The organism is Streptosporangium sp. NPDC053982, assembly GCF_055585205.1.
Genome location: NZ_JBVJKQ010000006.1, coordinates 338,054 through 394,191, shown reverse-complemented (window position 1 = coordinate 394,191; position 56,138 = coordinate 338,054). Strand labels below are relative to the sequence as shown.

At 73.7% G+C, this 56,138-nt stretch carries 47 protein-coding genes, 1 tRNA gene and 2 pseudogenes (1 of these 50 cut by a window edge); 30 read left to right on the top strand and 20 right to left on the bottom strand.

What is annotated here, in order from left to right; genetic code table 11:
- On the bottom strand, positions 1-411 hold the 5' portion of the coding sequence (locus tag ACZ6W9_RS13455; protein ID WP_470117886.1) for a maleylpyruvate isomerase family mycothiol-dependent enzyme. It extends 333 nt beyond the left edge of the window; only the first 411 of its 744 coding nucleotides appear in the window; its start codon is at positions 409-411; its stop codon lies beyond the left edge, outside the window.
- A 213-nt stretch (positions 412-624) separates the two neighbouring features.
- On the opposite strand from ACZ6W9_RS13455, the gene ACZ6W9_RS13450 reads away from it, so the two are divergent.
- Positions 625-1,938 carry an NAD(P)/FAD-dependent oxidoreductase gene (locus ACZ6W9_RS13450; RefSeq protein WP_389955451.1) on the top strand — a complete coding sequence of 438 codons (1,314 nt, stop codon included), beginning with the start codon at positions 625-627 and terminating at the stop codon, positions 1,936-1,938.
- Positions 1,939-2,091: 153 nt separating this feature from the next.
- Entirely contained in the window at positions 2,092-3,651 is a 1,560-nt protein-coding gene (locus ACZ6W9_RS13445; RefSeq protein ID WP_470117883.1) for an FAD-dependent oxidoreductase, read from the top strand.
- A 78-nt stretch (positions 3,652-3,729) separates the two neighbouring features.
- Here ACZ6W9_RS13445 and ACZ6W9_RS13440 read toward each other — a convergent pair whose 3' ends face one another.
- A complete protein-coding gene (locus ACZ6W9_RS13440) occupies positions 3,730-4,950 on the bottom strand; it encodes a globin domain-containing protein (RefSeq protein ID WP_389955456.1) in 1,221 nt (406 codons plus the stop codon).
- A gap of 146 nt (positions 4,951-5,096) precedes the next feature.
- Positions 5,097-5,558, bottom strand: a complete 462-nt coding sequence (locus ACZ6W9_RS13435; RefSeq protein WP_389955458.1) for an RrF2 family transcriptional regulator — start codon at positions 5,556-5,558, stop codon at positions 5,097-5,099.
- Positions 5,559-5,805: 247 nt separating this feature from the next.
- Between ACZ6W9_RS13435 and ACZ6W9_RS13430 the strand changes: the two genes are divergently transcribed.
- Positions 5,806-6,222: a DUF6223 family protein gene (locus ACZ6W9_RS13430; protein ID WP_389955461.1), complete on the top strand. Its 417-nt coding sequence runs from the start codon at positions 5,806-5,808 to the stop codon at positions 6,220-6,222.
- Between the two features lie 183 nt (positions 6,223-6,405).
- On the opposite strand, the gene ACZ6W9_RS13425 is transcribed toward ACZ6W9_RS13430, so the two are convergent.
- Both ACZ6W9_RS13425 and ACZ6W9_RS13420 read right to left on the bottom strand, forming a co-directional pair.
- Positions 6,406-6,975, bottom strand: coding sequence for a TOPRIM nucleotidyl transferase/hydrolase domain-containing protein (locus tag ACZ6W9_RS13425; protein WP_389955463.1), 570 nt, complete (start codon positions 6,973-6,975; stop codon positions 6,406-6,408).
- A 140-nt stretch (positions 6,976-7,115) separates the two neighbouring features.
- Positions 7,116-8,027, bottom strand: coding sequence for an NmrA family NAD(P)-binding protein (locus tag ACZ6W9_RS13420; protein WP_389955465.1), 912 nt, complete (start codon positions 8,025-8,027; stop codon positions 7,116-7,118).
- An 86-nt stretch (positions 8,028-8,113) separates the two neighbouring features.
- Here ACZ6W9_RS13420 and ACZ6W9_RS13415 point away from each other — a divergent pair, with 86 nt between their 5' ends.
- From ACZ6W9_RS13415 to ACZ6W9_RS13360, 12 genes are all read left to right on the top strand, one after another.
- Positions 8,114-8,863, top strand: coding sequence for a TetR/AcrR family transcriptional regulator (locus tag ACZ6W9_RS13415; RefSeq protein WP_389955468.1), 750 nt, complete (start codon positions 8,114-8,116; stop codon positions 8,861-8,863).
- A gap of 181 nt (positions 8,864-9,044) precedes the next feature.
- Complete coding sequence (locus ACZ6W9_RS13410; RefSeq protein WP_470117879.1) at positions 9,045-9,929, top strand: TetR/AcrR family transcriptional regulator; 885 nt, start codon at positions 9,045-9,047, stop codon at positions 9,927-9,929.
- A complete protein-coding gene (locus ACZ6W9_RS13405) occupies positions 9,926-12,451 on the top strand; it encodes a PEP/pyruvate-binding domain-containing protein (RefSeq protein ID WP_470117878.1) in 2,526 nt (841 codons plus the stop codon). The genes ACZ6W9_RS13410 and ACZ6W9_RS13405 overlap by 4 nt, the downstream gene beginning before the upstream one ends.
- Positions 12,452-12,488: 37 nt before the next feature.
- Entirely contained in the window at positions 12,489-13,409 is a 921-nt protein-coding gene (locus ACZ6W9_RS13400; RefSeq protein ID WP_470117876.1) for a neutral zinc metallopeptidase, read from the top strand.
- Positions 13,410-13,587: 178 nt separating this feature from the next.
- Positions 13,588-15,132 carry a PucR family transcriptional regulator gene (locus ACZ6W9_RS13395; protein WP_470117874.1) on the top strand — a complete coding sequence of 515 codons (1,545 nt, stop codon included), beginning with the start codon at positions 13,588-13,590 and terminating at the stop codon, positions 15,130-15,132.
- Between the two features lie 421 nt (positions 15,133-15,553).
- Positions 15,554-16,804, top strand: coding sequence for an NAD(P)/FAD-dependent oxidoreductase (locus ACZ6W9_RS13390; protein WP_470117872.1), 1,251 nt, complete (start codon positions 15,554-15,556; stop codon positions 16,802-16,804).
- A 253-nt stretch (positions 16,805-17,057) separates the two neighbouring features.
- Positions 17,058-18,275, top strand: a complete 1,218-nt coding sequence (locus ACZ6W9_RS13385; RefSeq protein WP_470117870.1) for an MFS transporter — start codon at positions 17,058-17,060, stop codon at positions 18,273-18,275.
- A 73-nt stretch (positions 18,276-18,348) separates the two neighbouring features.
- On the top strand, positions 18,349-22,086 hold the full coding sequence (locus ACZ6W9_RS13380) for a nitrate reductase subunit alpha (protein ID WP_470117868.1): 3,738 nt from the start codon (positions 18,349-18,351) through the stop codon (positions 22,084-22,086).
- Between the two features lie 88 nt (positions 22,087-22,174).
- Positions 22,175-23,944 carry a nitrate reductase subunit beta gene (gene narH / locus ACZ6W9_RS13375; protein WP_389955487.1) on the top strand — a complete coding sequence of 590 codons (1,770 nt, stop codon included), beginning with the start codon at positions 22,175-22,177 and terminating at the stop codon, positions 23,942-23,944.
- The gene (gene narJ, locus ACZ6W9_RS13370; RefSeq protein WP_389955489.1) at positions 23,941-24,567 is read left to right on the top strand and encodes a nitrate reductase molybdenum cofactor assembly chaperone; all 627 of its coding nucleotides are present in this window, start codon (positions 23,941-23,943) and stop codon (positions 24,565-24,567) included. Before narH ends, narJ begins: the two co-directional genes overlap by 4 nt.
- Positions 24,564-25,292, top strand: a complete 729-nt coding sequence (narI, locus tag ACZ6W9_RS13365; protein ID WP_389955492.1) for a respiratory nitrate reductase subunit gamma — start codon at positions 24,564-24,566, stop codon at positions 25,290-25,292. The genes narJ and narI overlap by 4 nt, the downstream gene beginning before the upstream one ends.
- Before the next feature lie 460 nt (positions 25,293-25,752).
- Positions 25,753-26,334: a nitrate reductase molybdenum cofactor assembly chaperone gene (locus ACZ6W9_RS13360; protein WP_470117865.1), complete on the top strand. Its 582-nt coding sequence runs from the start codon at positions 25,753-25,755 to the stop codon at positions 26,332-26,334.
- A 169-nt stretch (positions 26,335-26,503) separates the two neighbouring features.
- Here the strand turns inward: ACZ6W9_RS13360 and ACZ6W9_RS13355 are convergent, their stop codons facing one another.
- The gene (locus ACZ6W9_RS13355; protein WP_389955498.1) at positions 26,504-28,294 is read right to left on the bottom strand and encodes a glycosyl hydrolase; all 1,791 of its coding nucleotides are present in this window, start codon (positions 28,292-28,294) and stop codon (positions 26,504-26,506) included.
- 401 nt (positions 28,295-28,695) lie between these two features.
- A complete protein-coding gene (locus ACZ6W9_RS13350; protein WP_179818717.1) occupies positions 28,696-28,857 on the bottom strand; it encodes a hypothetical protein in 162 nt (53 codons plus the stop codon).
- A 296-nt stretch (positions 28,858-29,153) separates the two neighbouring features.
- On the opposite strand from ACZ6W9_RS13350, the gene ACZ6W9_RS13345 reads away from it, so the two are divergent.
- From ACZ6W9_RS13345 to ACZ6W9_RS13335, 3 genes are all read left to right on the top strand, one after another.
- The gene (locus ACZ6W9_RS13345) at positions 29,154-30,554 is read left to right on the top strand and encodes a family 16 glycosylhydrolase (protein ID WP_470117863.1); all 1,401 of its coding nucleotides are present in this window, start codon (positions 29,154-29,156) and stop codon (positions 30,552-30,554) included.
- Between the two features lie 261 nt (positions 30,555-30,815).
- Positions 30,816-31,517 carry an RNA polymerase sigma factor gene (locus ACZ6W9_RS13340; RefSeq protein WP_470117861.1) on the top strand — a complete coding sequence of 234 codons (702 nt, stop codon included), beginning with the start codon at positions 30,816-30,818 and terminating at the stop codon, positions 31,515-31,517.
- Positions 31,510-32,820 carry a hypothetical protein gene (locus tag ACZ6W9_RS13335; protein ID WP_470117859.1) on the top strand — a complete coding sequence of 437 codons (1,311 nt, stop codon included), beginning with the start codon at positions 31,510-31,512 and terminating at the stop codon, positions 32,818-32,820. The genes ACZ6W9_RS13340 and ACZ6W9_RS13335 overlap by 8 nt, the downstream gene beginning before the upstream one ends.
- Positions 32,821-32,961: 141 nt before the next feature.
- On the opposite strand, the gene ACZ6W9_RS13330 is transcribed toward ACZ6W9_RS13335, so the two are convergent.
- The 4 genes from ACZ6W9_RS13330 to ACZ6W9_RS13315 all read right to left on the bottom strand — a co-directional run bounded on the left by ACZ6W9_RS13330 (position 32,962) and on the right by ACZ6W9_RS13315 (position 38,872).
- Positions 32,962-35,538, bottom strand: a complete 2,577-nt coding sequence (locus ACZ6W9_RS13330) for a glycoside hydrolase family 3 N-terminal domain-containing protein (RefSeq protein ID WP_470117857.1) — start codon at positions 35,536-35,538, stop codon at positions 32,962-32,964.
- A 168-nt stretch (positions 35,539-35,706) separates the two neighbouring features.
- Positions 35,707-36,840 (bottom strand): GH12 family glycosyl hydrolase domain-containing protein, encoded by a 1,134-nt coding sequence (locus ACZ6W9_RS13325; RefSeq protein WP_470117855.1) that lies wholly within the window; start codon positions 36,838-36,840, stop codon positions 35,707-35,709.
- Positions 36,841-37,128: 288 nt separating this feature from the next.
- On the bottom strand, positions 37,129-37,890 hold the full coding sequence (locus ACZ6W9_RS13320) for an NUDIX hydrolase (protein ID WP_470117853.1): 762 nt from the start codon (positions 37,888-37,890) through the stop codon (positions 37,129-37,131).
- 187 nt (positions 37,891-38,077) lie between these two features.
- Entirely contained in the window at positions 38,078-38,872 is a 795-nt protein-coding gene (locus tag ACZ6W9_RS13315; protein ID WP_470117851.1) for a peptidylprolyl isomerase, read from the bottom strand.
- 109 nt (positions 38,873-38,981) lie between these two features.
- On the opposite strand from ACZ6W9_RS13315, the gene ACZ6W9_RS13310 reads away from it, so the two are divergent.
- The 4 genes from ACZ6W9_RS13310 to ACZ6W9_RS13295 all read left to right on the top strand — a co-directional run bounded on the left by ACZ6W9_RS13310 (position 38,982) and on the right by ACZ6W9_RS13295 (position 42,611).
- The gene (locus ACZ6W9_RS13310) at positions 38,982-39,503 is read left to right on the top strand and encodes an O-acetyl-ADP-ribose deacetylase (RefSeq protein WP_470117849.1); all 522 of its coding nucleotides are present in this window, start codon (positions 38,982-38,984) and stop codon (positions 39,501-39,503) included.
- Positions 39,504-39,578: 75 nt separating this feature from the next.
- Positions 39,579-40,265 carry an NADAR family protein gene (locus ACZ6W9_RS13305; protein ID WP_470117847.1) on the top strand — a complete coding sequence of 229 codons (687 nt, stop codon included), beginning with the start codon at positions 39,579-39,581 and terminating at the stop codon, positions 40,263-40,265.
- Between the two features lie 229 nt (positions 40,266-40,494).
- Entirely contained in the window at positions 40,495-41,157 is a 663-nt protein-coding gene (locus tag ACZ6W9_RS13300; protein ID WP_470117845.1) for a TetR/AcrR family transcriptional regulator, read from the top strand.
- A 248-nt stretch (positions 41,158-41,405) separates the two neighbouring features.
- Positions 41,406-42,611, top strand: coding sequence for an MFS transporter (locus ACZ6W9_RS13295; RefSeq protein ID WP_389955523.1), 1,206 nt, complete (start codon positions 41,406-41,408; stop codon positions 42,609-42,611).
- A gap of 106 nt (positions 42,612-42,717) precedes the next feature.
- Here the strand turns inward: ACZ6W9_RS13295 and ACZ6W9_RS13290 are convergent, their stop codons facing one another.
- On the bottom strand, positions 42,718-43,413 hold the full coding sequence (locus tag ACZ6W9_RS13290) for an NADPH-dependent F420 reductase (RefSeq protein WP_389955526.1): 696 nt from the start codon (positions 43,411-43,413) through the stop codon (positions 42,718-42,720).
- Between the two features lie 423 nt (positions 43,414-43,836).
- On the opposite strand from ACZ6W9_RS13290, the gene ACZ6W9_RS13285 reads away from it, so the two are divergent.
- Together ACZ6W9_RS13285 and ACZ6W9_RS13280 are read left to right on the top strand one after the other, a co-directional pair.
- Positions 43,837-44,337, top strand: a complete 501-nt coding sequence (locus ACZ6W9_RS13285; protein WP_389955529.1) for a DnaJ family domain-containing protein — start codon at positions 43,837-43,839, stop codon at positions 44,335-44,337.
- Between the two features lie 231 nt (positions 44,338-44,568).
- Positions 44,569-45,603: a hypothetical protein gene (locus tag ACZ6W9_RS13280; RefSeq protein WP_389955531.1), complete on the top strand. Its 1,035-nt coding sequence runs from the start codon at positions 44,569-44,571 to the stop codon at positions 45,601-45,603.
- Between the two features lie 219 nt (positions 45,604-45,822).
- On the opposite strand, the gene ACZ6W9_RS13275 is transcribed toward ACZ6W9_RS13280, so the two are convergent.
- The 3 genes and pseudogenes from ACZ6W9_RS13275 to ACZ6W9_RS13265 form a co-directional block, all read right to left on the bottom strand.
- Positions 45,823-46,809: a hypothetical protein gene (locus ACZ6W9_RS13275; protein WP_470117925.1), complete on the bottom strand. Its 987-nt coding sequence runs from the start codon at positions 46,807-46,809 to the stop codon at positions 45,823-45,825.
- Between the two features lie 81 nt (positions 46,810-46,890).
- Positions 46,891-46,968, bottom strand: a pseudogene (locus ACZ6W9_RS13270) (hypothetical protein); the annotation flags it as partial.
- A 127-nt stretch (positions 46,969-47,095) separates the two neighbouring features.
- A pseudogene (locus ACZ6W9_RS13265) lies at positions 47,096-48,781 on the bottom strand (S8 family serine peptidase); the annotation flags it as partial.
- A 152-nt stretch (positions 48,782-48,933) separates the two neighbouring features.
- Here ACZ6W9_RS13265 and ACZ6W9_RS13260 point away from each other — a divergent pair.
- A complete protein-coding gene (locus tag ACZ6W9_RS13260; protein WP_389955534.1) occupies positions 48,934-49,932 on the top strand; it encodes a helix-turn-helix domain-containing protein in 999 nt (332 codons plus the stop codon).
- Positions 49,933-50,277: 345 nt separating this feature from the next.
- On the opposite strand, the gene ACZ6W9_RS13255 is transcribed toward ACZ6W9_RS13260, so the two are convergent.
- The 3 genes from ACZ6W9_RS13255 to ACZ6W9_RS13245 form a co-directional block, all read right to left on the bottom strand.
- On the bottom strand, positions 50,278-50,754 hold the full coding sequence (locus tag ACZ6W9_RS13255; RefSeq protein ID WP_389956321.1) for a GNAT family N-acetyltransferase: 477 nt from the start codon (positions 50,752-50,754) through the stop codon (positions 50,278-50,280).
- A 98-nt stretch (positions 50,755-50,852) separates the two neighbouring features.
- A complete protein-coding gene (locus ACZ6W9_RS13250; RefSeq protein ID WP_389955537.1) occupies positions 50,853-51,209 on the bottom strand; it encodes a hypothetical protein in 357 nt (118 codons plus the stop codon).
- Positions 51,206-51,667 carry a hypothetical protein gene (locus ACZ6W9_RS13245; protein WP_362928508.1) on the bottom strand — a complete coding sequence of 154 codons (462 nt, stop codon included), beginning with the start codon at positions 51,665-51,667 and terminating at the stop codon, positions 51,206-51,208. Before ACZ6W9_RS13245 ends, ACZ6W9_RS13250 begins: the two co-directional genes overlap by 4 nt.
- Before the next feature lie 183 nt (positions 51,668-51,850).
- Here ACZ6W9_RS13245 and ACZ6W9_RS13240 point away from each other — a divergent pair, with 183 nt between their 5' ends.
- Positions 51,851-52,093, top strand: coding sequence for a WHG domain-containing protein (locus tag ACZ6W9_RS13240; RefSeq protein ID WP_362928506.1), 243 nt, complete (start codon positions 51,851-51,853; stop codon positions 52,091-52,093).
- 161 nt (positions 52,094-52,254) lie between these two features.
- Here ACZ6W9_RS13240 and ACZ6W9_RS13235 read toward each other — a convergent pair.
- Positions 52,255-52,328, bottom strand: a tRNA-Ile gene (locus ACZ6W9_RS13235).
- Positions 52,329-52,553: 225 nt separating this feature from the next.
- Here ACZ6W9_RS13235 and galK point away from each other — a divergent pair.
- From galK to ACZ6W9_RS13215, 4 genes are all read left to right on the top strand, one after another.
- Complete coding sequence (gene galK / locus ACZ6W9_RS13230; protein ID WP_470117841.1) at positions 52,554-53,681, top strand: galactokinase; 1,128 nt, start codon at positions 52,554-52,556, stop codon at positions 53,679-53,681.
- 23 nt (positions 53,682-53,704) lie between these two features.
- Positions 53,705-53,950 carry a hypothetical protein gene (locus ACZ6W9_RS13225; protein ID WP_362928502.1) on the top strand — a complete coding sequence of 82 codons (246 nt, stop codon included), beginning with the start codon at positions 53,705-53,707 and terminating at the stop codon, positions 53,948-53,950.
- Complete coding sequence (locus tag ACZ6W9_RS13220; RefSeq protein WP_362928500.1) at positions 53,947-54,390, top strand: SRPBCC family protein; 444 nt, start codon at positions 53,947-53,949, stop codon at positions 54,388-54,390. The genes ACZ6W9_RS13225 and ACZ6W9_RS13220 overlap by 4 nt, the downstream gene beginning before the upstream one ends.
- A 355-nt stretch (positions 54,391-54,745) precedes the next feature.
- Positions 54,746-55,246, top strand: a complete 501-nt coding sequence (locus ACZ6W9_RS13215) for a DUF402 domain-containing protein (protein WP_470117838.1) — start codon at positions 54,746-54,748, stop codon at positions 55,244-55,246.
- Between the two features lie 6 nt (positions 55,247-55,252).
- On the opposite strand, the gene ACZ6W9_RS13210 is transcribed toward ACZ6W9_RS13215, so the two are convergent.
- On the bottom strand, positions 55,253-56,041 hold the full coding sequence (locus ACZ6W9_RS13210; RefSeq protein WP_389955558.1) for an enoyl-CoA hydratase-related protein: 789 nt from the start codon (positions 56,039-56,041) through the stop codon (positions 55,253-55,255).
- Positions 56,042-56,138 lie beyond the last annotated feature (97 nt).

Here is a 56,138-nt window from a genome sequence, read left to right as displayed (position 1 = left end):
GGCGTCGCGGCCGAGTTCGCGCATGCGGCGGCGCGTCTCCCCGTTGGCCCGGCGCCACTCGCCGAGCACCTCCTCCACGGGGACGTCGCGGCGGCGCCGTACGCACCATTCGTTGAAGCCGTCGAAGCCGCCGCCGACGCCCTCGCGTCCGAGCGCCGCGCGGAAACCTTCCAGGTCGTCGTCCAGGCAGGCGTGGTTGTACATCTCCTCCCCGGCCAGGTGCGCGAGGACGTCCCGCACCGACCAGCCCTCGCACCGCGAGGGACGCGCCCATCCCGTGGCGTCGAGCCCGGAGAAGAAGCGGTCCAGGCGGGCCGCCTCGGCGTCGAAGATGTCGAAGGGATCGAGGGAGGCCAGGCGCGCCTCGGCGTCCTCGCGGTCGCCGCGCCCCGAAGCGTGTTCTGTGCTCATGCGGGTCCGGTACCCGCCCGGCCCGCTCCCGAACGGCCCGCCGCCCCGGCCCGGCCCGGCCGGATCCCGTACGGCCCGGCCCTCCGACCGGTCCCGTCATCCGTACGGCCCGCCCCGTGCGGCCCGGCCTTTTCCCGCGCGGAGGCTTGCCCGTGCCCAGAAAGGGCACGCGGCTAGGACAGCAGTTCCGCGACGTGGAAGGACCCACCGGAAATGGCCGACAGGCAGAGAGTCGTCATCGTGGGGGGCGGTTTCGCGGGGTTCACCGCCGCACGCACCCTCGCCCGCATGGCCCGGGGAGCCATCGAGATCGTCCTCGTCAACCCCACCGACTACTTCCTCTATCTCCCGCTGCTGCCCGAGGTCGCCGCGGGCGTCCTCGACCCGCGCAAGGTCGCGATCCCGCTGGCGGGCAACTGCCCGGGAGTGCGGCACCTGCTGGCCGCGGCCGAGTCCGTGGACATCGAGAACAGGCGGGTGACGTGCGTCGACGCCGAGGGCAACCACCGCGACCTGTCCTACGACCGCCTGGTCCTGGCCGTCGGCAGCGTCAACAAGCTGCTGCCCGTCCCCGGGGTCGCCGAGCACGCGCACGGCTTCCGCAGCATCGCCGAGGCCCTCTACCTGCGCGACCACCTGATCCGCCAGATCGAGCTGGCCGACGCCTCCGACGACCCCGAAGAGCGCCGGGCGCGCTGCACGTTCGTCGTGGTGGGCGCCGGGTACACCGGGACCGAGGTGGCCGCCCAGGGTCAGCTGCTCACCCGCGACGCGGTCCGGCGGCGGCCGGGCCTGCGCGACCAGCCGATCCGCTGGATCCTGGCCGACCTGGCCCCGCGCATCCTGCCGGAGCTGGACCGGCGGCTGTCGGACACCGCGCAGCGCACCCTGTCCGAGCGCGGCGTGGAGATCCGCACCGGCACCAGCGTGGCCGAGGCGTACGCCGACGGGGTCAAGCTGTCCGACGGGGAGCACGTGCCGACCCGCTCGCTGATCTGGTGCGTGGGCGTGCGGCCCGACCCGTTCGTGGAGTCCATGGGACTGCCCACCGAGAAGGGCCGGCTGCTGGTGGACGAGTACATGAACGTCCCCGGCCACCCGGAGGTCTTCGCCTGCGGCGACGCGGCGGCGGTGCCGGACCTGACCAACCCCGGCAAGTACACGCCGATGACCGCCCAGCACGCCAGCCGCCAGGGCAAGCAGGTGGCCCGCAACGTCGCCGCCACCTACGGCCGCGCCGAACGGAAGCCGTACAAGCACAACGACCTGGGGTTCGTCGTGGACCTGGGCGGGCTCAAGGCCGCGGCGAACCCGCTGGGCCTGCCGCTGTCGGGCCTGCCGGCGAAGGCGGTGACCCGGGGCTACCACCTGCTGGCCGTACCGGGCGGCCGGGCCCGCATCGCGGGGAACTGGCTGCTGGACGCCCTGCTGCCGCGGCAGATGGTCCAGCTCGACCTGGTGCGGGGCGGTTCGGTCCCGCTGACCAGCTCCTCTCCCGAGCGGCCCGACGGCCTCAGCGGCGGCTGACCCGCCCCGGCGGCGGGTGGTCGCGCGAGGACTCGGGAGAGGAGGCCCGCGGACGCGGGATCCACGTGCTCCACACGCGCCGGATCCCCCGCGCCCGGCCCCGCGTCCGCCGTCCCCGTGTGTGACGGGCGGCGACGAGGGCAGGGGCGCGGCATGACGACGCAGTCTTACTGGATGGAATCGGCTCCCGGCCGGCCGCACGCGACCCTGGTACAGGACCTGGAGGTCGACGTCGTGGTCATCGGCGCCGGGATGGCCGGGCTCAGCGCCGCCTGGGAGCTGCAGCGTGCGGGCCGTACGGTGGCCGTGGTCGAGGCGGGCCAGGTCGCGGGGGGCGTCACCGGCAACACCACCGCCAAGCTCACCGCCCAGCACACGCGGATCTACGCCCACCTGGAGAAGTCGGCGGGCGCGGAGGCCGCCCGGCTGTACGCCTCCTCCCAGCAGGCGGCGATCGAGCACCTGATCGCCACGGCGGGCGAGCTGGGGATCGACGCCGAGGTGGAGCGGATGCCCGCGTTCACCTACGCCGAGTCGTCCGAGGGCGCCGAGGAGCTGTGCGCCGAGGCCGAGGCCGCGGCACGGGCGGGGCTGCCCGCGTCGTTCGTCACCGAGACGCCGCTGCCGTTCCCGGTCGCCGGGGCGGTGCGGGTGGACGACCAGGCGCAGTTCCACCCGCGCCGCTACCTCATGGGGCTGGTCGACGCCCTGGTGGCCGGCGGTGCGCTGGTCTTCGAGCACAGCCGGGTGACGGAGCTGTCCGAGAGCGACCCGTGCCGCGTCACCACCTCCGACGGCGTCACCGTCACCGCCCGCGACGTGGTGGTGGCCACGCACTATCCGATCTTCGACCGGGCGCTGCTGTTCTCCCGGATGGAGCCGAGCCGCGAGCTGGTCGTGGCGGCGGCCGTACCCGCGGACCGGGCGCCCGAGGGCATGTTCGTCACGTCCGAGGACAACACCCGCTCGGTCCGCACCGCCCCGTACGGCGAGGGCCGGCGGCTGCTGATCGTCACCGGCGAGACGTTCAAGCCCGGCGCCGGGAGGGTCGGCGACCGCTTCGACCGGCTGGCCTCCTGGGTCACCGACAGGTTCGGCGCCGAGGAGGTCTCCTACCGGTGGGCGGCCCAGGACAACCACACCACCGACCGGCTGCCGTTCGTCGGCCTCCTGCACCCCGGGGCCCGGCACGCCTACGTCGCCACCGGGTTCGGCGGGTGGGGCATGAGCAACGGGGTCATGGCGGGACGGCTGCTGGCCGAGCTGATCACCGGGGGCGGCTCCCCCTGGGCGAAGCTGTACGACCCCCGCCGGCTGCACCCGGTGCGCGAGGCGGGCGCGGCGCTGCGCATGCAGGCCACTGTGGCGCGGCACTTCGTCGCCGACCGCTTCGGCGCGGGACAGGCGGAGGAGGCCGAGGCCCTCCGGCCGGGCGAGAGCGCGGTGCTCAAGATCGGCGGGGAGCGGTGCGCCGTGCACCGGGACGATTCCGGCCGTCTGCACGCCGTCTCCGCGGTCTGCACCCACCTGGGCTGCGTGGTGGGGTTCAACGACGCCGAACGCGCCTGGGAGTGCCCCTGTCACGGCTCACGCTTCGGCGTGGACGGCGAGGTCCTTCAGGGACCGGCCGTCGAGCCGCTGGCCCCGGTCGAGGGTCTCGCGACCGGTCCCGAGTCCGTCCGGGCGGACGGTCCCGGAGCGGGCCCCGCGTAGGGGCCCGCGGCCGGTGACGGAGGCGGAGGCGCGGTTGGGCAGGCCGGTGACGGGTGGTCCGCCCGGTGCCGGTAGGGCTCAGCCTTCGGCGCCGAGCCACAGGTCGGGGCCGAAGACCTCGTAGTGGACGTCCCGCGCCGCCACGCCCGCGCCGATCAGCGCCGAGCGCGCCGCCCGCATGAAGGGCAGCGGACCGCACAGGTAGGCCGTCGCCTCCGCCGGGACCTCCATCCCGGCGAGGTCCATCCACCCGGAGCGCTCTCCGCCGGCCGCGCCGTCCTCGTACCAGAAGAGGCGCGTCGCGTCGGGCAGCGCGGCGACCAGCCGCTCGGTGTCCTCGCGCAGCGCGTGGTCCGCCGGGGAGCGGTCGGCGTGCAGCACCAGCACGCGCCGCGTGGAGCCGGTGCGGACCAGGTGCTCCAGCATGGCGACCATGGGGGTGCAGCCGATGCCGGCCGAGGTGAGCACGAGCGGGCCGTCGCCGTCCTCCAGTGCCACGTCGCCGAAGGGCGCCGTCAGGGTCAGCTCGTCGCCCTCGCGGACGGCGGCGTGCAGGAGGTTGGAGACCTCGCCGTCCGGGCCGCCCTCGCCGCGCACCCGCTTGACGGTGATGCGCCGGAGGCCGCCGGCGTCCGCACCCGGCAGGCCGTCCTCACTCGAAAGGCCCGACAGGCTGTACTGGCGGAGCTGGCGCACGCCGTCGGGCATGCGCGCCTCGACGCTGACGTACTGGCCGGGACGGGCGGGCGGGACCGGCCCGCCGTCGGCCGGGCGCAGCAGGAAGGACACCACGTCGGGCGTCTCCTCGCGGCGTCCGACGACGCGCCACCGGCGCCGGCTGTCGCCGTCGGCGATGCCCGCCTCGGCGTAGAGGCGGGCCTCCATGGCGATCAGCGAGCCGGCCATCAGCCAGTAAACCTCGTCCCAGGCGGCAACGACGTCCGGGGTGACGGCGTCGCCCAGCACCTCGGCGATCGCGCCGAAGAGGTACTTGTGGACGATCACGTACTGGTCGTCGGTGACCCCGAGCGAGGTGTGCTTGTGCGCGATGCGGGCCAGCAGCGCGTCGGGGCGCTCACCGGGGTTGTCCAGCAGCATCGTGGCGAACGCGGCGATGGAGCCGGCCAGGGCGCGGCGCTGGGCCCCGCTGGCCTGGTTGCCGCGGTTGAACAGGCCGTCGAGCAGCTCCGGGCGCTCGGCGAACATCGTGCCGTAGAACCGGGCGGTGATGTCGTCGAGCGACGCTCCGATGACCGGCAGCGTGCTGCGGACGATCGCTGCGGACTCCGCGGACAGCATTGGACCTCCTGCGACGGGTGCGGGGAGACGCGGCCAACTTAATTTGCATCTCACATACATATTAAAGACCGGGCAGCCGCCCCTCCCCCCGGGCCGGAGGTCACCCGCCATAGGGCCGAAAGTCACATCATCCGGAAATCCCCTGTTCAGCCGGAGGACGCACCGGACGGCGTCCTCGGCGGCAGCAGGCCGAGCAGCACCGGGCCTGTCGGCTCCGTCACCAGCTCGTCGATCGTGACCGGGTCGAGCGCGGCGTAGAACGCCTCCTTGGCCCGTGCCAGCGCCCCGCGCAGCCGGCACGCGGCCCGCAGCGGGCAGGGCACCGCGTCCTCACAGCCGACCACGTCGCCGTCGCCCTCCAGCGCGCGGACGATGGCGCCGACCGACGTCCGGTGGCCCGCCCCGGTCAGCCGCAGCCCTCCCCCGCGTCCGCGCCGGGTGTCCACCAGCCCCATCTCGCTCAGCCGCGCCACCGCCTTGGCCGCGTGGGTGTACGGCACGGCCAGCACCTCGGCGACCGACCGGGTGGTGGGCTGCTCGTCGCCGTCCGCCACGGCCAGCCGCATCACGATGCGGAGCGAGATGTCGGTGAAGGCGGTCAGGCGCATGCAATCACGGTATTCCGTCCCGTCCGCCCCGGCGACCGGCCGGTACGGCACGGGCCTCCCCTACCTCGGACGCGGTAGATCCGCCTGACTCGTACGGCGTCTGCGACAGAGAGAAGCACCTCCGCAGGCGGATGCCCGGCGACGGGTCCGGCGGGCATGGTTCTGGCGTCCGGTCCACCCGAAGCGTCCGGTCACACGAAGCGTCCGGCCGCAGAAGCGTCCGGCCGCAAGGAGAGGGGAGCGCCTCATGTCCGTCCTGTCTGTGGTCGCCACACCGATCTGTACGAGTGCGACGGAATGCGCGGGTCAGGGTGTCGGCACCTTCCTCGGCACTCCTCAGCGGATCTGGGCCAGCGTGGCCGCACTGCTGGCGTTGGGCGCCGTGGTCACGGGTGCCGTGGCCATCGGCCGGCCGGCGTCGCGCTCCGGCCGTCGCACCGGCGACGGCCGCAGGAGAGCAGCCGTCGCGGCTTTGGCCGGGGGCCTCATCGCCGCGGTCAACGGCGCGGTGAACCTGGCGGTCGCCGACGGCGGCCTCGGCACCGGGAACGGAGTGTTCGGAGGCGCCCTGGCCTCGACGTTCGGACTGGCCGCCGCGGTCCTCGGCGGACTGTCCCTGGCTCGCTCCCGCCGTACCGCCGAGCACTCGGCCGCGGACCGCTGAGCGGGCGTCCGAGAAGGTTCAGGCTCCGGTTCCAGGACCGGCGTGGCATCTACGGGGTGCCGCGGTCGGCGGCGTCCCCCGATGTGGAGCGGGTACCGTTGTGCGGCCTTTCCCGTGTCCCTGATCCGGGCCGCCGGAAAGCCCGGATCGTTCCAGGCCTGGTTCCCGCACGTCCCCCGGCGGTCAGCGGCCAGAGAGGCGGGCCAGCAGCCCGTCCAGCGGTCGCGGCACGCGGTCGGGGTCGAGTGCCGCGGCGAGCAGGGCGGAGTAGCGGATCTTGCGGCCGCCGCCCGCGCCCATGAACCGGCGCAGCTGGTCGTGCGTGTCGCGTCCGCGCCACGCGGGCTGCCTCTGCAGGGTGCGGAACGAGCCGAGTTCGCCCTCGGCGTCGAGGACGCGTTCGACCGCGGCGGCGCCGAGGGCGCGGATCAGCTCGTCCTCCAGGTCGGCGACGCACACGAAGAATCCGAGCGCCTCCAGACCGCTCCGGCCGGGGCCCGGCCCGAGACCGGCGCGCTCGAGTGCCCGCCGGAAGTCGCCCTCCTCCCCTGCGTCGCACAGGCCGGCCAGCCGGAGACCGCTACCGGCGGGACCGAACCTGCCGACATGGGCCCCGATGTTCGTGGCCCCGCCCATCGCCACGACGGAGACGCCCTCGGCCGCCAGGTCCAGGCCACGGCGCGCGGCCAGCGCCTCGACGGCCGACCTGTCGCTGACGCCCTCGACCAGGACCACGGTCCGCGTATCGCTCACGGGCCCAGCCTCGCACCGAGTCCGGGGAGCTTCATCCCCTTTTTACGCGGCGGACGCAGTGAGCCCGCGAATCCCTGGACGGCCGGGGTGGCTCCTTGGTCCCGCTGCCCCGTCCGCATCGTGATGGGGCCCTTCGGAGGTCATGAGGCGGTGAGATGGGCGCGGAGGGCTGCGGCTCCCGATTCGGCGAGCCAGTCGGCGAGGGTGCGCAGTCCGGGATGGATGACGCGCAGGGCCTCGATGTCGGCGTGCCAGCGGTCGCCGGCCTGCCAGCGCTTCCTGGTCTCGGCGATCATCGGACCGAGCGCGGCGGCCTCGTCGTCGGTGATCTGCTCGTACCGGACCGGAATGCCGGTGGCCTCGGTGATCGCGGCGGCGGCCTCGACGGGGGTCGGCTGGTCCCCGGCCAGTTCCAGGGTCCGCCCGGCGAACCGGGACGGGTCCGCGAACGCGAGCGCGGCGAATTCGGCGATGTCCTCCAGCGCGATGACCTGCATGGGCTCGTGCGGAGGGAAGAGGTGCCGGTGCACGCCGCCGGAGATGCCGTCGAGGCCGATCGCCCCGCCGAAATAGTTGGTCACGAACCGGACCGGGCGCAGCACGGTGGGCAGTGCGATGCGATCACGCAGGTACTCCTCGATCAGCGTTTTCCCCTCCGAATGCCGTGACGCCGCCGATGCCGAGGCGATGGTGCTGAACACGACCCGCTCGATCCCCGCCGCGGCGGCCGCGTCGATCAGCGCCCGGCCCCGGGCCACCTCGAGATCCGTTTCGGGTCCGGCCGGACCGAGGGACACGGGCGGTACACCGAAGACGGCGGCGACGCCGTCGAGCGCGGGCGGCAGGCTCGCCGGATCGTCGAAGTCGCCGGGTACGAGCCGGGCGCCCGCGGCTTCCAGCGCGGCGGCGGCGGGTGCGGCCGGGTCGCGCACCAGGGCCCGCACCGGCCATCCGCCGGCGAGCAGTCGGCGGGCGGTGACGCCACCCTGCTTGCCGGTGGCGCCGGTGACGAGGATCGGGGAGTCAGGGATGGCCGGTGTCGTGGTGGTCATGGTGCCCTTTCCGGTGACGGTGGAAGATGGTCGGGTGATCCGGAATGCTTCACCCGTTTCAAGGCCACAGACAAGGATTTCGTGACATGGCAGCAGCACCGGACGCGGCGCCCGCCGAGCGCGCGGACGCCCGCCGTAACCGGGAGATCGTGCTCCGCACGGCGACGCGCGTGTTCGCCGAGGAGGGGCTGGAGGTGTCGATCGGCCGGATCGCGCAGCGCGCCGGGGTCGGGGCCGGGACCGTCTACCGGCACTTCCCGAGCAAGGAGATCCTGGTCGAGGCGGTGCTCGCCGAACACGTCAAGGACCTGGTGGCCGCCGCCGACCGTTGGGCCGCCCGCGCCACGCCCGGTGACGCGCTGTTCGGGTTCCTGCTCGAAGTGATCGAGAAGTCGGGGGGCCGCCGGCACATCTGCGATGCGCTCACCGCCGACGGGAGCTGGCCGCGCGCCGTGCTGGCCGGCGCCGCCCAGCGGTTCCACGAGGCGCTGGAGCGTCTGCTGCGTGACGCCGTACAGGCCGGGGCGATACGCGCCGACGTACGAGCCGACGATCTGTCCGCGCTGACCGTCGGCGGCGGCGCTCTGCGTTCGGCGCACCGGGACCGGGAACGCGGCATGCGGCTGGTACGGGTGCTGCTGGACGGGCTGCGCCCCCAGGCCGTCACGAAAGCCGAGACCTTCCGTGACGCGTCCTCCCGCCCCCGTCACGAAACCGCCCCGAGGTACTGCGTGGAATGCGGCGCGCGACTGCGTGTCCACGCCACCGGCAGGCCGCCCCGTTACTGCGGCCCCGCCTGCCGCCAGCGCGCCCACCGGCGCCGTTCCGTCGCATAGCGGTCCGGTTTCGCCCGGCACACCGGCCGGCGCACGTCTTCGCGAGATGACCCGGTGACGCCCCGGGACGCCGCCCGGGCACGGCACGGGGCCGCGGGAGCGGTCCGGCCTCCCTCCCGCCGGGCCGTCCAGGGATGTGCTATCAATTAAATGACCAAACAGTGGAGTTTGGTCAAAATTCTTGGAACGGCTGGTTCTCAAGGACATGACGGCACAGACCAGACCCCATGACGGCTCGCCCGGCGAACCGTCCGGCGACGCGCCCGGCGACACGCACGGCCCGCCGGGCGACTCGCGGAACGGCCCCGGAGACGGGACCGGGGCACGGCCCCGGCGGCCCGGCCGGCCCCCGCGCGACGCCGCCCGGCACCTGGAGCGGGCGCACCGCATCCTCGACACCGCCTGCGACCTCGTCCTCGACCGGGGCTACGACGCCACCACGGTCGGGGACATCGCCCGCCGCGCCGGGGTCGCCAAGGGCACGATCTACCTGCACTGGCGGACCCGCGAGGAGTTGTTCGCCGCGCTGCTGCGCCGGGAGCGGGCCGAGATGGCGGCCGACGTGCGGAAAAGCGTGGAAGACACTCCCGGCCGGCTCCGCGACCTGCTCGGCCTGCTCGCCGCCGGGCTGCTGCGCAGGCCCCTGCTGCGGGCGAGCCTCCTCGGCGACTCGGAGGTGCTGGGCGGGCTCACCCGGGCCAAACGCGACGGCCCGGCGGACGCCGAGCTGCGCGCCGGGCTCGGCCCCTACCTCGCCGAGCTGACCCGGCACGGCGCGCTGCGGGCCGACCTGACGCCCGCCGAGCACGTGACGACCCTCTCGTCCATCCTCTACGGGTTCCTGACCATCCCCCGCCTGCTGCCCGGACCGTACGTCCCGGACGACGAACGGCTGGCGGAGCTCGTCGCCGACGCCTGCGGCCGGACGCTGGAGTCCGGCACGGCGCCCACCGGCGACGACGCCCGCGAGATCCGCCGGGCGACCCTGCGGCACATCGACTTCGTCCTGGAGAGCGCGCGGCGGAAGCTGAGCCTGTCCCTGGGCACCGAGGAGACCCCCCGATGAACGTCATCCCCTTATCCGACGACGCCGCCGACCTCGCGACCGCGGGCGGCAAGGGCGCCTCCCTCGCCCGGCTGGTCCGCGCGGGCCTGCCGGTACCCGGCGGCTTCTGCGTCACCACCGGCGCCTACCGCGACTTCGTCTCCCGCGGCGGCCTGCACGAGGAGATCATGCGCGCCGTCGCCGACCTGCCCGCCGACCGGGCCGCCCGGCGGATCGCCGGACTGTTCGCCTCCCGGGAGGTCCCCGGGGAGACCGCCGCGGAGATCCTCGCCGCCCACGCGAAGCTCGGCGGCGAGGACCACGACGTCCCGGTCGCCGTACGGTCGTCGGCCACCGCCGAGGACCTGCCCGGCATGTCCTTCGCCGGGCAGCAGGACACCTACCTCAACGTCCGCGCCGGCGGCCTGGTGGCGGCGGTCGCGCGTTGCTGGGCGTCGCTGTGGACCGAGCGGGCCATCGCCTACCGGACCGGACAGGGCGTCCCGCACGACGACGTGGCGCTGGCCGTGGTCGTCCAGGAACTCGTGCCCGCCGACGCGGCCGGCGTCATGTTCACCGCCGACCCGGTCAGCGGCGTCCGTGACCGGATCGTGGTCAACGCCTCCTGGGGACTGGGTGAGGCCGTCGTCGGCGGGCAGGTGACACCCGACACCGTCGTGGTCGACCGGTCCACCGGCGAGGTCGCCGAGGAGCACGTCGCCGACAAGGCCGTCATGACGGTCCGCACGCCCGACGGCACGCGCGAGGAGCCGGTCCCGGACGACCTGCGCCGCCGCCCCGTCCTCGACCGGGCGCTCGCCCTACGGCTGGCCCGGCTCGGCGAGGAGATCGAGGAGCTGTACGGCACGCCCATGGACGTCGAGTGGGCCCTGCACGACGGCACGCTCCACATCCTGCAGGCCCGCCCGGTCACCGGCCTGCGCCGGCCCGTCGAGGAGTGGAACGACTCCCTGAAGGGCGGCTACCTGTGGACCTCCGCCAACCTCGGCGAGGCCATCCCCGACGTGATGACGCCCTGCACCTGGTCGGTCGTGCGGCTCTTCATCACCGAGGCCATGTCGGCCTCGGCGATGCCCGGCTTCGACCTGGTCGGCAACATCGGCGGCCGGTTCTACATGAACCTCAGCGTGATGTACTCGATCGCCGCGGCGCTGGGCATGAAGGGACGGCTCGGCGCGACCGAGCAGGTCTTCGGCAGGCTCCCGGCCGGTCTCGACGTGCCGCCGCTGCCCGCCTCGCGCTGGGAGATCATCAGGGCCGTGCTGCCCATGGCCTTCACGCTGCGCCGCCGGGTGCGGGTCAACCTCGCGCGGATGCCCGCCTTCCTCGCCACGGCCAGGGAACGCAACGCGCGGCTGCGCGGGCGGATCGCCGGGACGACCTCCCCCGCCGAGCTGGCCGCCCTGTGGGAGGAGGAGCTGCTGCCGTACCTGACGGAGGCGTGCCGGGTGCTGGAGGCCGCCGGACGGCAGGGCGGCGCGACCCTGGTCATGACCCGCGACCGGCTGCGCGGACTGGTGGGCGAGGTCGACGCCGAGGCGATGCTCACCGGGGCCGGAGCGGACGGGGAGCTGGCCAGCCTCGGCCCGATCGTCGGCCTGGGCAGGCTGGCCAGGGGCGAGATCGACCGGGAGACGTTCGCCCGCGAGTACGGGCACCGGGGGCCGCACGAGTTCGAGCTGTCGTCCCCCCGGCCCGGCGAGGACCCGCGGTGGATCGACGCGCAGCTCGCCGCCATGTCCGGGGTCGAAGACAGGGAGGAGGAGCTGTTCGCCCGCCGGAGGGAGGCGGGCGAGGCCGCCTGGCGGCGGTTCGGGGAACGCTTCCCGCGCAGGGTCGCCGCCATGCGGCGGAGGGTGGCCCGGTGGAGCCTGGTCGTCCGTGACCGCGAGGCGACCCGCTCCGAGGTGATCCGGGCCTTCTGGGCGGTACGCGACCTCGTGCTGCGGGCCGGGGAGCTCACCGGCCGCGGCGACGACCTGTTCTTCCTGTCGATCCAGGAGATCGTCGCCCTGCTGCGCGGCGACGAGAGCCCCCTGGACCGGGTCGCGGTACGGCGGGCGACCTACGAGCGCTACGCCGCGCTGCCCGCCTACCCCACGCTGATCGCCGGCCGCTTCGATCCCGAGCGCTGGGCCGCCGACCCCGGCCGGCGGCGCGACCTCTTCGACGCCCGGGGCGGCGGCGTGCCGGTGAGCGAGACGGTCACCGGGTTCCCCGGCGCGCCCGGGATCGTCGAGGGCACGGCCCGCGTCATCGACTCCCCCGAGGACGGCGACCGGCTCGCCCCGGGCGAGATCCTCGTGACGACGCTGACCAACATCGGCTGGACCCCGATGTTCCCCCGCGCCGCCGCCGTCGTCACCGACATGGGCGCGCCTCTGTCGCACGCCTCGATCGTCGCGCGCGAGCTGGGCATCCCGGCGGTGGTCGGCACCGGCAACGCGACCATGCGCCTGCGCGACGGCGACCGGATCAGAGTGGACGGCGAACACGGCACCGTGGAGGTGCTGGCCTCCTGACGGTGGCACGCGACGCCGGGGCTCTAAGCTGCCGGTCATGCGATACCTCCCCCCGAGTGACGCCGGTTCGCGGCGCCCGGCCGCCGCCGTCCGCCTGACCGTTCTCGCGGTGGCCGTGTGCCTGGCCGCGTGCGCGGTCACGGTGCCGTACGGGACGCCCGCGCGGGCCGCCTCCGCCGCGGACCCGCGCGCCGCCACGCGGGGCGTCCCGGCGGCGGCGCCGTACGGGACGACCGCGGCACCGTACGGGACGACCGGCCGGAGCGCCTCGGCCGGGAGCCCGTCCCTGGGCGGGGGGAGGCTGGCGGCCGCGCCGTGTCCGGAGCCTCCGCTCGTCGACGGCGGGATCCCCCGGGGGCGTGAGTACCTCACGGCGGTCATGAGGTGCCTGGACAGGTCGTGGTCCGGTCACTTCGCGCGGGCCGGGCTGCGTTTCCGCGCGCCCGCGGTCCGCTTCTACGAGGAGCCCGCCGAGCGCGTGTGCGGGGTGCCCTGGCCCGCCGGCGCGGCCGCCTTCTACTGCACGGAGAGGGCCACGGTGGTGTTCCCGCTCACCGGGGAGTGGATCGAGGGCCGGACCGACCTGTACCCGCTGAAGGTGGCGGCGCACGAGTACGGCCACCACCTGCAGAGCCTCACCGGCGTCCGGACCCGCTACGAGGCCCGCGCCCGCGTGGAGCGCGCCCGCCGGGCCGAGCTCGGCCGCCGCTACGAGCTGCAGGCCGACTGCCTGTCGGGGGTGTTCCTGGGCAGCGTGCGGCGGTCCCTGTCTCGCACCGCTCGGGACTGGGAGGCGCTGGCGGAGGCGGTCCGGGCCGGCGGCGACAGCGGTGACGACGGCGATCCGCGCACCCACGGCGCCGGCGCGCACCGGGGCCGCTGGTTCGACCGCGGTCTCCACGCGGTCTCTCCGTCGGCCTGCGACACCTGGGCGGCGCCGTCGTCCGCGGTGTCGTGACCTGCGGTGTCGTGACCGGCGGGGCCGCCGCCGTGGCGGGCGGCGGCGTGGCGGACCTCCGCATGGCGGGCACAGGCCGTACAACGGGCACAGACCATACGACAGGCACGGACCGTACGGCGGGCACGGGCCCGGCGGGCGCAGGCCGTACGACGGGCGGGGGCGGGGGTGGTGGCGCGTGCTGAGGCTGGACCGGCTGGTGAACGTCCTCGGCGGGTACGGCGCCCGCCTGTGCTGCGCCCCGGCGTCGCGGGCGGTGGAGCTGCGCAGCGTGGCGGTGCACGACCCGACCGAGCCCTCCCCCGCGACCGGCGACGTGTTCCTGTCGGTCGGCGTGGACTCCGCGGCCGGCGCCGTACGGCTGGCACGGGCGGCACGCGCCGCCGCGGTGCTGGTGCGCGGGCGTCCGCCGCTGGACGAGGAGGCCCTGGCCGCCGCCCGGGACGGCGGGATCGCCGTGCTGCTGGTGGAGCCGGAGGTGTCGTGGAGCCAGCTTGCCGGCGTGGTGTACGGGCTGGTCGTCGAGGGCCGGGAGACCGACGCCGGGCGGGGGCCCGCCGACCTGTTCGCCCTGGCCGACGCGCTGGCGTCCGAGGTCGGCTCCGCGGTGACGATCGAGGACCAGATGTCGCGGGTGCTGGCCTACTCCGGTTCGCAGCAGGCCGCCGACCCGGCGCGGCTGGAGACGATCCTGGGCCGGCGGGTGCCGGAGGCCGTACGCGGGCTGTTCGAGCGCGGAGGCGTCTTCGCGCACCTGACGACCTCCGACGAGCCCCTGTTCGTCGAGCCCTCGCCGGAGCACGGCCTGCGGGGGCGGATGGTGGTCGCGGTCCGCGCCGGACGGGAGCTGCTCGGCTCGATCTGGGTGGAGTGCGAGCGCCCGCTGTCCGACGGCCGCCGGACGGCCCTCGTGGACGGGGCGCGGGCCGTCGCGCTGCACCTGCTGCGCTCCCGGGTCGGCGCCGACCTGGAACGCCAGGTGGAGTCGGACCTCGTGATCCGGCTGCTGGAGGGCACGGCCGAGGGGCCCTCCCTGGTCAGCCGGCTGGGCCTGCCCGGCGGCCTGTTCCGGGTGATCGCCCTGCAGGCCCACGTCGCCGAGGAGCGGCACGCGGCGATCCTGCTGGCCTTCGAACGCGCGACCACGGGGTTCGGCTGGTCACGGCCGGGACGAAGCGCCCTGTTCGGCAACACCCTGTACACGGTGCTGCCCTGCGGCGGCGATCCCGGGCCCGCCCGCGTCTGGATCGCCTCGATCGTGAACGTCCTGCCGCGACGGGTCACCGTGTTCGCCGGCGTCGGCGGGGCCGCGGACCTGGGCCGGCTGCCCGCGAGCCGGCAGGAGGCCGACGAGAGTCTCGCCCTGCGGGCCGCCCGGCCCGATGGTGACCTGGCGGTCGTCTACGACGAGTCGTGGGACGGGATCCTGTTGCAGCGCCTGCGGGCGGCCGCCTCCGCCGGGCGCGTCCCGGCCCGCGGGCCGGTCGCCGAGCTGACCCGGCACGACGCCGAACACGGCACCCGGTACGTCGCGACGCTGCGCGCCTGGCTGGAGGAGCAGGGGGATCCGGTGACCGCCGCGGGCCGCCTGGGCGTCCATCCCAACACCGTCCGCTACCGGATGCGCAGGATGAGGGAGCTCACGAACCTGCAGCTGGAACTGCCGGAGAAGCGGCTGGCGATGATCATCGCGCTGGCCGCCGGGCAGGACGAGCGTCCCTGACCCCGGGACGGCGGCCCGGTCCTCCGGCGTCCGCGGCTTCGGGGGACGCCCCGGCGGTTCCCGAAGGCGTCCCGGCGGTTTCCGGGAACGCCGGCGGCGGCCCCGGTGTTCGTCGCGACGGTTTCCGGGAACGCCGGCGGCGGCCCCCGTGTTCGTCGCGGCCGGACACGATCCCGGTGTTCGTCGCGGCCGGATACGATCCCGGCGTTTGTCACGGCCGGACAAACCCGGCGCCCCCGGTTGTCCGACGCGCACAGACCGTCACCGCGCCGGGCACGTCATGCTCGTGCCACGCGGGCCGGACCCGCGTCGGGCGTACGGCGAGCGCACGCCCGGCGGATGCCGGACGTACGGCGGGCAGACCCCGGACGCACGGCGAGCCGACGAGCCGGAGCCGGCGAGTCGAGGGGAGAGGGTTGTCATGGGCATCGAGGGCGGACCGCGCACGGCTGTGGTGATCGGCGCCGGTGTGGTGGGGCTGTCCACCGCCTGGTTCCTGCAGGAACGCGGTGTGGAGGTCACCGTGGTGGACCGCGACGGGGTCGCCGCGGGCGCGTCGTGGGGCAACGCGGGCTGGCTCTCCCCCGGGCTGGCCATCCCGCTGAACGAGCCCGGGGTGCTGCGCTACGGCATGCGCTCCCTGCTCGACCCGAGCGCCCCGCTGCACGTGCCGGCCACCCTGGACACGGGGCTGTGGTCCTTCCTCGCCCGGTTCACCGCCAACTGCACCTGGCGGTCGTGGGGCCGCGCCGTGAAGGCCAACCTCCCGTTCAACGAGGAGTGCCTGGAGGCGTTCGACGTGCTCACCGCCAACGGCGTCGAGGCGCCCACGGTCGAGGCGCCGATCCTGGCCGGGTTCGCGACCCCGCGCCAGGCCGTGGGACTCCTGCACGAGCTGCGCCGCATCAACCGGTCCGGGCTGCACATCGACTACGAGGTGCTCGACCGCGACCGCCTCGCCGCGTACGCGCCGCAGCTCTCCTCCGGGGTGCGGGTCGGGATCCGGCTGGACGGCCAGCGTTACGTCGACCCCGGGGAGTTCACCCGCTCGCTGGCCCGTTCCGTCGTCGCCCGCGGCGGCGTCATCAGGTCCGGCTTCCGGGTGACCGGGGTGCGCGACGACGCGGGCCGGCTCACCGTCCGGTCCGGCGCGGGCGACGACGTCACCGCCGACGCCGTCGTCCTGGCCACCGGGGCCTGGCTGAACGTGCTCGGCCGGGAGTGGGGGGTGCGGACGCCGGTGCGCGCCGGACGCGGCTACTCCTTCACCGTGCCGACCGCCGAGCCGGTTCCCGGGCCGGTCTACCTGCCCGCCGTGCGCGTGGCCTGCACGCCGTACCGGGGCGGGCTGCGCGTCGCCGGGACGATGGAGTTCCGCGACGCGGACGCCCCGCTGGACGCGCGGCGCGTCGAGGCCATCATCGAGTCGGCCCGGCCGTTGCTGGCCGGCGTCTCCTGGGAGGAGCGGACCGACACCTGGGTCGGCCCCCGCCCCGTCACGCCCGACGGGCGTCCGCTGGTCGGCGCGACCCGCGCGCCGGGCAGGTTCGTCGCAGGCGGGCACGGCATGTGGGGGTTCACCCACGGGCCGGTGACCGGGCGCATGCTCGCCGAGCAGATCACCACCGGCAAGCAGCCCGAGGCCCTGCGCGACCTCGACCCCACCCGCTGAGGACCTGCACTGAGGACCCCGCGCTGAGGATCCCGCGGTGAGGACCCCGCACTGAAGATCCCGCACTGAAGATCCCGCCGCCCGCGCCGCCGCCCGGCGCGGGCGGCGGCGTGAGAACTTTTACCGTCTCCTGGCCGGTATGTGCCATTGGGCGGAGGCGATGGGACCAAAGACCCTGATGTTCGGACGTGCCCTCCGGAGAAGGTGATCTCCGAGTGCTCGCCGCCACGAGGGATCGGAGGGTTTCGCCGCGATGAGGACCACCTCGCAGACCGCCGCGCGGGCGACCGGAGCCGGGAGAGGCGCGGCGACCGCGCTGACGCTGGCGACCGTCGCGTTCGCGGTGAACTTCTGGGCCTGGGCCCTGCTCAGCCCGCTCGGCCCGGCCTACCAGGAGCTTCTCCGCCTGAGTCCGGGCGAGGTGTCGGTCCTGGTCGCCGTCCCGGTCATCGTCGGCTCACTGGGCCGGATCGTGCTCGGCGGGCTGACCGACCGCTACGGCGGGCGCGCGGTCTTCGCGGCGGCGAGCCTGCTGGGCGTCGCGCCGGTGGTGTTCCTGGCCTTCGCCGAGAACTACCCGGCGCTGCTGACCGGCGGCTTCCTGCTCGGCATGACGGGGGCGACCTTCGCGATCGGCGTGCCGTACGTCAACGCGTGGTTCCCGCCGGAGCGCCGCGGGCTGGCGCTGGGAATCTTCGGCATGGGCAACATCGGCACCGCGATCTCCGGCTTCGCCACCCCGCGCCTGGCGGACGCCTACGGCCGCCAGACGCCGTTCTTCGTGGTCGCCGCCGCGCTCGTCGTGGTCGGCGTGGTCTTCTGGGCGGTGGGCCGCAACGCCCCGGGCACCCGGCCGTCGGCCGAGCCGTTCACCGCCCGGTTCCTCGCCGCGGCGCGGCTGCGCGTCACCCGCGAACTGGCGGCGATGTACGCGCTGACCTTCGGCGGGTTCGTCGCCTTCGGCGTCTACCTGCCGCTGTACCTCAGGTCCGGCTACGGCCTGACCGTCGCCGACGCCGCGGCCCGGGCAGCCGGGTTCGTGGTGCTGGCCACCGTCGCCCGCCCGGTGGGCGGCTGGCTGGCCGACCGGCTTGGGGGCCGCCCGGTGCTGGCCGCGGCGTTGGCGGTCGTGACGGCGTGCGCGGTCGTGGTGGCCTTCACCCCGGCGATGCCGCTGGCCACGACCGCCTTCCTGACCATGGCCGCGGCGCTCGGCGTGGGCAACGGCGCGGTGTTCGCCCTGCTGGGGCGGACGGTCCCGGGCCCGATGGTCGGCAGCGCGACCGGCGTGGTCGGCGCGGCCGGCGGGCTCGGCGGGTTCCTGCCGCCGATCGTGATGGGGCTGATCTACCAGGCGACCGGCTCCTACGCCATCGGCCTGATGCTGCTGGCGACGGTCGCCGCCGCCGCTTTCGTCTACTGCCGCTTCGCGCTCAGTGTGAAGCCGGGCGTGAAGGAGACCGCCGTATGACCGCCGTGGACCGCCGCTTCGCGCCCGGCGCGAAGGAGCCGAACGAGCCGAAGAGGCCGAGGGAGGGCACCGCATGACCGCCATGGACGGACCCGTCAGCGATGCCCTGCTCCGGCTGGGCGGCCACCTGCGTCCGGGAGAGGTGTCCGCGGACCTGCGGACGCTGTACAAGATCGGCGGCCGGCAGGGCGACGCCTTCTACCGCGACCGGTGGAGCCACGACCGGGTGGTGCGCTCGACGCACGGGGTGAACTGCACCGGCTCCTGCTCGTGGAAGGTCTACGTCAAGGACGGGATCATCACCTGGGAGGCGCAGCAGACCGACTACCCCGGCGTCGGCCCCGACCGGCCCGCGTACGAGCCGCGCGGCTGCCCTCGGGGCGCCGCGTTCTCCTGGTACACCTACTCCCCCACCCGGGTCCGCTTCCCCTACGCCCGCGGCGTGCTGGTGGAGATGTACCGGGAGGCGAAAGGGCGGCTCGGCGACCCGGTGGCCGCCTGGGCCGACGTCGTCTCCGACCCGGTACGGCGCCGCCGTTACCAGTCGGCCCGGGGCAAGGGCGGCCTGGTCCGCGTCACCTGGGACGAGGCGACGGAGATGATCGCCGCCGCGCACGTGCACACCATCAGGACGTACGGCCCCGACCGGGTCGCCGGGTTCTCCCCCATCCCCGCGATGTCCATGGTCTCCCACGCCGCGGGCGCCCGGTTCGTCTCGCTGATCGGCGGGACCATGCTGTCGTTCTACGACTGGTACGCCGACCTGCCGGTCGCCTCCCCGCAGGTCTTCGGCGACCAGACCGACGTGCCGGAGTCGGCCGACTGGTGGGACGCCGCCTACCTGATGCTGTGGGGCTCCAACGTGCCGGTCACCCGCACCCCCGACGCGCACTACATGGCCGAGGCCCGCTACCGCGGGCAGAAGGTCGTGGTCGTCTCCCCCGACTACAGCGATGCGACCAAGTTCGCCGACGAGTGGCTGGCCCCGCACCCGGGCACCGACGGCGCGCTGGCCATGGCCATGGGGCACGTGATCCTGAAGGAGTTCTTCGTCGACCGGCGGACGCCGTACTTCGACGACTACGTCCGGCGCCACACCGACCTGCCGTTCCTGGTCGCGCTGGAGGAGCGCGACGGCTCGTTCGTGCCGGGGAAGTTCCTGACCGCCGCCGACCTCGGTGGGGAGGCGCCCGCGCGGGCGGAGGCGGCCGAGGGGGCGGACACGGCCGAGACGGCGGAGGCGGCCGAAGCGGCGGAGGCGGCCGAGGCGGCGTTCAAGACGGTGCTCTGGGACCTCGCGGCCGGCGGTCCGGCCGTGCCCAACGGCTCGCTCGGCTTCCGCTACTCCGCCGGGGGCGAGGGCCGCTGGAACCTCGACCTGGGCGACATCGACCCGGCGGCGTCCCTGCACGGCCTGCCCGGGGCCGAGGCCGTCCCGGTCGCGCTGCCCCGCTTCGACCGGCCGGGCGGCGACGGGGTGCTGCGCCGCGGGGTGCCCGTGCTGCGGGTCGCCGGCCGCCTCGTCACCACGGTCTTCGACCTCCTGCTCGCCCAGTACGGCGTGACCCGCCCCGGCCTGCCGGGTGACTGGCCGTCCTCCTACGAGGACGCGGCCGAGCCGTACACCCCGGCCTGGCAGGAGGCGGTGACCGGGGTGCCGGCGGCGCGGGCGGCGCGGATCGCCCGGGAGTTCGCCCGCACGGCCGAGGAGTCCGGCGGCCGCTCGATGATCATCATGGGAGCGGGGACCAACCACTGGTTCCACTCCGACACGATCTACCGCTCGTTCCTGGCGCTGACCACGCTGACCGGCTGCCAGGGCGTCAACGGCGGCGGCTGGGCGCACTATGTGGGGCAGGAGAAGTGCCGGCCCATCACCGGCTGGGCGCAGCTGGCGTCCGGGCTCGACTGGTCGCGCCCGCCCCGGCAGATGATCGGCACCGCCTACTGGTACCTGCACACCGACCAGTGGCGCTACGACACCTACACCGCCGACGCCGTCTCCTCCCCGCTCGGCGACGGCTCGTTCGCCGGCAGGGCCACCGCGGACCTGCTGTCGCAGTCGGCGCGGCTGGGCTGGATGCCGTCGTATCCGACGTTCGACCGAAACCCCCTGGACCTGGCCGACGAGGCCGACGCGTCGGGGCTGGAGGCGGGGGCGTACGTCGCCGGGCGGGTCGCCTCGGGCGACCTCGGCTTCGCCTGCGAGGACCCCGACGCGCCGGGCAACTGGCCGCGGGTGCTGACCGTGTGGCGGGCCAACCTGCTGGGCTCGTCGGCCAAGGGCAACGAGTACTTCCTCCGCCACCTGCTGGGCACCGACTCGGCGGTGCGGGCGGAGGAGGCCGCGCCGGAGCAACGGCCCGGCGACGTGCGCTGGCGCGAGGAGGCCCCGCGGGGCAAGCTCGACCTGCTGCTGTCGCTGGACTTCCGCATGACGTCCACGACGCTGTTCTCCGACGTCGTGCTGCCCGCCGCGACGTGGTACGAGAAGCACGACCTGTCCTCGACCGACATGCACCCGTTCGTGCACGCCTTCTCCCCCGCGATCGACCCGCCCTGGCAGACCCGCACCGACTTCGCCGCGTTCACCGCCGTCGCCGAGGCGTTCAGCGCCCTGGCCCGCACCCACCTCGGGGTACGGCGGGACGTGGTGGCGGTGCCGCTGCTGCACGACACCCCCGACGAGCTGGCCACCCCGCACGGCCGGGTGCGCGACTGGCGGCGGACCGGTGAGACGCCCGTGCCCGGCCGGGACTTCCCGAAGATCGTGACGGTCGAGCGCGACTACGGCGCCGTCGCGGAGAAGATGGCGGCGCTCGGCCCCCTGGCGGACCGGCTCGGGGCGACCACCAAGGGCGTCACCTACGACGTGGCCGAGGAGGTGGACCGGCTGCGGCACGTCAACGGCGCCGTCCGCGGCGGAGTGGCCGACGGCCGGCCGTCCCTGGCCCGCGACGTGGACATGTGCGAGGCGATCCTCGCCCTGTCGGGCACCACCAACGGGCGGCTGGCCGCGCAGGGGTTCGCCACGCTGGCCCGCCGTACCGGGACTTCCTTCGAGGGGCTCGCCGACGAGCACAAGCGGATCACCTTCGCCGACACCCAGGCCCGCCCGGTGCCGGTGACCACCTCGCCGGAGTGGTCGGGCAGCGAGACCGGCGGACGCCGCTACTCGGCGTTCACCGTCAACGTCGAGCACCGCAAACCCTGGCACACCCTCACCGGACGCCAGCACTTCTTCCTGGACCACGACTGGATGCACGAGGCCGGGGAGGCGCTGCCGGTCTACCGGCCGCCGCTGAACATGACCGCGCTGTTCGGCGAGCCGGGCATCGGGGAGGGCGGCGCCGAGGGCGTCGTCGTGCGCTACCTCACCCCGCACTCCAAGTGGTCGATCCACTCCGAGTACCAGGACAACCTGCTGATGCTGTCGCTGTCGCGGGGCGGGCCGACCATCTGGATGAGCCCGGACGACGCCGCCCGCGCGGGCATCGCCGACAACGACTGGGTGGAGGCGGTCAACCGCAACGGCGTGGTGGTGGCGCGGGCGGTCGTCTCGCACCGTATGCCGGCCGGGACGGTGTACATGTACCACGCCCAGGAGCGGGTGGTGGACGTGCCGAAGAGCGAGACCTCCGGCAGGCGCGGCGGCATCCACAACTCCCTGACCCGCCTGCTGGTCAAGCCGACCCACCTCATCGGCGGCTACGCCCAGCTCACGTTCGCCTTCAACTATCTGGGCCCGACCGGCAACCAGCGCGACGAGGTCACGGTGGTCCGCCGCCGCTCGCAGGAGGTCGACTACTGATGCCCCTTCCCGAACCGCACCGCCCCTCCGGACGCTCCGGACACTCCGGATGCTCCGGGCTTCCCAGGAGGAAGGAGGTGGGCGGGCGATGACCAGGGTCATGGCGCAGCTCGCCATGGTGATGAACCTCGACAAGTGCATCGGCTGCCACACCTGCTCGGTCACCTGCAAGCAGGCGTGGACCAACCGGGCCGGCGTCGAGTACGTCTGGTTCAACAACGTCGAGACCCGTCCCGGCCAGGGCTACCCGCGCACCTACCAGGACCAGGAGAAGTGGAGGGGCGGCTGGGAGCTGAACCGGCGCGGTCGGCTCCGGCTACGGGCCGGCGGGCGGGTGCGCAAGCTGCTGTCCATCTTCGCCAACCCGCTGATGCCGTCGATCCAGGACTACTACGAGCCCTGGACCTACGACTACGACCGGCTGTTCTCCGCCCCCGCGCAGGACGACACCCCGGTCGCGCGGCCCAGGTCGCTCATCACCGGCGAGGAAACCAAGATCACCTGGAGTGCGAACTGGGACGACGACCTGGCCGGCGGGCCGGAGCTGGTCCCCGCCGACCCGGTGCTGCGCACGGTGTCGGAGGAGGTGAGGCTGGAGTTCGAGCGGGCGTTCATGTTCTACCTGCCGCGCATCTGCGAACACTGCCTCAACCCCTCATGCGTGGCCTCCTGTCCCTCCGGCGCGATGTACAAGCGCTCCGAGGACGGCATCGTCCTGGTCGACCAGGACCGCTGCCGCGGCTGGCGGATGTGCGTGACCGGCTGCCCGTACAAGAAGGTGTACTTCAACCATCGCACCGGCAAGGCCGAGAAGTGCACCTTCTGCTACCCGCGGGTCGAGGTGGGCATCCCCACCGTCTGCTCCGAGACGTGCGTCGGGCGGCTGCGCTACATCGGCCTGCTGCTGTACGACGCCGACCGGGTCGCCGAGGCCGCCGCCGTACCGGACGAGAAGGACCTGTACGAGGCGCAGCGGAGCGTGCTGCTCGACCCGCACGACCCCGAGGTGGTCGCGGCGGCCAGGGCGCAGGGCATCCCGGAGGACTGGCTGGAGGCCGCCCGCCGCTCCCCCGTGCACAAGCTGATCTTCGACTACGGCGTCGCGCTGCCGCTGCACCCGGAGTACCGGACGATGCCGATGGTCTGGTACATCCCGCCGCTGTCGCCGGTCGTCGACGCGCTGGCCGGCACCGGCCACGACGGCGAGGACGCGGGCAACCTGTTCGGCGCCATCGAGACGCTGCGCATCCCGATCGGCTACCTGGCCGGGCTGTTCACCGCCGGCGACCCCGAGCCGGTGCGCGCGGTCCTGCGCAGGCTGGCGGCGATGCGCTCCCACATGCGGCGCGACAACCTCGGACAGGAACCGGACCCCTCGATCGCCGAGGCCGTCGGCATGACCGGTGAGCGGATCGAGGAGATGTACCGGCTGCTGGCCATCGCCGCCTACGACGAGCGCTACGTCATCCCCCGGGCGCACGCCGAGCAGGGCGCGCGGCTGGAGGAGACGATGACCGGGTGCAGCCTCGACATCGAGGGCGGCCCCGGCATGGGCGGCCCGTTCGGTGAGGCGTCCGGCCCGCCCGCGCCGGCCTCCGTGGAGACCTTCCACGCGCTCAAGGAGCGGCAGACCGCCGGGGACCTGGCCGAGGCCGACCGGCTCCGCGGCCGGGTCAACCTCCTCAACTGGGACGGCAGGGGCGTCCCCGAGGGACTCTTCCCCCGCCGCGACGACGGCCCCGGCCAGGACGGCGGCCCCGGCCGCCATGGTGACGGTCCGCGTCCCGACGACGGCCTCCGCCACGAAGACGATTCCCGCCGCGACGATCCCCGCCACGAGGATGGAAGGATGTCATGAGCGCTCTCGACGACGCCGGGCTGCGCACCGCCCACATGGTGGCCTCGGTGCTGCTCGGCTACCCCGACGAACGGCTGTACGAGGCGCGGCCGCTCCTCGCCCGATCGGTGGGGACGCTTCCCCCCGGGGAGGTCCGCGCCCGGCTGGCCGCCTTCCTCCGCCACCTGGACGCCACCCCGCGGCCGGAGCTGGAGGCGCACTACGTGGCGACGTTCGACCTGAAACGGCGCTGCTGCCCGTACCTGACGTACTACGCCCACGGCGACACCCGGAAGCGGGGCGCGGCGCTGCTGCGGTTCAAGCACGCGGTCCGCGAGGCGGGGTTCGACCTCTCCGGCGGGGAGCTGCCCGACCACCTGGCGGTGGTGTGCGAGCTGTCGGCGCGCGGGGCCGTCGGACCCGCCGTACGGCTGTTGCGCGAGAACCGCGCGGGCCTGGCGGTGCTCGCGCGGGCGCTGCTGGAGGAGAGGTCGCCGTACGCCGATGTCGTGGCCGCGGTGCAGGCGACCCTCCCGCCGGCCCGTCCGTGGGAGCGGGAGGCGGCGCTGCGCCTGGCGGCCGAGGGGCCGCCCGCCGAGGAGGTCGGGCTGGAGCCCTACTCGATCGCGGGCGGCGACCGGTGAACGCCCTGGACACCGTGCTGTGGGTGGCGGTCCCCTACGTGTCGCTGACCGTGTTCGCGCTCGGCCACGTGTGGCGCTACCGCTACGACAGGTTCGGCTGGACCACGCGGTCGTCGCAGATGTACGAGTCGCGGCTGCTGCGGGCCGGCAGCCCGCTGTTCCACTTCGGCCTGCTCCTGGTGATCCTCGGCCACGTCGGCGGGCTGGTGGTTCCCAAGAGCTGGACGGAGGCCGCCGGGGTGAGCGAGACGGCCTACCATGTCACGGCCGTCGTGCTCGGCACGCTCGCGGGTGTGGCGACCGTGGGCGGCCTGGCGATCCTGGTCTACCGGCGCCGCACCGTCGGCCCGGTGTTCACCGCCACCACCCGCAACGACAAGCTCATGTACGCGGTGCTCGCCCTGACCATCGCGCTCGGCCTGGCCGCCACGGTCGTGGCCAACGTCCTCGGCGGCGGCTACGACTACCGCACGACGGTCTCCCCGTGGTTCCGGTCGGTCTTCCTGCTCCGTCCGGAGGGGGAGCTGATGGCGGGCGCCCCGCCGCTGTTCCGGCTGCACGCGCTCAGCGCGCTGGTGCTGTTCGCGATCTGGCCGTTCACCCGGCTGGTCCACGCGCTCACCGCCCCGATCGGCTATCTCACCCGCCCCTACATCGTCTACCGCAGCCGGGACGACCGGCGCGGTCTGGCGGCGCCCCGGCGCGGGTGGGAGCCGACCCGCTGACGGGCTCCGCGGGCCGTACGGCGAGCGCCCACCGTACGGCCCTCGCGGAAGGCCCGCGGAAGGCCCGCCGCACGGCCCGCTGACCGGCCCGCACGGCCCGCCGCACGGCCGCCCGACATGATGACGGCCGACCGGCCGTATCGCTGGAATTTTCATTCTTTATGCGCATTTAGGGACCTTGGTCCCGAGCGGCCCGACCAAAGACTCTGCCGCGCCGGCCGGCCGGCCCGCCAAGCTGATCCCCGCATGCCCGACGCCAGACGCCAGAGGATCCGGAAGGGATTCCCACGATGATGACCGTCCGACAGGCCGCCCGGGAGACGACCGGGCGAGGACCGTCGGCCACGCCGGCACCGACGCCGTCACAAGCCACGGCGGGCGCCATGTCGTCACGGGCCGCAGCGTCACGGGCCGCGGCGTCGCCGGCGCCGTCACAGGTCGCGGCGGGTGCCCCGCGGTCATGAGCGTTCTCGACGGCGGGGTGCGCACCGCCCACATGGTCGCCTCGGTGCTGCTCGGACGGCCCGACGAGGGGCTGCGGGAGGCGTGGCCGCTCCTGGCGAGGTCGGTCGCCACGCTCCCCTTCGGCGAGGTCCGCAACCGGCTGACCGCCTTCCTCGTCCACGTGGCGGCCACGTCCCAGACCGCCCTGCAGTTGCACCACACCGCGGTGCTCGGCCCGGAGCGGAGCCGCCGCTTCCGCCTGACCTGCCACTCCTCCGATGACGCCGCCGAACGTGAGGGGGCCATGCACCGATTCGAGGGCGCCTTCCGCACCGCGGGGTTCGGCCTGTCCGGCGAGGAGCCGGCCGACCACCTGGCGACGGTGTGCGAGCTGTCGGCCCGCGGCGCCGTCGAGCCCGCCGTGCAGTTGCTGCGCGAGCACCGCGCGGCCCTGACGGCGCTGCGCGAAGAGCTTGAGACGGAGGGGTCGCCGTACGCCCACGTCGTGGCGGCGGTGCAGGCGACCCTCCCCCCGCCCGGCCCGCGCGAGCGGCGCGCGGTGCCCTGCGTCGCGCGGGGCCGGTCCACCGCCCGATGACGGCGGGAACCCCCGCCCGGCGCCGGAGAGGTCAGGCGCCGAACGGGGGTTCCAGGCGAAGATTCCAGGCGGGGGTTCCGGGCGGAGGTCCCGGAAAGGGGTTCCGGCGGGGGTTCCGCGGACCGGCCGGCTCACCGCCCGATGACGCCGTACGGCGGGCCGGCCCGGCTCACCACTTGGTGATGTCGGGAAGCTGGTCGATGGAGATGGTCCTCGGGTTCGCCATCGACGCCTTCCACAGCGACTGGACGTCCTTGCCGCTGCCGTTCCAGTCGCGCGAGGCCCAGACGACGAAGTAGGGCCAGGGCGAGTCGGAGGACGGGTTCAGGGGGCTGAAGGTCTCCGCGACGCCCACGGTCTTGTTGTTCCCGATGGACCGGCAGGTGTTGAAGTCGCCCGAGCTCTGGAAGTAGTCGGAGGTGACGAGGTCGGTGTAGGCGTCACCCGGGTACCACGACGCCAGCGACGTGCCCTGCCCGCTGGCCATGCCGTTGAAGACCCACAGTACGTTGTGCACCCCGGCCGCCTGGGCGCGCTGGAAGATCAGCCTCCAGAGCCGCTTGTAGGCGTCGGCGCCCTTCTTGGTCCACCACATGTAGTTGTTGTTGCTCTCGTGGAGCGGGCGGAAGAGGACGGGGATGCCGGCGTCCCCCATCTTCTTGAGCTCCCGCACGACCAGGTCGATGTCCTGGTAGAGCTTGGACGAGGGGTTGTCGAGGTCGGGCACGAAGTCGCAGGGCGCCGAGTAGTTGCCGCCGCGCGGGCAGTACCAGTGCCACTGGAAGGCCACGATGCCGCGGTGGGAGCCGAACCAGTCGATGACGCTCTGCGTCTGGACGCTTCCCCGGGTGTACTCCATGAAGTCGAAGGCCACCATGGCCGGGTAGCGCCCGGTCAGCGACTTCACCCGGTCGGCGTCGGGGGCGTCGGTCTGGCCGCTGATGTAGGAGTGGGTCTTCAGGTAGCAGAGGAGGTTCCTGGCCTTGGAGTTCGCGGCCTGGTCGGCGGGCGTCTGCCCGCAGGCGGGGCCGGTGGGCGTGGGCGACGGGCTCGGCGCGACGCCGTAGACCTCGAACTCGTGGAGGGAGTAGCCCCAGGAGGTGCCGCGGGCGGTGCCGTACATCCGGACGTATCGCCCGCTGCCCGAGAGGGTCAGGTCGTCGATCCCGCCGTCACCGGTGACGGTGCTGTAGACCGTCGTCCAGTTCACCGCGTCGTCGGAGACCTGGATCTGGTAGCCCTTGGCGTAGGCGGCCTCCCAGTTCAGGGTCACGTGGACGACGGGGCGGACGACGCCCAGGTCCACCCGGATCCACTGCGGGTCGCTGTAGAGACTTGACCAGCGGGTGCCGGGGTCGCCGTCCACGGCGAGGCCGGGCCCCTGGGCGGAGCTCTCGTTCGACGAGGACGCGGCCGGCCGGTTCAGCGCCAGGTTGCCGGGCGGCACGGTGGGCGTGGTCGTGGGCGTCACCGTGGGGGTCGCCGTGGGGGTGACGGTCGGGTCCGGGGTGGGGGTGGTCGTCGGGCCGGTGCCGCCGCCGCAGGCCGCGCCGTTCAGCGTGAAGGCGGCCGGGGCGGCCGGGGAGCCGTTGTAGGTGACGTTGAAGCCGAAACCGGCCGAGCCGCCGTCTCCGGGGATGGCGGCGTTGTAGGAGACGTTCTTCGCCGAGACCGTCGCGCCGGACTGGACGTGGGTGGCGTTCCACATGTCGTTGACGGTCTGTCCGCCGGGGAAGGTCCAGGTCAGCGTCCAGCCGTCGACGGCGGTGGGGGCGTCGTTGACGACGGTCACGTTGACGGTGCCACCGGAGCCCCAGTCGTTGACGACCTGGTACAGCACCCGGCAGGGGGCCGCGGCGGCCTGCGCGGCGGGCAGTGCGACCAGCACGGCGGCCAGCAGGGCCACCGCCGCCGTGAGGCTCGTCAGAGTGGCTCTGACGCGCCGTCCATGATCTCTCATGCGATCTCCTGGGCGTACGAGGGTGGGGGGTGCCCCGGGCGGCGCGCCTCTCCCGTGGAACGGAGCGGCGCGCCGCGGCCCGGCCGGGACACCGGTCGGCGCGGCGGCCCGTCGGCGGGGTACGAGGATGGTTGAACTAAACCGGTTCAGCTGTCAAACATCCGGGATAGGGCCTGCCGCTACCTCGAACAGCACGTGAAAGTTTCACCTGACCCCGTGTTTCGGAAGCCTTTCGGACGATCCAGGAAAAGGCTTTCCTTTACCGGTTCAGGAAGTACGGTGACCGCGTGGAGACCCTGGAGGGCACGCCGGGGACACGGCGGTCCCCCCGGGGCGAGGTGGAAGGATCACCGCCGCACACCCCGGAACCGGCCGGGGGCACGCGACGGGCAGGTACGGGATCAGGCGGGCGCGAGACGCTCGGCGGCCATGTCGCGCAGCCGGTCGGCGAACGCGAGCGCCTGCTCGGGCGTCATGCGCGGCTCGGGACCGACGTAGAAGACCACGATGTCGCCGTTGGGGGACGTCGTGGCCGCGAAGGGGAGCGAAGGTGAGATGACCATGATGAGATCATTCTTGCCTGCCCCACCGACATTTCGCAGTTCGTTTAACCCGCGGCCGACCGCTGCGGAGCCGTCCGCGCCTTGCCGATCCGCGCACGGAACTTGCCCGTACGCGTTCGGAGCCGTCGATCGCCTCTTCCGTCCGGGCCGGAGGAGGACAGTATGGTTCTCCTCCAGACCGCGGCGGGTACCGGCCTCCACGGAGCAGGTGAGGGCCGTCCACCGCGTGCGGATCGCTCCGGCGCGCGCCGTACGGCCGCCGGGGCCGACCATTCCCCCCAGCTCACCGAGGCAGCATGTCAACCAGAAAACTCCTGGCCGTGTCCGTGTCCTCCCTGGTGGTCGCGGGCGCCCTGTGGACGGGCACCGGGACCGCCCGCACGGCGTCGTCCTCGACGCTCACCGTCGCGAGCACCGCCGACACGACGATCACCCAGGTGACGCAGGACGGTGACAACGGCGTCAAGACGACGCTCGCCACCTGCCCCGCGACGTGCGAGGGCAACTCCCGGGGACAGCGTGACGCCGTCGTCGCGTTCGACGTCAGCGGGCTTCCCGCAGGCGCCCGGAACATCAGGGCGAGCCTCCAGCTGTACTCCTGGAACGCCTACACCGCGACCACCACGGCGCACACCACGACCGGGGACGCCACCGGTGACGGCTCATGGGCCGACCGGGGCACGCCGGGTGCGGCGCTGGACACCAGGACCGCCGTCACCGCCGGATACAACGCCTGGGACGTCTCCGAGGCCGTCCGCGGCAACGGGAAGCTCGTCTTCACCGTCATGCAGACGGCACGCACCACCCGCACCTACTGGGCCTCCCGGGAGAACTCCTCCGCCTCCCTCAGGCCCCGTCTGGTCATCACCTACGACCCCTCCTCCACCGCCTCGCCGCCCCCCACCGGCAGCCCCACACCGAGACCGACCGCGTCCCCGACGTCCAGCCCGACGCCGACGGCCTCCTCGACCGGTGGCCCGGCCGGTTGGACGAAAGTCTGGGCCGACGAGTTCGACGGCGCGTCTCTGGACACCTCGACGTGGGAGGCACGGAACAACACCCGCGTGGACTTCGACCGGGCCTGCATCACCAACCGGCCGGAGAACGTCCGTGTCTCGGGAGGGTCGCTCTTCCTCACGGCGCGGAAGGAGACGCGCACCTGCGGCTCGGAGACCCGCGCCTACACCACCGCCTACCTCACCACCATGAAGCGGCTCTCGTTCACCTATGGGCGCTTCGAGGTACGGGCCAAGTCGCCCAACGGCCCGACCGGCTCGACCGGGCTGTGGCCCGCCTTCTGGCTCCGCCCCGAGGACGGCGCCAACGGTGAGATCGACGTCATGGAGCTGCCCGGCGGGTCGGCGTACTACGCGGCGGCCACCCAGGCCATCTTCAACAGCTACAGTCCCCAGGTGAAGCAGGACCAGCGTTTCCCCTTCACCACCGGGTACCCCGGCGACGGCTTCCACACCTACACCACCGAGTGGGAACCCGGGGTGATGCGGTGGTACATCGACGGCCGGAAGGTCTGGCAGCGGGACCGCACGACCACCTCGTGGTTCGACTCGGCGTTCAGCAAGCCGTACCACCTGCGGTTCACCTTCCACGTGGGCGGCTGGCTCGGTGACCCCGACGCCGCCACCCGGTTCCCCGCGGACTTCCAGGTCGACTACGTCCGCGTCTGGAAGCGGAGCTAAGCGGAGCTAGCGGCCGTCCCGCCGACGGAACTCCGGCCCCGGTGCGGGGCACTCCCCGGGCACCGCGGCGTCCCGGGGTGCGCCCCGCACGGTCCCCTCAGGACACCGTGCGGGGCGTGCCGTTCAGGGTGACCGCGGCCGGGGCCGGGTCGGATGGGCTGTGACATGCCGGTGGGACAGGCAGGCATGCCGGGAAACCGGCCCGGGAAGGCGACCGCCGCACGGGCGTGAAAGCGCGGCGGCGGATCGGGAGAGGAAAGGGTGACCGCCGAACCACGCCCAGGGTCCGCCCGGTGGATCCTCGCCGCGACGGGGATCCGCCAGACGGGACCCGAGGGCCGCACCCGACCGGAGACCGTCGTGACGACGATGTGCCAGGCCGCCCGCCCGGTGGGGGACGCCGGAACCGACCGGCTCCCCCTGGACGACCCGGAGCGGTTCACCGCGGTCTTCGACGCCCATTTCGGGGAGATCCACCGCTACGTCGCCCAGCGGCTCGGCCCGGACGCCGCGGAGGACGTCGTCGCCGAGACGTTCCTCACCGCGTTCCGCAAGCGGGCGCGCTACGACCCCTCCCGCGCCGGCGTCCGGGCCTGGCTGTACGGCATCGCCACCAACCTCGTCAGCAGGCACCGCCGCGTCGAGGTGCGCACGTTGCGCGCCCTCGGACGGCACGGCCCCGACCCCGACCATCCGGGCCACGAGGAGCGGGTCACCGTACGGGTGAGTGCGCAGAGCCTGCGGCCGGAGCTGGCGGCGGCCCTGGCCGGGCTGCACCGCCGCGACCGTGACGTGCTGCTCCTGGTCGCCCTGGCCGGACTGAGCCACGAGGAGATCGCCACCGCTCTCGGCATCCCGTACGGGACCGTCGGCTCGCGGCTGAACCGGGCCAGAAGGAAGCTCCGCGCCGCGCTCGGCGGCGTCAACCCGATGCTCGACGCCGAGGAGGCCGGTCGTGGATGAGCTGGAGAGGGTCCGCGAGCTGTACGGCGAGCCGCAGGCCGGCCCCTTCGCCGAGGCCCGGGTGCGCGCCAGGCTGGATGCCGCGATCGGCGCCGGGGCGGAGGGCGAAGCCGGCGCGAGGAGCGGGATCGGGGCGGGGAGCGGCTCCCGCCGTCCGCGGCCGCCGTGGGCGATGGCGGTCGCCGGCCTCGCCGTCGCCGTCGCGGCGGCGACGGCGGTGATCGCGGTCCCGGTGACGTCCGGGGTTCCGGGGTCCGGCGGCCCGGGATCCGGCGGGCCCGGCACAGGGGCCGCCGGGCTCTCCGGGCTCTCCGGGCGGTCGATCCTGCTCGCGGCGGCCACCTCGGCCGAGTCCGGAGCCGGAGCCGGAGCCGGGGCCGGGGCCGGGGCGGGGACGACGGCGGCCGGCGCCTACTGGCACGTCGCGAAGCTGCGCCGGCGGACCCTGCCGGAACCGCTGGGCGGCGGCCCGGACCGGTACCGCGTGGTGGAGTGGCGGCTGACCGAGCTGTGGGCCGCCCGGGACGGCCGGGCCTGGACCGCCTCCCGGGCGCTGGGGGTCCGTCCCGCGGGCGAGGCCGACGAGGCGGCCTGGCGCCGCGACGGTTCCCCGTCGGAGTGGCGGAACGGACCGGCGAGGCTGTCCACGTCCCCGGGCGGGGGCGAGCTCACGGAGATCACCGGCGAGGCGCCCTTCAGCATGGCGGGTCACGGGATGACCCTGCGGCGGGTCGAGGGCCTCCCGTCCGACCCGCGGGCGCTGCGGGACCTGGTGACCGGGACGGTGGCGGAGCCGCCCGCCCCCGGCACGACGGACCACGGCACGACGGGCGGCGACGGGACCGTGCCGGGTGGCACGGCGGGCATCGGGGACACGACCGGCGAGGCCGGCATGGCTCACGGGACCCACGGGACCGGCGGGGCCGGCCGGGCCGCGGTGGACGGGGGTCTCGTGGCGGACGCGCTGAGCGGTCTGCTGTGGAGCAAGCCGTCCCCGCCCGCCGTACGCGCCGCCGCCTACCGGGCCCTCGCCGAGTCGCCGGACGTCCGCTACCTGGGCCGGGCCGCCGACGTGCGGGGCAGGGCGGGCGAGGCGTTCTCCTTCACCGTGCGGACCCCCGTGCCCTTCCGGCGGACGCTGGTCATCGACCCGGGCACCTCCCAGGTGCTGTCCAGCACCACCTCCGGCCGGCCGGGGGCGGCCGGCGACGAGGTGGAGGTGGTGCTGGAGGCGGGCTGGACGGACGACGGGCCCGCCGTGACCCCGGTGTCCCGGCTGCCCCGCGTCCCCGGGCCCTCCTGAGCGGGGCGGCGTCCGCGCGGGCACCCGGACGCGGTCCCGGCCGGAGGGTCCGGCGGCCCGACCGGCGTCCCGGGGCTCCGCGCGGAGCCCCGGGACGCCGGTCGGGGCCGGCCCCATACAGGACGCCGGCCGTCCGGGTTCTCAGGACACCGAGCAGGGCGTGCCGTTCAGGGTGAACGCGGCCGGGGCCGGGTTGCCGGAGCCGTAGGAGCCGTTGAACCCGATGCCGGTCGAGGCGCCGGGCGCGAGGGAGGCGTTCCACGACAGGCTCGTCGCGGTGACGTCGGCGCCCGACTGTGACCAGGTCGCCGACCAGCCCTGGGTGACGCGCTGGTCGCCGGGGAAGGTGAACCGCAGCGTCCAGCCGTTGATCGCGGAGGTTCCGGTGTTGGCGACGGTGACGGTGGCCCCGAAGCCCCCGCCGCCCCAGTCGCCGGCGGCGTAGGTGATCCGGCATCCCCCGCCGCCGTTCCCGGCCCTCGTGGTGACGTTCACTGTGCCGGACCTGGGCGAGCGGTTGCCCGCCGCGTCGCGGGCGTAGACCGCGAACGTGTACGCGGTGCCCGCGGACAGGCCGGTGACCGTCGCCGAGGGGGCCGCCTGCGTCGCCACCGTGGTCTCGGTCGTGCCCTGCACCCGTACGACGTCGTAGGCCGTCACGCCGACGTCGTCGCTCGACGCCGCCCAGGACAGTTCGACCTGCGAGGACGTCACCTCCGACGCGACCGGCACACCGGGCGCGGACGGCGGGGCGGTGTCGGCGGGCGTGTCCCGGTAGGTCAGGCCGTGGCCGTAGGGGAAGAGCGGCGTCTTGCCGTCCCCGTCGTTGATCGGCTGCTGGCTCACGTCGCTCATCCAGGTCATCGGCAGCTTCCCGGTGGGCTTGACCGCGCCGAACAGGACGTCGGCGACGCCCCGCCCCTCGGTGCCCGGCAACCAGGCGGCCACCAGGGCGTCCCAGCCGGGCAGCTGGGCGGCGATGTCCAGCGGGCGGCCCGAGACCAGCACCACGACCAGCGGCACCCCGGCCCGGCGCAGCGTGTCGAGGGTGCGCAGGTCGGTGGCGTCCAGGCCCATGGATCCGGTGCGGTCGCCCTGGCCCTCGGCGTACGGGGTCTCGCCCACCACGGCGATCGCCGCCCGGTAGGAGCCGTCGACGCCGCTGCCGTCGCGGCTGTAGGTCACCGTCGCCGCCGAGCCGACGGTGTCGCGGATGCCCTGGAGGATGGTGGTGCCGGGGGTGATGTTCCCCGTGGAGCCCTGCCAGGTGACGGTCCAGCCGCCGCTCTGGACGCCGATGTCGTCGGCGCTCTTGCCTGCGACGAAGATCTTCCCGCCGGAGGCGGTCAGCGGCAGGACGTTCCCGCTGTTCTTCAGCAGCACCTGCGACTTCGCCACCGCCTGGCGGGCCAGGGCGCGGTGCGCCGCGCTGCCCACGGTGGAGGTGTAGGACCGGTCGGTCAGCGGCTTCTCGAAGAGTCCCAGCTCGAACTTCTTGGTCAGGATGCGCCGTACGGCGTCGTCCACCCGCGAGGTCGCCACCCGCCCGGCCTGCACCTCGGCCCGCAGCAGGGTGATGAACTGCTTCCACGCCTGGGGCTCCATCACCATGTCGACGCCGGCGTTGACCGCGGTGCGCACGTCGGTGGCCGACAGCCCCTCGGCGCCGTCGATCTGGTCCACGCCGTTCCAGTCGGAGACGACGATCCCGGTGAAGCCCAGCTCGCCCTTGAGCACGGAGGTGATCAGGTACCGGTCGCCGTGCGTCTTGACGCCGTTCCAGCTGCTGTAGGAGACCATCACCGAGCCGACCCCGCGATCCACCGCGGCCTTGAACGGCGGCAGGTGGACCGCCCGCAGCTCGGCCTCGGTCAGGCGGGCGTCGCCCTGGTCATCCCCGCCGGCCGTGCCGCCGTCTCCGACGTAGTGCTTGGCGGTGGCCATCACCGAGGCCGGGCCGCCCAGCTGCGAGCCCTGCAGTCCGGTGACGATCGTCGTCATCGACGCGGGGAGCTCGGGCACCTCGCCGAACGACTCGTAGGTGCGTCCCCACCGGTCGTCGCGTGCCACGCACACGCAGGGGGCGAAGTCCCAGTCGACGCCCGTGCCGGAGACCTCCTCGGCGACCGCCCGGCCGATCTGCCGCACCAGCTCGGGGTCCCGGGTGGCGCCGAGCCCGATGTTGTGCGGGAAGATCGTGGCGCCGACCACGTTGTTGTGGCCGTGCACCGCGTCCGCGCCGTAGACGAGGGGGACGCCCAGCGGCGTGGCGAGGGCGGCCCGCTGGAAGCCGTCGTACATGTCGGCCCAGGAGGCGGCGTTGTTCGGGGAGGGCGCCGAGCCGCCGCCGGACAGCAGGGAGCCCAGCCGGTAGGCCGTGATGTCGGCGGCGGTGACGGAGGCGCGCTCCGCCTGGGTCATCTGGCCGATCTTCTCGTCCAGCGTCATCCGCGAGAGCAGGTCGGCGACGCGGGTCGCCACCGGCAGGGACGGGTCCCGGTAGGGCTCTCCGGCCGTGGCCCGGAGCCCCGCTCCCGGGCCGGCCATGGCCGGGGTTCCCGCTCCGGCCACGGTCGTGGCCCCCGTCGCGGTTCCCGGGCCGGACGCGGCCCCGGCCGTGGTGGTCGCCGCCGGGATCGACATCCCGGCGGCCAGCAGCGCGGCGGTGAGCCCGGCGCGGAGCCGGGCCCGGCGGCCGGGTGGGAGGGAGGTGCGCACTTCGGTCCCCTTCACAGGGTTCGGTCCCCTTCACGAGGGTCGTCGGCGGGGCGGGCGTCGTGCCGGCCGGCGGCACGGCACGGGTACGGCGTCCCGGTCCGGGACCGGGACGCCGCGGCGGAGGGCCCGGGGTACGGCCGGGCGAGTGCGCCGTACCCCCGGGCCGGTTCAGGACGCGGTGCAGGTGTAGCCCGAGGGGACCTGGAGGTTGCCGCCGGGACGGGTGACCTGGAAGCCGAAGCTCGCCTTGGCGCCGGGCGCGAGGGAGCCGTTGTGGCTCGCGTTGCGCGCGGTGACGGTCTGCCCGTTGACGGTCACGCCGGCGTTCCAGGAGCCGGAGAGCGTGTGCCCGGCCGGGAGGGTGAAGGTGACGGTCCAGCCGTTGGTCGTCGAGGAGCCGGTGCTGGTGACGGTGACCGGATCGATGACGTAGCCGTTGTTCCACTGGTTCGCGGTGGACCCGGCGGCCGAACAGGTGCGGCCGCCGCCGTTACCCGGGTCGCCGTTGCCGGGGTCGCTCCCGCCGACGCTGTAGGAGAAGTTGTTCACCGCCAGACCGGCCTGGCCCACCCACGGCTCGAAGCCCGCCTGAACGCTGGTGAGGTACCACGACCGCTGGGCGTAGCCGCGGTTGATCGCGTCGTCGGCGAAGGTGCGCACGGCGAAGCTGATCGAGTTCGTCGCCGAGGTGCGGACGTAGGAGATCACGTTCCAGCCGATGTTGCCGTACCAGACCTCCCAGGTGGCCCCGGCGAGGTTGACCGTGCCCACCCGCGAGCCGACCGGCTGGATCGACCCCACGCGGTTGAGCCACACCATGATCTCCGCGCCGGTGTTCTGGCCGTCGGTCCGCGGGGTCGGGTCGAACCAGATGTCGTAGGCGGCGTCGTACACCCCGCCTCCGGGGTAGCTCATGCTGACGCTGGTCTGGACGCCGTTGAACCGGCTGTCGCTGACCCGCATCGGCAGGCCGCTGCCGGAGGTGCAGTTGGCGTAGTGGCAGCCGGCGTAGATCGACGGGTACGAGCCCGGCGCGCCGTTCGTCGGCTTGTTGTGGCTCGCCTGGGTGACGGTGAAACCGGTGCCCGTGACGTTGATGCACTGGGTCGTGTCGTCGCCCCAGTTGTTGTTCTGGACGATGTACCTGCCGTTCTGGATGCCGGTCGAGCCGTACTTCTCGCAGATGGTCGTGTCGGCACGCGCCGGGGCGGTGACCGCTCCGGCCGCGAGGACCAGGCCGAGCGCGGCGAGGATCACCGCGACGGCCCGGCTCATGCCGCGTCGTTCCGTCGTGTCCGTCATGGTGCGCTGCTCCGGGGGTCGCGAACGTCTGCAGGGTCCCTCCTGCACGACGCACCATAAAGTCCGGTCTCCCCGCTGCAAACGGCCGTCCGGCCGTGCCGCGCCGCGTCCGGCCGGTCACCAGGCGCGATCCTCACCGGCGGGCCGCGGGGCCCGTGAAAATTTCACCTGCCCCGCCCGGCCGGAGCCCCACGATCCGGAGCCCCACGGCCCGGAGCCGGGGCCGGGGGTCAGGGCCCGGGATCCGTCCGCGTGGAGTTCACCGGCCGGAGCCCGCCTGCCCGGAACTCACCCCGCCGGGTCGTCCCAGCCGTGGAGCGCGAAGCCCCGCCCCTCGGCGATCGCCCGCAGGGCCGCCGCGGGGTAGGCGACCATGTCGGCGGGCAGCGCGTCGAGCGGGTACCAGTCCAGGCCGTCGCACTTGCCGGGTTCGGCGTTGTACGGCTCGCCGGTCCAGCGCCCGGCCCGGAAGAACAGTCCGATCCGGTCGGGGGCGCGGTGCATGACGTGGACGAACGTCAGGTCCGCCGGGTCGACGGTGACGCCGACCTCCTCCGCCGCCTCGCGGGCCGCGGCCCGGATCGCCGGCTCCCCGGCCTCCAGGTGCCCGCTGGGCAGATGCCACAGGCCGTCGCCGTACCCGGTGTTCGCCCGCCGTCCGAGCAGCAGCGCGCCGTCGCGGACGAACATCACGTGCACGTCGACGATCGCGGTGAACCGGGTCTCACGCACCCGGTGCGGCGCGGTCGCGACGCGCCGGTCGAGGGCCTGCGCCCACTTGACGGCGACGGCGGCGACCTGGATCAGCTCGCCGCGCAGCAGGTCGGGGTCGTCCTCGGCGAACGCCTCCAGGACCTCCTCGTGCAGGATGTGCCGCCAGGTGACCCTCCCCGCGCGCTTGGCCCCGTCGAGGTCACGCTTGGCGCGGTCGGCGGCGGCCGTGCCCTCGGGGCCGGTGCCGTCGGGGTGCTCCTGCACGCCCCACATGGCGTCCTGCGCGGCCCGCTCGGCGGCGACGTCGGCGAGAACCCTCCTCAGGGATCCCGGCACACCGGAGTCTCCGTCGGCCCTCACACCCACACCCTCTCCTCGCGCGTGCCCGCCGTACGGTCTCCGGCGGGTCCGCCGTACGGCCGTACGGTCGCGGCGGCGGAGCGGCGTCCGGCGGTGACGCCCTTCGCGGGTGATCCGCCGCGAAGAGGCGTCACCGCCGACGACCGGTACCGGATCCGGGCGTCTAGTGACGGATCCGGGCGTCGCGGATGTCGGCCGGGAGGACGGGCCTGCCGTCCACCGGCGGGGTCGGGCCTCCCTCGGTGGGCTGGATGCCGCCGGCCGCGACGCGGTCCAGGGCGGCGAGCCCGGCGGCGTCGACCGTCCCGAAGACCGTGTAGTTGGGCGCCAGACCGGAGTCGCCGTAGACCAGGAAGAACTGGCTGCCGTTGGTGTCCGGTCCGGCGTTGGCCATGGCCAGCAGCCCGCGCGCGTACGTCCTGCGCTGCCCGGTGGAGTCGCCCGGCCACGGCGGCAGATCGGTGGGCAGTTCGTCCTTGTACCGGTAGCCCGGTCCGCCCTCGCCGGTGAAGCCGGGATCACCGCACTGCAGCACCTTCAGCCGGTCGTAGGCGGTCAGCCGGTGGCATGAGGTGCGGTCGTAGAACCCGTGCCGGACCAGGTGCACGAAACTCTGCACCGTGCAGGGCGCCTTGGCCGGGTCGAGGGTGAGCCCGATGTCGCCGTGGTTGGTCTTGAGGACCGCGGAGACGGGGCGGGCGGGCGTGCGGCGCGGGTCCGGCGGGAGCGGGACCCTGCGCACGGCAGGCTCGTCCGGGGTCGGGGTGTACCGGCACGGACCCTTCGTCGGGCTCGACGGGCTCGACGGCCCGCCTGCGGCCCCGGCGGCCGAAGCGGGCATCACTCCCGACGCGACCAGCGAGCCCGCCGCCGCCATGACCAGCGCGGCGCGTACCGCGCGGCGCGGCAACGCTCTGTCGAACACGGTGACCTCCCGGGAGATGATCGATGACCTCATGAGGTCTAATCGATCTGACCGAGGACGTCAAGGACTCGGCGGCGCACCCGTGGGACGCGAGGGGGCCGGAACGTGTCCGCGTCCCCGCGCCGGATGGCAGACTCGAACCATGTGGATGAGGCTGGTCCATGGGGACATCACCACCCAGAACGTCGACGCCGTCGTCAACGCCGCCAACTCCTCGCTCCTCGGGGGCGGTGGGGTCGACGGGGCGATCCACCGGCGCGGCGGCCCGGCGATCCTCGCCGAGTGCCGTGAGCTGCGCGCCTCCCGCTACGTCCACGGGCTGCCGACCGGCATGGCGGTGGCCACCACCGCGGGCGATCTGCCGGCCCGCTGGGTCATCCACACCGTCGGCCCCGTCTTCTCCGCCGACGAGGACCGCTCGGAGCTGCTCGCCTCCTGCTACCGCGAGTCGCTGCGGGTCGCCGACGAGCTCGGCGCGGCCCGCGTCGCCTTCCCGGCGGTGTCGGCGGGGGTCTACGGCTGGCCGATGGACGACGCCGCCCGCATCGCGGTCGACACCGTGAACGCCACGGCCACACGGGTGTCGGAGGTGTGGTTCGTCCTGTTCACCACGACCGCCCACACCTCCTTCGACTGGGCGCTCAGCCGGCTGAACCGGGAGTGACCCCGCGCCCGGCCGTGCCCGTCAATCCGGTGGCCCGGCCGCGGCCGTACGTGGCATGGTGAACCGGTGTCCGGAATGAGCAGACTTCCCCGTTCCGTCGATGAGGCCGTGGCCGCCGAGCGGGACGGCGTGATGCTCCGTCACCTGTTCTTCTGGGGGCACCGGCCGCCACGCGGCGGAGGCGTCGGCCCGGGATGCCTCAGCCAGTGGTGGGAGGCCCCCTTCACCGCGGACGGGCACGTCTTCCGCTCCGCGGAGCACTACATGATGGCCCACAAGGCGTGGCTGTTCGGCGACGGCGGGACCGCCGCGCGAATCCTCGGAGCCCGGCATCCCGGCGAGGTCAAACAGCTCGGCCGCGAGGTCCGGGGCTTCGACGAGACCGTCTGGCGCGAGCATCGCTACGGGATCGTGGTGCGCGGCGGTGTCGCGAAGTTCGGCGCGCACCCGGAGCTGAGGGAGTTCCTGCTGGGCACCCGCGGCCGGGTTCTGGTCGAGGCCAGCCCGGTGGACCGGATCTGGGGCATCGGGCTGGCGGCGGACGACGCGCGCGCCGCCTCCCCCGCCGCCTGGCTCGGCCTCAACCTGCTGGGCTTCGCCCTCATGGACACCCGCGACGCCCTGGCGGACGACGGTCCGGCGGACAGCGGCTTGGCGGACGACGGTCCAAAGGACGGTGACCCGAAGGGCGGTGACCCGAAGGACGGTGACCCGGCGGCTCCGGGGACGGGTACGGGGCTCATCCCGAACGCGTCGCAGTGATCGCCCATGTACCCGGCTCCCGGCCTCACGCGGTGTGAGGGCCGAGCCGGATCCGTGACCCCCCGTCCCGCCCCGACCATGTGGCCGACCGGCCGGGCCACCGCGCCGAGCCTGCCTCCGGACGGCCGTACGGCCCGCCCCGGATCCCGGCGGGCACGGGTCACTCCGGATCCCGGCGGGACGCGGACCTTACTGTATCGAGCATTCCAAAATGTGTTACGGTGACCGCATGGCACGGCCGAGGACGTTCGACGAGGACCGGGCCCTGGACGCGGCGATGCACGCCTTCTGGGAGAAGGGCTACGAGGCCACCTCGACCCAGGACCTGTGCGACGCCACCGGCCTGGGCCGCAGCAGCATCTACAACGCCTTCGCCAGCAAGCACGACCTGTTCAAGCGCGCGCTGGCCCGCTACATCGAGACCATGAACGCCGCCCAGTTCGCCCTCCTGGAGGACGAGAGCCGGCCCGGCGCGGAGCGGATCCGCACCCTGTTCGCCATGGTGATCGGCGACGACCCGGACGACCGGCGCGGTTGCCTTTCCGTCAACACCGTCGTGGAGCTCGCCGACCGCGACCCGGAGGCGGCCGCGATGCTGGAACGCGACACCGCGCGCCGGCTGGCCGTCATGCGCGTGGCGCTGGAGGCCGGGCAGCGTGAGGGCGGCATCACCTCCTCCCGGGACGCGGCCTCCCTGGCCCGTTTCGTCAACGCGGTGATCGCGGGGTTGCGGGTCTCCGGCCAGGGAGGCGCCGACCGCGCCACGCTGGAGGCGGTCGCGGCGACGGCGATGGACGCGCTCACCCGCGAGCCGGATCCGTCCGGCTCCGCGCCCCGCGAGCCCGCACCCTCGGACCTCGGGCCCGCCGGACCGCCCGCCCAGGACCGCTGAACGCCGGACCGCCGGCTCACCGGCCCCGGACCGGCGGCCCACCGGTTCACCGCCCTCGGATCGCCGGCCCACCGGTTCACCGGCCCCGGACTTCCGGCCGCCGGACCGCCGGGCCGCCCGCCCAGGACCGCTGAACGCCGTCCCACCGGCTCGGACCCCGCCCCTCCGAAAATCCCCGGAGCCCCGCGGCGTCTCCATGCCCGAATTTTGAACTGATCAATCCAAAACAGATGTCCCCAAGGAGCGCCGTGCACCGCGCCGTACACATAATGGCCCTCGGCATCTTCGCCATGGTGACCAGCGAGTTCGCCGTCGCCGGCCTCATGCCGCAGATCGCCGACGGACTGGGCGTCACCGTCCCGCAGGTCGGCTACCTCGTCACCGCCTTCGCGGCGGCCATGGCCGCGGGCGGCCCTTTCCTGACCGTGGCGTTGCTGCGGGTGAACCCGAGGACCGCGCTGACGGCGCTGTTCGCCGTCTTCCTGGCGGGCAACGTGCTGGCCGCCGTCGCCCCCGGCTACGGGGCCATGACGGTGGCGCGGGTGATCACCGGAGCCGCCTCCCAGGCGTTCTTCGGGATCTCGGTCTCGCTGTGCATGCGACTGGCGCGTCCCGAGGCACGGGGCCGGGCCGTCGCGGCGGCCATGAACGGCCTGATGCTCGGCACGCTGCTCGGACTGCCGCTGTCCACCCTGATCGGCGAGTGGCTGGGCTGGCGCGCCGCCTTCTGGGCCGTCGGCGTCCTGACCGTGATCGCCGCCCTGGCCACGCTCGCCGGGGTGCCGCGCCTGGAGCGCGACGGCGACGGCGGGAACCTCCGGAGCGAACTGGCCGCCTTCCGCGCCCCACGCCTGTGGCTGACGCTGTCCACCAGCACGTTCGTCATCGGCGCGACGTTCGCGGCCTTCACCTACTTCACCCCGGTCCTCACCGGCGTCACCGGCTTCGCCGCCGGGACCGTCCCGGTGCTGCTCGTCGCCTACGGCGCCGCCACCGTGATCGGGAACGTCGTCGTCGGGCGCCTCGCCGACCGGCACACCCTCGCCGTCCTGCTCTGCGGCCTGGTCCTGAACCTCGCCTTCCTCACCGGCTTCGCGCTGCTGGCCCACCTTCCGGTCCCCGCCGTGACGTTCATGATGGGGATCGGCCTGGCGGGGGTCACCCTCAACGCGGCGATGACCGCCCGCGTCCAGCGGGCCGGGAACGCCGGGCCCCTGGTCAACACCGTCCACACCTCCTTCATCACCCTCGGCGTCATCATCGGATCCTCGGCCGGCGGACTGGGCATCGACGCGTTCGGCCTGCGCGCCCCGCTGTGGCTCGGCGCGGCCCTGGCCGCGGCCGGGATCCTCACCCTCGTACCCGACGTCCTCCGCCGCCGCCGGACACCCGCGGACGCGCCGCGCGACGGCACCCGGGCCGACGACGATCTACTCACGGAAGCCGCGAGTTGAGAACGGCTTCGGGAACGCCTGGCCGTATGAAGCCCGGTCCGGTCTGATCCGGCCCGGCCCGGAACACCAGGCGGAGGTGTCCGGGCCAGGGTCCAGGCAGGGTCGGTCAGGCCGGGGCGACGAAGGTGCCCGGGCTGCCGTCGGTGGCCCGCCATTCCGGGCCGCGCTCGGGCCTCGCCTGGGCCAGCGCCTCGCGGACTCCCCCGGCGTCCCTGTCCGTGGCGTAGACGGGCGTGCCGGGCTGCTGGCGCCAGGAGTCGTCCAGGCCGCCGGCGTCGACCGGGTCGAATCCGAGCTGGTCGATCAGGTCCATGACGACCCTTTTCGCGGCCTCGTCGTCACCGGCCACCGGCAGGGCCACACGGCCCGGCGCGCCGGCGGGACGGCCGTGCTCGGCGAGGTGCCGGGCGTAGATGTTGTTGAACGCCTTGATCACCGGACGGCCGAGGCGCCTTTCCACCCAGCGGCTCTCCGGCAGGCCGGACTCGATCTCCTCGATGCGGCCGTCACGCTGCTGGGGGTAGTAGTTGCCGGTGTCGACGACGACCACGTCGTGCGGCACCCCGTCGAAGAGACCCGGAGGCAGCTCGGGCACCCGGCACTCCGGGATCGTGACCACGACGAGGTCGGCCCCGCGTGGCGTCTCCTCGACGGTCACCGCCTTCGCCCCGGTCTCCGAGGCCAGGTCGGCGAGGGTGTGCGGGCCGCGCGAGTTGGCCACCGTCACCTCGTGGCCGAGGTCCGTCAGCCGCCGGGTGAGGGCGCCGCCGATGTTTCCGGCGCCGATGATGCCGATCCTCATGGTCGCTCCAGGGATTGTCCGGTGAATACGGCGTGGCCGTCCGCTCCGGGCCCCGGGATGAGCGGGCCTGCGCGGCCCCGGAAGGGCCGTGGAGGCGGGCGCCACCGGAAAACCGATCGTACGCGAAATCGCCGCCGTCGCGGGTTCCACGCCACGTAAAGGAATTCCCCTCCGGACTTCTGAGCCATTCACGGGAATTTGAGACGCTGCGGTGCGGACCGGAATTCCGGAATACGGAACGCCCGAGAGTACGGCATGGCCCGCCGGCGCTCGCGGAGCCGCGCCCGCGCGCCGCATGGACGGCCACGTCCATGTGGTGCGCCGCCCGCCGAAGCCGTCGGCGCCGTCCACCCGCGCCCCTGCCGGCCGGCGATGGATGGCTATGCTCGGGAACACCACTGTCCGGCGTGCTGGAGGCGGGCGATGACGGAACGCAGGCCACTCGGTGTCGGCTTCGAGACGTGGGTCGACCGGCAGATCCGCGAGGCCGCGGAGCGCGGCGCGTTCGACGACCTGCCGGGCGCGGGCAAGCCGCTGCCCGGCGAGGGCGAGCCGTACGAGGAGATGTGGTGGATCAGGCAGAAGCTCCGCTCGGAGGGCCTGTCGATGCCGCTGCCCGGCACGCTCGCCCTGCGCAGGAAGGCCGAGGAGGCGCGGGCCGCGGCCGCTGAGGCGCGGTCGGAGGACGAGGTCCGCCGGATCGTCGGGGAGATCAACGAGGAGATCGTCGAGGGGAACCGCAAGGCCCTCTCCGGTCCCCCGCTGAACCTGATGCCCTTCGACGTCGAGGAGGCCGTACGCGACTGGCGCGACCGCCACCCCGTCCGGGAGGAGCCCTCCGAGCCCCCGCCCGCACCCGCGCGGCGCGGACGGGGACCGTTCGGCCTGTTCGGCCTGTTCGGTCTGTTCCGCCGGGGAGGGTGACCCGGGCTTCGGCCGGCGGACGCGACGCCGGTTCCGGGGGTGCGCCCGGGGCGTCACCGTCTCCCCTGCGGTCTCCCCCGCGGCGAAGGGCGCGCCCCGGCTCTCCGGGGCGCCGGCGCCCTTCCCGCACCGCGGATTTCTTGGAAACCGCCATTCTCGAACGAAAAAAGCGACCGGCCATTCCTTCCCCTCTACGGTTGACACCGACCGCGTCAATCGCAGGAGGAATCCATGAATATGAAACGGCTGGTCCGTTCGACCGCGGGAACCGTACTGCTGCTCGTTTCCGGTGTGGTGGCGCCGGGCGCCGTCTCGGCCTCCGCGGGCGCCGCGTGCACCTGGACGCGATCCGCCTTACCCGTGCCGGCGGGCACCGGGCAGTCCGAGGTCACCGCGACGAACCACCAGGGTGGCTTCTCGGGCCGCGCCGTACTCGCCGACGGCTACTGGCACGGCGTCTCATGGCGGAACGGGCTGTTCACCGACCACGGCACCAAGATAGGCAACGAGCCGCTCCTGAGGCTGCCGGACGAGAACCGGTCGGGCACGACACTGGCCTGGGCCGCCATAGCCGTCCCGCCGTATTACGGCCCCAGTTACGCGGTCCTCCTGAAGAACGGCCAGGCGGCGAAACTCGTCCGCCCGGACGGAACCGGATTCGTCACCCCGCTCGCCATCAACGAGAAAGGCGACGTCACCGGCAAGAACATGGTCCGGATCGACAACCGGTTCGAGTACCGCCTGCTGCGCTGGCCCGCGGACCGTCCCGGCCAGGTGATCGAAACCGTCCTGCCCGGCGGCTACCAGCCCGAGGACGCCGACGAGGACGGCACGGTGCTGCTGCGCGGCCCGGACGGCCCGGCGCTGTGGCGGAACGGCGCGATCACCCCTCTGGCGAAGGTGCCGGGGGCGTCCTCCACGTCCGCCACCAGGATCTCCAACGGCCGCGTGATCGGCCGGGCCGGCTACGCCTCGCCCTCCCGCGGCCAGGGCGTGCTGTGGGACACCGACGGGGTGCCGCGCCTGCTGCCGAACAGCTCCGACACCCGGGCCCTCAACCGCGACGGCCTGATCACCGGCCCCACCGACGAGGCCACCGGAGGCGGCGAGGGCATCTGGCGCCTCGACCGGTTCGTCCACGCCGTCCCGAAGTCGCCCACGTACAGCATGTCGCTCACGGTCGCCTCGGACGACGGCTCGGTGGCCGGGAGCACGTACAACGTGCACGACGGCACGGGCGAGTCGTTCGTCCTGCGCTGCGTCTGACCGGCCACGGCGTCCGGACCTCCCGCACCGGGAGTGTCCGGCCGCCCACCGGCGGAACGCGACCGGGCGGCGACACCGGCGGGCCGCGCGGAGCATGAGGATCAACGCGGCGACCCGGTGACGTGGTCGCGGAAGCGGGCGGCCGGGTGACCGGGTAAGCCGACGGGCCCCGCCCGCCGGGCAGGCGAGGGGGGCCGAGGGCGGGGCGGCGGAACCGTGTCAGTTGATCGTGACGATCGTTCCGGCTCCGTTGGGGTACTCGACGTAGCCGGTGTTCGTCCGCGGCGTCGCCTTCGTCCAGGAGGCCGTCAGCGGGATCGGCGTGCCGACGGTCGCCTTCGGCTTGCCCGGTGCCAGAGTGAGCGCGCCGCGCACGTGGTCGGCGGTCACGAGGTTGATCTGGGTGAGGAAGTCCGTGGACGTGGTCCCGGGCAGGTCGCCGAGGCTGAGCACGACCAGGGTGTGCCTGCCGGGGCGCGGGTGGGGCAGCACGACGCGATGGTCGCCGTCCGGGCTGGACACCCACGACTCGAACTCGAGCGTGCCGTTCTTCTCGTAGAAGATGACGCCGCCGACCTGAGCCTCGGGGTTCGCCGCCCGGATCTTGAACGAGACGGCCTTGGCGCCGTCGGGAACCATGACCGGGATCTCGCGGCCCAGCACCTCGCTCTCGCTGACGGTGCCCGGCACCTCGTCCGCCGACACGGGACCGTACGGGATGACCGGGAACCTCTTCACCCCGGGCGTCACCTCGAAGCCCACCGAACCGTCGGTTCCGGCGCCCTTCACCTCGACGGGCGCCCGCGCGCTCAGCGGGGTGGCGACGACCGCGCTGCGCACGGTCGTGCCCGCGCCGGTCCACGTGAGCCGCCCGGCGACGGTGCCCGTGATGTCCGACGGGACCGTCTCCATGGAGACGGTGAACTCCTTGGTCTCACCCGCCTTCTTGAAGACCAGCGTGGACGGCTTGACCTTGGTCTTGAAACCGGGCAGCTCGATCGCCGAGTGGTAGACGCCGGGGGTGACGGCGGTGACCCTGCGGGTGACCGTCCGGGAGCCGAAGAGGGTGCCGACGGAGATCGTCGGGTAGTTCAGGTCGGGCCCGGCCAGCGGCTTGACGCCGGTCCCGGTGCCGACGCCCAGGCCCTCCAGGTAGCCGTACCAGTCCTCGGCGCCCGCGTCGTAGGTCAGGCCCGGCGTGAGCATGCGGGCCGGGTCGACGTGCCCGGCGCCCTGGGCGAACACGTCCGGGGTCTTGGTGTCGTAGGCGGTGGTCATCATGGCCGATTTGATCGCCATCGGCGACAGGAGTGGGTGCTCGCCGAGGTAGAGGGCGGCCAGGCCGGCGATGTGCGGGGCGGCCATCGAGGTGCCGGAGTAGAAATCGAAGTCCTTGCCGCCGTTGCCGGGGGGGCGCCACGGCGGCAAGGATCGCCGAGCCCGGCGCGGTGATGTCCGGCTTGAGCAGGTCGCCGTTGTTGGTGAGCGAGGGGCCGCGAGAGGAGAAACTCGTGACCTGTGGGTACGGCGCGCCGCCGGAGGCGGCCGGGACGAACGTGACCGTCGCGCCCGCGGTGGCCGCGTAGCCCTCGACCCTGCCCGAGTCGGGGGCGTTGACGTGCACGGTCGGCACGGAGTGCAGGTCGACGTCGGTGTCCTGGTCGGTCGGGTTGCCCAGCACCATGCCGACACCGCCGGCCCGCTTGACCTCGGCCGACTTGTCCACGCGGAGCGTGGTCCCACGCCGGCAGTAGACGATCTTCCCGGCGGTCTCGGCGGGGTCGAGCGAACCGGCCGCGCAGACCTGCGCGTCGGCCTCGGCGGCCGTGTCCATCTTCACCGACGCGGCCGTGACCAGCGGCTTGGGACCGAGCGGGGCGAGGACCGTGGTGCTCACGCCGTCGGCGACCGTGCCGTCGCCGAGCCGGATCTCGGCCTGCCAGGGCGCGATCGTGCCGGCCGCGACCGTCGTCGTCCACGGCATCGTGTTGTCCACCGTGGACGGGTCGGGACCGGAGTTGCCCCCCGCCGTCGCGACGAAGACGCCGGCCTCGGCGGCGGCCAGGAAGGCGCGCTGGACCGGATCGTCGGCCGCCGACTCGAACATGCCGCCGACCGAGTAGTTGATCACATCGACACCGTCGGCGACCGCCTGGTCGACGGCCGCCACGAGGTCGGAGGTGTAGCCGCCCGTGACTCCGCCGTCCTTGCCCTGCCAGAGGGCCTTGTAGACGGCGACGGCCGCACCGGGGGCGACGCCGGAGATCGTGCCGTAGTCGGCGCCGTTCGCCGTGGCCCGGACGGCGTGGTCGCCCGCCGCGGTGCCGGCGGTGTGCGAGCCGTGGCCCTGGGCGTCCCTCGGGGAGACGTAGTCGGCGCGCTTGTCCGGCGGATTGCCCTTCAACCACTGCTCACCGAAGTACCGGGCGCTGATGACCTTCTGGTTGCACAGGTTCGCGGCGAACTCCTCGCCGGTCTGGCACAGGCCGATGAAGGTGGCGCCGTCGGCCTTCTTCATGACCGTGACCCCGTCCTTCAGGTAGGGCCGGTACGGATCGGTTCTCGTGGGCGGCTCCGTGCTGAGGGCCGGGGCGGCGAAGGAAGGGTTCTCCGGCCAGATGCCGGTGTCGATGACACCGACGACGACGCCCTTCCCCGCCTTGCCGACGCCGCCGAGCTTCGCCCATAGGCCGGCGTCGCCCGTCAGGCCGAGGAAATCGGCGGAGTTGCGGTCGTCCAGGGCCTTGCGCAGAGTGTCGGGGACGACGGACAGCACGCCCTGGGTCGTGTGCAGCCGCAGTGCCTGGGCTGGGGTCAGCTCGGCGGTGAAGCTGTTGGAGGCGACCGCGTGGTGGCCGGTGGCGGCCGCGCCGACGCCGCGGGCCACCTTGTTCTGCCGGTCGACCAGGCGGTCGCGGTAGCGCCTGGCGTGGGAACTGGTGGTGTCGACCTTCCTGCCCTTGCCGCCCCTGGTGGGGGCGATGCCCTCCGTGCCGCCGTCGTAGGTGGCCAGCGGTGGTTCGGCCAGGGTGACGATGTACGAAGTGGGGGCGACCGCGGAGGCGGCCCCGGGAGGTGCCGACGCCGCAGCGGGCCGGGCGATGGCCGGGGTGATGACGGTGACCGCCAGCGCGGCGGCCAGCGCCGGCACACGACGGACGCGGGGGTTGCGGAACATTGCGCCTCTGAGGGGGAAAGAGACTGGTCACCCGTCCGGGAAGATCACCGGAGGGCCGCTACGGAGTCAAGCGTCCGGCGTGGATCCCTGTCGAGATATAGTGCTGACATTTTCGGCCGCATGACCAAAAACGACATTTCGGCAGGTGCTTCGTGGGCGATCGGTCCGTGCTCGGCGCCGTGGGCGTCACGGACTCCGACGAACGGGTGTACCGGTTGCTGCTGCGCCGGCCTGGCCGGCGGACGGGGGAGATGGCCGCCGAACTCGGCGTCGGCCCGGCCCGGGTGCGTTCCGCACTGGCTCGCCTGGCCGACGCGGGGCTGCTGCGCCGCGGTGGGCCCGGCCGGTACGAGGCGGTGCCCCCGGAGGCGGCGATCGAGTGGCTGGTGGATCGGCGACGGCTGGAGACCGAGGCGCGGCTCGCCGCGGTAAGGACGGTCGTCTCGGACTTCTCCCAGCTCTACCACTCGGGCCGGATGGAGGCCGGTCCGGCCGGGGTCGTGGAGGTCCTGGTGGGAGAGGAGGCCGTCAAGCGGGTCGTCACCGAGGTGCAGCGGACGGTCGGCACCGAACTGCTCGGCTTCGACCGCCCGCCCTACGTGGGCCGCCCCGACGACACGGCGGACACCAACGAGTCGGAGTTGAAGGACACCCGGAGCCTGCTGGCGCGTGGCGTGGACATACGCGTGGTCTACTGCGCCGACTCCCTGTACCGCCCGGGACGCCTGGAGACCCTGGTACGGCTGGCCGAGGAGGGCGAGCGCTCCCGCTTCGTCGAGCGCCTGCCGTTCAAGCTGCGCATCGCCGACCGCAGAGTCGGCCTGTTCCCACTGGTGGACGGGGTCTACGACAACATCGCGCTGCTTCACCCCTCCCGGCTGCTCGACGCGCTCGTCGAGCTGTTCGAGGTCTACTGGGAACGCGGCAGGCCGCTGACGGGCGTACCGCCGACGGTGGACGAGCGGCCGCCAGAGGAGGACCTGCTCGTGCTGCGGTTGCTGAACACCGGTCTCAAGGACGAGGCCATCGGCCGGCATCTGGGCGTCAGCCCGCGGACGGCCACCCGCAAGATCGCCGCCGTGGTCGAACGGCTCGGCGTGACGACCCGCTTCCAGGCCGGCGCGGCGGCCGCCGCCCGCGGCTGGCTCTGACGAACCCGGCGGGGGTGAACCCCGCCGGGGGCCGGCCCGGCCTCCGGCTGCCTGCGCGGCAGGCCGGTGACGCGGTCGCGGAGGCGGGTGGCGGCGGTGCCTCGGGGCAGGGGGCCGGGCGGGTCGCATAGGCACGATCGCCACGCCCGGCCCGGCGGCGACGAGGTCCTCGATGGCGGCCAGGTCCTGGCTCTCGAACGAGATCGCCGGCGTGACCCCCGCGCCCCGCCCGCCCGGCGGAGTGTCCACCGGTCAGGCCGCCTCGCTCCACCTGTTCACGTACCACCTGGGCTCGTCGGTCTTCGGCAGCCTCACCGGCCCCGTACGGTCACCGGTCACCGGCCCCTACGTGCCGAGGTCCGCCTGGAGCGAGACGTGCACGGGGGTGAACCCGCGCGCCCGGTAGAAGCGGACGGCGTCGGAGTTGGCCGCGTAGGCGGACACGACGGCCTGGTTCGCGCCCCGCTCCCCGGCCCACGCGAGGAACCGTTCGACGAGCCGGGCCCCCACGCCGCGCCCCCGATGCTCCTCGTCCACCCGCATGCTGAGCAGCTCGGCCACGACGGCGTCCGGGCGGAGTTCGTCCCGGCCCCGCATCCGGGCGGTGAGATGACCGACCACCGGCCCCTCGCGCGCATCGGACCGGGCCAGCAGCGCCAGGCTCCCCTCGCCCGTCACCATCCCCCGGTAGTAGTCGTGCCCCTCCCGGGCCGGCCAGTTCACGTCCATGAACGGATCCCGCCTGCCGCCGTCCTCCCGGAAGAGCGCCGCGGCCGAGGCGATGAGCGCGGGCACGTCCTCGACCCGCGCCGTCGTGATCATGATCTCCACGCCACCGACGGTAACAATCATGATTAATCATGTAAATGCCGACCTTGGAAGGCCATGCGGGTCCAGAGTGGTACGTCCTGCGAGCGGCTTCAGGCGTCGGTGTCCTTAGGATGCCGGGGTGAGGCATAGACGAGATGAACGGTCCTCCGGGGCTCGTCGACGAGGCAGCGCACCCGCCCTCCCGCGGTGACCTCGTACTCCCATTGCGGATACTCGCGGCCGCCCAGCGTCCCGGAGGCGAGACGCCCGCGCAGCCGGCGCTGACGGTCCGGGTCCTTCTGCGACAGCGGATCCGTACGCAGCGCCTCGAAACACTGCCGGGTGTTGCCCGGCGCCTCACCGCACAGATCGATCCAGCCCTTGGCCGCCTCTCCGGTGGCGAAACGCAGATGCCACTCGTCACCGACCGACGGCGGCGCTACCGCGTCACCGCGCTTGGGGCTCACGGTGTGGTCACCTCACCATGGTCCTCATCCGGCAGTGGACGGGTGAGCTGCGCGGTCAGCGCCGGGTCAGCCAGGATACGGGCGGTGGCGCGCCACTCGACGATGACTCGGTGCAAGGTGGCGTGGACGTCCAGATCGACCGCGTCGCGCGTGGCATCGACGAGTTCCTGCGCGAACTCGCGCCTCTCATCCGCGGACAGGTGCCGTCCCCAGGGAAAGACCACGGGCAGGGCGTGCAAGATGACGCGGACACCCTCATCGCTGGACAGCAGGGCGGCGATCATGCGGGCTGCGACATCCGCCGTCTCCTCGCGCTGGCGGTCGTGCTGAGCCGTGGAGATGAACAGATCCTCCCCGTCACGGCGTTTGACGTGGACCCGATGGAACTGATCGATGGTCTCGGCGACCTGCTTGGAATGCTTCGACAGGTCAGAGAACGGAACGGTCGGCACAGCCATACCACACCATACTTCGGAACACATTCCGAAGTAAAGCGAGGGCCGCCGAACGGCGCGTCCAGGGCGGCCACGGCCTGCCGCATCGACTCGGGCATCGGGCTGCCCGTGCCGCCGGTGTTCACCTCGTGACCCTGGCCGGCGGGGACGGGCAGGACGTGCGCCCGTTCCAGTTCGGTCAGGCGGGTGAGCGCCCAGGAGCCGGCCGAGCGCACCACCGCCGCGGTGCAGCGGTGCATCGATGCCGGAATCGCCCCGGCCGACGATGCCGCCGCGGTCTCACTGGATCTGAGGGCGGCGGTGCACGGAGCCGTGTCGATGCGGGTCAATCAGCCCGACCTGCCATGGCCACCGCTGGCGGAGCAGGTCGATCGTTTCCTCGCCAAGCTCGTCGGCCTCGCACCCGCACTCGGCGGCCCACCGGAATGATCGCCTTGCGGGCGAGGAGCGCCTCGGCCGGGGACACCCGGTGAGTCGAGGATCCGGCGCCGCCTCACCCACTGATCATTCCGTCAGGAGCCGCAAGGGATCCTCCGGACAAGTCCTGGCTGGACGCAGGCAGGGCGGACTTCTCCGTGGACCGCGAGAGGTAGGGCGGGCGGGACTCGAACCCGCGACCCAGGGATTATGAGTCCCCTGCTCTAACCGGCTGAGCTACCGCCCCTCGCGCGCGTACCGTACTGCGGCATTCAACCAAAGGTCGGGCCCGTTCGCACATCCGGCGAGCGGGTCGCGTTCAAGCTGTGATCTTCACGGGCCTTCGAGCGGGCTCCAAGGAGCTTCGAGCGGCTTCAGGCGGCTTCGAACGCCTTCGCGCCGCCTTCGGAGGCCGATGGGGCGTCCCGGACTCGCTACCCTACGGAGGGACCCTGTTGAGGAGTGTTTGACCATGCGCGTTGTTGATGCTTTTCGTGAGTCCTTCGGTGCGGAGCCGCAGGGGGTGTGGCACGCTCCGGGACGGGTCAACCTGATCGGCGAGCACACCGACTACAACGACGGGCTCGTCCTGCCGTTCGCGGTGCCGTGGGGGATCACCGCGGCGGTCTCGCCGCGTGAGGACGACGTCGTACGGCTGCGCTCGCTCCAGGCGGCCGAGCCGGGGGCCGTCGAGACCCTCGAGGACCTGGGGCGGGCCGCGGGATGGGCCCGCTACGCCGTCGGGGTTTTCTGGGCGCTGCGCGAGGCGGGGCACCCGGTGCGGGGCGCCGACCTGGTGATCGACGGGGACGTCCCGCAGGGGGCGGGGCTGTCGTCCAGCGCGGCGCTGGAGGTGGCCGTCGGCACCGCCCTCAACGACCTGTACGGCCTGGGCATGACGAAGATGGAGGTCGCCCGGGTCGCGCAGCGGGCCGAGAACGACTTCGTGGGCATGCCCTGCGGGATCATGGACCAGGCCGCCTCCGCGCTCGCCGAGGAGGGCAGGGCGCTCTTCCTCGACTGCCGGAGCCTGGGGAGCAGGAACGTCCCGTTCGACCTCTCCGCGCACGGCATGCGGTTGCTGATCATCAACACCGGGGTCCGCCACGAGCTGGCCGACGGCCAGTACGCCCGGCGCCGGCGCGACTGCGAGAGCGCCGCCGGGCACCTGGGCGTGGCCGCGCTGCGCGACGTGACCGACCTGGCGGCCGCCCTCGGGCGGCTCAGCGGCGACGAGCGCAGGCGCACCCAGCACGTGGTGACCGAGAACCACCGGGTGGAGGCGGTGATCGGGCTGCTGCGGGCCGGGGCGGTCCAGGAGATCGGCGCCCTGCTGAACGCCTCCCACCTGTCGCTGCGCGACCAGTTCGAGGTGTCCTGCCCGGAGCTGGACGTGGCCGTGGAGGCGGCGATCCGCGGCGGGGCGCGCGGGGCGCGGATGACCGGCGGCGGGTTCGGCGGGTCGGCCATCGCGCTGGTCGCCGAGGACCGGGTGCAGGCCGTACAGGACTCGGTGATCCTCGCCTACGCCGAGCGCGGCTGGGCCCGTCCGGAGATCTACCCCGCCGTCCCGGCCGCCGGAGCGCGTCGTCTCCAGTGATCCATCTATGTTACCTTGGTAACATGGTAACAGTTGAGCGGGTCCAGACCGGGCTGCGCGTCGAGAAGAACGTGCTGAAGGTCCTCAAGGGCCTCGCGGAATACCTGGACGTCTCCCTCGGAGACCTCGTCGAGGGCATCGTCCTGCACTCCTTCGAGGGCAGGGCGCCCTTCTCCGAGGAGACCATGGCGAAGATCGAGCAGCTCCGAGCCGTCTACGGGCTGACCCTGACCTCCGCCGACGCTCACCGGCTGGAGGAGGGGCGATGAGACTCACCGGCACGCTCACCGTCCCCCTCCCGCCGAGCCGGGCGTTCCGCCTGTTCACCGCGCGCGGCGAGCAGGACTGGGTGGAGGGCTGGAAACCCCGCTTCCCGGTGCCCGTCGAGGACGACACCGTGCCCGGCACCGTCTTCGAGACCGACGCCGACGGCGTGACGACCACCTGGGTCGTCACCGCCCGCGAGGAGCACTCCCGCATCTCCTACGCCCGCGTCACCCCGGGCCACCGCGCCGGGACCGTGACGGTCGCCCTGGCCCGCGACGGGGACGGGGACGGGGACGGGGACGGCAGCGAGGTGACGGTCACCTACGACCTCACCCCGTTCGACGACGAGGCCGCCCGGGAGCTCGCGGAGTTCGCCCGCGGCTACACCGCCTTCCTCCGCTCCTGGCAGGACGACATCGAAGCCTTCCTGCGAGCCGTCTGACGGCCCGCCGGCCGCGCCTCACCACGCGGCGCCACCACCGAGCTCCGCCGTACGGCCACCGTGTCCGGCCCGTACGGCGGCCCGCGGGGTACCTCCCGCCGCGCCTTCACGCCGTCCGCAGCCGGCCGCGCGGCGTCCCGCGGGAACCCCGGACGCCGTACGGCCCGCGAACTCGCACCCGCCGGCCGTACGGCGTCCACCACCGCCCGGGCCACGGGGGCACGGACGGAACGTCCCGGGAGGGATCCCGGACGGCGGGGCGAGGGCGCCGACCGGCCGGGGGCCGCGCCCCGGCGCCCTCGGCCCGGCCGGAAACGGGAGGCACGGACGGCCGGCCGCCCCATAGGGTCGGGGAATGCCCTCCGAGATCGTGAACGTGGTCTACCGCAAGTACGACGACTCCCTGCACTGGCACCACCCGGCCGTGCTCCTCGGCGAGGACGAGCACGGCGTCTGGACCGGCTGCCCCACCGGCACCGTCGCCCGCCGGGGCTCCGAGGCTCCCATCACCTGGCACCACGCGTTCGTGATGCTCTTCCCCCGCGACGCCTGGTGGACGGCCTGCTTCAACGCCGAGCCGTACAAGGCGGAGATCTACTGCGACATCTCGACCGTGCCGGAGTGGCGCGACGGCGAGGTGACCATGGTCGACCTCGACCTCGACGTGCTGCGCATGCGCGACGGCCGGATCATCCTGGACGACGAGGACGAGTTCGAGGAGCACCAGGTCCGCTACGCCTACCCGCCCGAGGTCATCGGCAACGCCCGCGCCTCGGCGGACCTGCTGCTGGAGGCCGTCACCGCCCGCACCGCCCCCTTCGGTCCCGCGCCCCACTGGCTCTCCCTGGTGTCATGAGGGGTGTCACGAGGGCGGGAGCGGCGGGAAGGCGGGCGGGCGGCGCTCCAGGAAGGCCGCCACGCCCTCGGTGACGTCGGGACGGCCGAACGACTCGGCCATCAGCCGGACCGCGTCGGCCTCGGCCTCCTCCAGGCTCCGGTTCCAGTCGCCCCGGATCTGGCGCTTCATCACGGCCATCGACGCCGGCGAGCTGTGGAGCGCCAGCTCGCGGGCGTAGGCCGCGGTCTCCGCCATGAGGCCCTCCCCCGGCACCGAGCGGCTGACCAGCCCCAGCCCGTACGCCTCGGCCCCGGTGAACGTACGGCCGGACAGCAGCAGGTCCATGGCCCGCGCCTGGCCGGCCAGCCGGGGCAGGATCCAGGACAGGCCGTACTCGGCGATCAGGCCGCGCCGGGCGAAGGCCGTGGTCCACTTCGCCTCGTCCGCGGTGAAGACCAGGTCGCAGGCGAGGGCGCAGACCATGCCGAGCCCGGCGCAGGCTCCGTTGACCGCGGCGATGACGGGCTTGCCGAGCGTGGCCGGGAGGGTGACGGAGCGCCGGTCGGGCTCGCCCTCCCAGCGGTGGGAGCCGTCCAGGACCGCGGTGAGGTCCTCGAAGTCCGCGCCCGCGCAGAAGCCCCGGCCCGCGCCGGTCACGACGACCACCCGGACCGCCGGATCCCGCTCCGCCTCGGCGAGCAGATCGAAGTAGCGGCGCCCCATCGCGTGGGTCCACGCGTTGAGGCGGTCGGGCCGGTTGAACGTCAGCGTCAGCACGCTCCCGTCGATCGACGACAGCACCGGATCCGCCATGTCCCGCCCATCCCCTCCACCGGCCGTCCGCACCGGAACGCCTCCCGGCCCGGGAGACGCCTGCGGGGAACGCCCTCCGGGGAGCGCGCCTCCCGCC

What these genes read in the sequence shown, in the direction of transcription:
- ACZ6W9_RS13450 (WP_389955451.1), top strand. Translation starts at nt 625, where the DNA reads ATGGCCGACAGGCAGAGAGTCGTCATCGTGGGGGGCGGTTTCGCGGGG.
- ACZ6W9_RS13445 (WP_470117883.1), top strand. Translation starts at nt 2,092, where the DNA reads ATGACGACGCAGTCTTACTGGATGGAATCGGCTCCCGGCCGGCCGCAC.
- ACZ6W9_RS13440 (WP_389955456.1), bottom strand. Translation starts at nt 4,950, where the DNA reads ATGCTGTCCGCGGAGTCCGCAGCGATCGTCCGCAGCACGCTGCCGGTC.
- ACZ6W9_RS13435 (WP_389955458.1), bottom strand. Translation starts at nt 5,558, where the DNA reads ATGCGCCTGACCGCCTTCACCGACATCTCGCTCCGCATCGTGATGCGG.
- ACZ6W9_RS13430 (WP_389955461.1), top strand. Translation starts at nt 5,806, where the DNA reads ATGTCCGTCCTGTCTGTGGTCGCCACACCGATCTGTACGAGTGCGACG.
- ACZ6W9_RS13420 (WP_389955465.1), bottom strand. Translation starts at nt 8,027, where the DNA reads ATGACCACCACGACACCGGCCATCCCTGACTCCCCGATCCTCGTCACC.
- ACZ6W9_RS13415 (WP_389955468.1), top strand. Translation starts at nt 8,114, where the DNA reads ATGGCAGCAGCACCGGACGCGGCGCCCGCCGAGCGCGCGGACGCCCGC.
- ACZ6W9_RS13405 (WP_470117878.1), top strand. Translation starts at nt 9,926, where the DNA reads ATGAACGTCATCCCCTTATCCGACGACGCCGCCGACCTCGCGACCGCG.
- ACZ6W9_RS13400 (WP_470117876.1), top strand. Translation starts at nt 12,489, where the DNA reads ATGCGATACCTCCCCCCGAGTGACGCCGGTTCGCGGCGCCCGGCCGCC.
- ACZ6W9_RS13390 (WP_470117872.1), top strand. Translation starts at nt 15,554, where the DNA reads ATGGGCATCGAGGGCGGACCGCGCACGGCTGTGGTGATCGGCGCCGGT.
- ACZ6W9_RS13385 (WP_470117870.1), top strand. Translation starts at nt 17,058, where the DNA reads ATGAGGACCACCTCGCAGACCGCCGCGCGGGCGACCGGAGCCGGGAGA.
- ACZ6W9_RS13380 (WP_470117868.1), top strand. Translation starts at nt 18,349, where the DNA reads ATGACCGCCATGGACGGACCCGTCAGCGATGCCCTGCTCCGGCTGGGC.
- narH (WP_389955487.1), top strand. Translation starts at nt 22,175, where the DNA reads ATGACCAGGGTCATGGCGCAGCTCGCCATGGTGATGAACCTCGACAAG.
- narJ (WP_389955489.1), top strand. Translation starts at nt 23,941, where the DNA reads ATGAGCGCTCTCGACGACGCCGGGCTGCGCACCGCCCACATGGTGGCC.
- ACZ6W9_RS13360 (WP_470117865.1), top strand. Translation starts at nt 25,753, where the DNA reads ATGAGCGTTCTCGACGGCGGGGTGCGCACCGCCCACATGGTCGCCTCG.
- ACZ6W9_RS13355 (WP_389955498.1), bottom strand. Translation starts at nt 28,294, where the DNA reads ATGAGAGATCATGGACGGCGCGTCAGAGCCACTCTGACGAGCCTCACG.
- ACZ6W9_RS13350 (WP_179818717.1), bottom strand. Translation starts at nt 28,857, where the DNA reads ATGGTCATCTCACCTTCGCTCCCCTTCGCGGCCACGACGTCCCCCAAC.
- ACZ6W9_RS13345 (WP_470117863.1), top strand. Translation starts at nt 29,154, where the DNA reads ATGTCAACCAGAAAACTCCTGGCCGTGTCCGTGTCCTCCCTGGTGGTC.
- ACZ6W9_RS13325 (WP_470117855.1), bottom strand. Translation starts at nt 36,840, where the DNA reads ATGACGGACACGACGGAACGACGCGGCATGAGCCGGGCCGTCGCGGTG.
- ACZ6W9_RS13315 (WP_470117851.1), bottom strand. Translation starts at nt 38,872, where the DNA reads ATGAGGTCATCGATCATCTCCCGGGAGGTCACCGTGTTCGACAGAGCG.
- ACZ6W9_RS13310 (WP_470117849.1), top strand. Translation starts at nt 38,982, where the DNA reads ATGTGGATGAGGCTGGTCCATGGGGACATCACCACCCAGAACGTCGAC.
- ACZ6W9_RS13305 (WP_470117847.1), top strand. Translation starts at nt 39,579, where the DNA reads ATGAGCAGACTTCCCCGTTCCGTCGATGAGGCCGTGGCCGCCGAGCGG.
- ACZ6W9_RS13300 (WP_470117845.1), top strand. Translation starts at nt 40,495, where the DNA reads ATGGCACGGCCGAGGACGTTCGACGAGGACCGGGCCCTGGACGCGGCG.
- ACZ6W9_RS13290 (WP_389955526.1), bottom strand. Translation starts at nt 43,413, where the DNA reads ATGAGGATCGGCATCATCGGCGCCGGAAACATCGGCGGCGCCCTCACC.
- ACZ6W9_RS13285 (WP_389955529.1), top strand. Translation starts at nt 43,837, where the DNA reads ATGACGGAACGCAGGCCACTCGGTGTCGGCTTCGAGACGTGGGTCGAC.
- ACZ6W9_RS13280 (WP_389955531.1), top strand. Translation starts at nt 44,569, where the DNA reads ATGAATATGAAACGGCTGGTCCGTTCGACCGCGGGAACCGTACTGCTG.
- ACZ6W9_RS13275 (WP_470117925.1), bottom strand. Translation starts at nt 46,809, where the DNA reads ATGCTCACGCCGGGCCTGACCTACGACGCGGGCGCCGAGGACTGGTAC.
- ACZ6W9_RS13255 (WP_389956321.1), bottom strand. Translation starts at nt 50,754, where the DNA reads ATGATCACGACGGCGCGGGTCGAGGACGTGCCCGCGCTCATCGCCTCG.
- ACZ6W9_RS13245 (WP_362928508.1), bottom strand. Translation starts at nt 51,667, where the DNA reads ATGGCTGTGCCGACCGTTCCGTTCTCTGACCTGTCGAAGCATTCCAAG.
- galK (WP_470117841.1), top strand. Translation starts at nt 52,554, where the DNA reads ATGCGCGTTGTTGATGCTTTTCGTGAGTCCTTCGGTGCGGAGCCGCAG.
- ACZ6W9_RS13225 (WP_362928502.1), top strand. Translation starts at nt 53,705, where the DNA reads ATGGTAACAGTTGAGCGGGTCCAGACCGGGCTGCGCGTCGAGAAGAAC.
- ACZ6W9_RS13220 (WP_362928500.1), top strand. Translation starts at nt 53,947, where the DNA reads ATGAGACTCACCGGCACGCTCACCGTCCCCCTCCCGCCGAGCCGGGCG.
- ACZ6W9_RS13215 (WP_470117838.1), top strand. Translation starts at nt 54,746, where the DNA reads ATGCCCTCCGAGATCGTGAACGTGGTCTACCGCAAGTACGACGACTCC.
- ACZ6W9_RS13210 (WP_389955558.1), bottom strand. Translation starts at nt 56,041, where the DNA reads ATGGCGGATCCGGTGCTGTCGTCGATCGACGGGAGCGTGCTGACGCTG.